Origin of the sequence: Mitsuaria sp. GD03876, assembly GCF_029840635.1 — a bacterium.
In the GTDB taxonomy this organism is placed as follows: Bacteria; Pseudomonadota; Gammaproteobacteria; order Burkholderiales; family Burkholderiaceae_C; genus Roseateles.
The window spans coordinates 1-55,394 of sequence record NZ_JAOCCU010000028.1; the positions used below are offsets into that span (position 1 = coordinate 1).

Consider the following 55,394-nt stretch of genomic DNA (forward strand, 5'->3'; position numbering starts at 1 on the left):
TGGGATTTCAATATCTCAGCGGACGACGCTTGCGATTTCTGAATCCCCGTCATGGGATTCGCCGATCTCGCGCAGCGAGCCGGACTTCAGCAACTCGTTGATAAGTTGGTCCGCCCAAGCCTCGAGCGAGGTGGCCTCGACGAAACGCTCCCAGGTGCTGATCAGGATCGGCGTTGCCATCAGCCATGCCTCCAGCGTCCGGCGAGAACAGCGCCGAACCTCGAGCATATGGAACACCGTGAGCGCCTTTGCGGCGCTCGTGGCGTGGCGGACCGGCTCTCGCCGGAAGTAATCGAGACGCCCCCGTGCCGTGACGAGCGCAGTCTCAACGTCCAGGAACGGCGAGCCGTGTCCCGGAATGACGAGCGCCGGCTGCAACGCTTCGATCAGATTCAACGTCGCCTCGACCTCATCGAACGCCTGGTCGCCATCGAGCTCTGGAAAGACGATGCCGAAGCCGCGCTCCCACAGCGCGTCGGCCGAGATCAGCGTTCGGCTGTTCCGTTCGAAGAGCATGACCGAATGCGGATCATGGCCAGGCGCCGCATGGATCTCCCAATTGAGCCCGGCTTGCCGCAAGACGTCGCCGGGAATCAGACGAGAGGCTGGGACAAAACGCGGGCACTGCTGCCCCGTTGCGCGGTAGCTCAGCACGGCCTCGTCCCAACGCGCGATCGCATCGAATTCGCCCGGGGGAATCGCGATCGGACAACCGTACGCTTCCGACAGGGCCGCGTTTCCCCCGCAATGATCCGAATGGAGATGGGTATTCGCCAGCAAGCGAATCGTCTCGCCCGGATGAAGCGCATTGGCCACCAGCGCGAGCGTTTGCTCGACATGGCTCGCATAGCCGCTGTCGACCAGCACAGCCCCTTCCGCGGGCGAGCTGCCATGGAGCAGGATGTTGTTTGAGGACAGCCATCCCCGCTCGAAAACCTGCACGCCTGCCGGCAGCGTGGAATCGCGCATCACCTGAACGCTGAAGTTACTGTCGCAGCTCCCGGCGCAGGATCTTGCCGACATTCGTCTTCGGCAATTCATCGCGGAATTCGATGTACTTCGGGCGCTTGTAGCCAGTCAATTGTTTGTGGCAATAACTCGAAAGATCTTCTTCCGCGAGGGCGGGATCCTTCTTGATCACGAACAGTTTGACCGCCTCGCCCGAATGCTGATCGGGCACGCCGATCGCGGCGCACTCCAGCACGCCGGGATGCAGGTTGACCAGTTGCTCGATCTCCGTCGGATAGACATTGAAGCCGCTGACCAGGATCATGTCCTTCTTGCGATCGACGATGCGGGTGAAGCCGTCGGTGTCCATCACGCCAATATCGCCGGTCTTGAAGAATCCATCCGGTCCGATCGCCTGCGCCGTCTCGTCGGGACGATTCCAGTAACCCGCCATCACCTGGGGCCCGCGGATGCAGATCTCCCCACGCTCGCCAAGCGGCACGTCGTTGCCGGCGTCGTCCCGGATCGCGATCTCGGTATTGGGCACCGGCAGGCCGATCGATCCATTGAATTGGTCGAGATCCAGTCGATTGACCGTGGCGACCGGTGCCGTTTCCGACAAGCCATAACCTTCCACCACCGGGCATCCGGTGATGCGGGCCCACTTCTCGGCCGTGGCTTGCTGGACCGCCATGCCGCCGCCGTTGGAGATCACCAGCTCGCTGAAATCGAGTTTCGCGAACGCCGGATCGTTGGCCAAGGCATTGAACAGCGTATTCACGGCGGGGAACATGTTCACGCGGTAATTGCGCAGCGTGGCAATCAGGCCGGGGATATCGCGGGGATTGGGAATCAGCAGATTCATGATCCCCATCCGGGCGCCGAGCATGTAGCAGGCCGTCAGCGCGAAGATGTGATACAGCGGGAGCGCGCAGACGATGGTCAGCGGCTTGTCGCCCAGCTTGTTGAGCATCGGCGAGAACCAGGCCTCGCTCTGCAGGATATTGGCGACGACATTCCGATGCAGCAGCGTCGCGCCCTTGGACAGGCCCGTTGTCCCGCCGGTGTACTGCAGGAAGGCCGGATCGTCGGCCCCGACCTGCACCGGTTTGAGCGACAGCTGCGCACCTTCCGCCAGCACCTTGTTGAAGCGCGAGACGGTGCGCCCGCCCGTCAGTGGCAGGCGGAACTCCGGCACCATCTTCTTGACGTGGCGGACCGCGAAGTTGATCAGCGGCCCGCGCCACCATCCCAGCATGTCCCCGAGGCCTGTCAGCACCACATGCTTGACCTGGGTCCGGTCGATGACCTCCGACAGCGTCTTCGCGAAGTTCTCGAGCACGACGATCGCTTCGGCGCCGGAGTCCTTCAGCTGATGCTCGAGCTCGCGCGGCGTGTACAGCGGGTTCACGTTCACGACGACGAAACCCGCGCGCAGGATGGCGGCGATCGTCACCATGTACTGCAGCACGTTGGGCATCATGATCGCGACGCGGGCACCGCGTGCCAGTCCGCGCTGCTGCAGCCAGGCACCCAGCGCCTTCGACAGCTCGTCGACCTGCGCGAAGCTCAGGCGCTGGTCCATGCAGGCGGCTGCGTCGCGCCGCGCATGCTTGCGGAAGGCCTCCTCCAGCAGGGCGACCAACGAGGGATAGACATCGACGGAGATCTCGGCGGGCACGCCCGGGGGATAGTTCTTCAGCCAGGGCTTGGCGGCGTACGGTGCAGTCATGTCTCCTCGTCGCGTTCTTGATGTAGGGGAAGGGGCCGAGCCCCTGGAGGAACTGTCGATGCTGGCCGCTGATGCGACGCCGTCGTAGCGGGGATGCCCTAGGCGGCGCGTCACGTGAGGGACAAGCGCAGGCCCGCCTGGATCCGAGGGCCCGCGACGCGCAGGAATTTCCGAAACCGCGAGCCCGCGGACCCGCGCCCTACACTCGACGATTTGATCGGGGAGCCCGGATGAACGGCAGGCTGCAACGCCTCACCTTCTTGTTTCGTTGGATCGGCGGGCCGCTGTTGGCGGCGTTGGCCGCATGGCATTGGGCTCCCTGGATCGGCGTCGCCGTGCTCGCGCTGTTCGTCCTCGCGCCGCCGCTGGTGATGCTCCCGCACTTCCTGGCCTTGCGTTTCGTGCCGCCGGCGCCAGGACTGCCAGTCGCTCCCATGGGGGACCTCCTGCAGGCGTGGTGGCGGGAGGTCGTGTCGGTGACGCGTGTCTTCGGCTGGCAGCAGCCCTGGGCCGAACACCAGGAGCCGGACTTCATTCCCGATGCCGCGCAGGCGCGCGGCCGCCGCGGCATCGTGTTCCTCCACGGCTACAACTGCAATCGCGGGATGTGGAACCGCTGGATGGGGCCGCTGCGCGCGCGGGGCGTCCCGTTCATCGCGGTGACGCAGGAACCGGCCTTCGGCTCCATCGAACGCTACGTCCCCCAGATCGACGCGGCGATGCGAACCCTGCAGGAGCGCACCGGACTGCCGCCGCTGATCGTGGCCCACAGCATGGGGGGTTTGAGCGCGCGGGCCTGGTGGCGCAGCACCGGCCACGACTTCGGGCGCATCCACCGCATCCTGACCTTGGGAACGCCGCACCACGGCACGCTGCTGGCCAAGCTCGGCACGACCGAGAACGCCCGGCAGATGCGGGGCGATTCCGAATGGCTGAACCAGCTCGCCCGCGAGGAGCCGGCGCAACTGGCCGGCCACTTCGACTGCCTGTACGGGCACTGCGACCAGATCGTCTTCCCGGCGGAAACGGCCGTCCTGCCGGGGGCCCGTGTCCTGCACCTCCCGGCGCGGGGACACCTGCAGCTCGTGTTCGAGCCGCAGGCCTTCCAACGGGCGCTCGCGTTGCTCGAGGACCCCACCGCGCGGGTGGGCTGAGTCAGCGCGAGTTCAGGTTGCCAGGCATGGCCAGGCATGGCCCGGCGATGCCTGCGCAGATCTGAGGTTTCAGGCGTCGGCCTTCAGCACGCCGCGGCGGATCTGGTCGAGCTCGATGCTCTCGAACAGCGCCTTGAAGTTGCCTTCGCCGAAGCCTTCGTTGCCCTTGCGCTGGATGATCTCGAAGAAGATCGGGCCGATCACTTCCTTCGTGAAGATCTGCAGCAGCAGCTCGTGCGGCGCGCCCTGGTGCGCGGCGCCGTCGATCAGGATGCGCAGGCGGCGCAGCTCGTCCAGGTTCTCGTTGTGCTCGGGCAGGCGCTTGGCGACCAGGTCGTAGTAGGTGTCGATCGTGTCCTGGAAGACGACGCCGGTGTCCTTCATCCCCTCGACGGTGCCGTAGATGTCGTCGGTGCCCAGCGCGACGTGCTGGATGCCTTCGCCGTGGTACAGGTCCAGGTACTCGGCGATCTGGCTCTTGTCGTCGCTGCTCTCGTTGATCGGGATGCGGATCTTGCCGCAGGGGCTGGTCATCGCCTTGGACTTCAGGCCGGTCAGCTTGCCCTCGATGTCGAAATAGCGGACTTCGCGGAAGTTGAACAGGCGCTCGTAGAACTCGGCCCATTCCTTCATGCGGCCGCGGAACACGTTGTGGGTCAGGTGATCGATGTAGGTCAGGCCATGGCCCTTCGGCGTCGACTGCACGGGCTTGCCGTCGGCGTCCAGCAGCGGGACGAAGTCCACGTCGTAGATGCTGATGTTGCCGATCTCGCCCGGCGCCGCGCCGTTCTTGCCTTGCCAGCGGTCGACGAAGTAGATCAGCGAGTCGCCGATGCCCTTGATCGCCGGGATGTTCAGCTCCATCGGGCCGGCCTTGTTGTCGAAGCCCCAGGCGCCGAGTTCCAGCGCGCGCTGGTAGGCGAAGGCCGCGTCCTTGACGCGGAAGGCGATCGCGCAGATCGACGGGCCGTGCAGCCGCGCGAAGCGCTGCGCGAAGGCGTCCTGCTCGGCGTTGATGATGAAGTTGACGTCGCCCTGGCGATACAGGGTCACGTTCTTGTGGCGATGGCGCGCGACGGCGACGAAGCCCATCGAGGTGAACAGCGCGCCGAGCGCGGCGGGATCGGGGGCGGCGAACTCGATGAACTCGAAGCCGTCGGTGCCCATCGGGTTGTCCCAGGGAGTGAATGCCATGCGGTGTCTCCGGTGCCCCCGGTCAAGGGGATCTGGTCAGAAATGCGATGGCGCCACTGTAGGGGGAGGGGGGCGCAGGAAACCTGCGATCAGGGGCGTCTCGAAGTGGGATGGCGCAGGAATCCTGCAAGAATCCGTCGATGGACAAGCAGATCGAGCTCGATGCGATCGACCGGCGCATCCTCCACGCCCTTCAGGCGGATGGACGGATCACGTACGACGCCTTGGCGGCGCAGGTGAACCTGTCGTCGTCGGCGGTGTTGCGCCGGGTCCGCCGGCTGGAGGAGGGGGGCGTGATCACCGCCTACGTCGCCCTGGTGAATCCCGAACGGGTGGGACTGGGGCTGACGGCCTACATCAACGTCCGGCTCGAGAAACACACCGAGAGCCACAAGCGCACGCCGATGGACCTGTTCCGGGCGGCGGTCCAGACCTGGCCCGAAGTGGTGGAGTGCTCGGCGCTGACGGGGGAGATGGACTACCTGCTGCGCGTCCTCGTCGAGGACATGAGCCACTACGCGCGCTTCATCAGCGACACGCTGCTGCGCCACCCCAGCGTGCAGGACTGCAAGACCAGCTTCGTGCTGGACCGGCTCAAGAACACGACCGCCTTGCCGGTGTGATCAGCGGCGCTCGAGCACGACCGCCAGTTCGAACCATCCCCGTTCGTGGGGACGCTGGGGGTAAGGCGGCGCGGGCCACTTCCACAGCGCGAGCGGGAACAGCGCCCGCATCGCGTTGATGTCGCAGTGGTAGGGCGGGCCGATGACCTGACCGTGCTCGGACTCCTCGCGGCTGGCCTGCATGAACAGCGCCAGCAGGCGGCCGCCGGGCTTCAGCCAGCGCTGCAGCTGCTCGGCGTAGGTCGTCCATTGGTCGGGGTGCAGCGCGCACAGGCAGGTCTGCTCATAGACCAGGTCCAGCGGGTGGTCGGGGCGCCAGGCCAGCACGTCGGCCTGCTCGACGCGACCTGGCAGCTGCGCCTCCTTGAGCTTGGCCCGCGCGATCTCGACCGCCGTCGGCGTGTAGTCCAGGCCGGTGACGTCGAGCCCCGCGGCTGCCAGCACGGCCAGCTCGTGGCCGCGGCCGCAGCCGGGCACGGCGATGCGGGCGCCCTTGGCCAGCAGGCCTTCGTCGAGCCAGGCGGCCAGTTGCGGATGGGGACCGCCGCGGTCCCAGCCGGTCTGTCCGGTGTCGAAGCGTTCCTGCCAGAACGCGCGATCGGGGCCTGCCATGTCGTCTCCTCGCGCGTGTCGCGCTGTTCGAAGACGCGCAGCCTACCGCGACCGGCGTTCAGACGACGCCGTCGACCTCGTGCACCAGCTTGAGCGTGTGGGCGGGGGACAGGCTCAGCAGTTCCCCGATGTCGATCAGGTCGTCGGGCACGGCGGGGTTCTCCCAGCTCAGCGCGGTGTGCCGGGCCAGGCGCACGGCCAGCGTGACGCTGCGGACCTGCGGGTCGTGGCCCTTCTTGTCGTCGACGATGTGGGCGAGCAGTTCCGGCAGATGCCAGCTGCGCATCAGCGCCTGCTCCAGGTCGCCGAGCTCCACGCCCAGCACCGCGCGCTGCGCGGCCACGCTGCGCAGCGTCGGATCGGCCTGCTGGCGGCGCTCGATCTCGAGCGCCAGGTCGGGCGCCTCGCACCACAGCAGCATCTCGGAGAAATCGTGCAGCAGCGCGGCGCTGTGGATGACGGCGGCATCCGGATCGACCCGGTGCGCGGCGAAGCCGAGCGCGAAGCGCGCGGCGCGCTCGGCGCGGTGCAGCACCCGCTGCACGCCGGCGAGCGCCTCGGGCCGCGAGGCCAGGCGCTGCTCGACCGTCGGCTGCTCGCCGAAGGCCTTGAAGAAGGGGGTGATGCCCATCAGCACCAGCGCGGCGGTGACCGTCTCGGTGTCGGTCAGCAGCCGGCTGGAGCGCTGCGACGCGGCATGCGCCAACAGCTTGAGCGTCATCAGCGGATCCTTGCTCAGGATCTCGCCGAGGAGGTGCGCGTCGACCGCGTCCTCATTCGCGCGCCAGAGTTCCAGCTGCTCGGCCGTGCTGGCCAGCACCGGGATCTCCATCGCGCGGAAGTGCGCGGTCCACGCCGCCAGGTCCCGCAACGGCCGCGTCAGCGGCTGGAACGGCGGGGGAACCGGCGGATTCCCCTCGTTCCCGGACGGGGCAGAGGCAGCGGGCGGAACGCTCTGGGTCATGAAGCGAGGTCGCCGCGCGGGCGGCGATACACGGTGATCGTTCATCGTATATCGGCTCGGCGCCCGCGAGCTTGATCCCCACCGCGGCCACCAGGACCGCCAGCCAGACCGGCATCACAGCCGTTGCACACCCGCAAGGGTGCCTCGCAGTTGGCCGTCGATGTAGATCCGGCCGCTGCCATCGGCATCGGCGTGGAACTCCAGCCCGGCGGCCGGTTCATCGCGACGCGCCGCCGGAGCGACGCGCCACGCCCAGCTGATCAGGCGCCCGCCGGCGCCGAGCAGCAGGATCGCCAGCCAGCTGCGAACGCTGTGCTGGGCGGCCAGGCCATGCATGCGGCCCGGCATCAAGGTGATCTCTTGCATTTCTAGTCTCCCTGGGCGGCCTGCGCCGGACCGGGAAGACATCCCGGTCCGTCGGAGGCGGCCCGTTCAAGGGCTGAAGTCGTCGTGCCGCTGAAGCGCACGCTTCAGCGCTTGTCGTTCCTGCTGGCGGCGGGCGCCGGCGGAGGGGCCGTGGCGGCCCGCGGAACGACCGTGGCTCAGGGCCACGAAGGGATTGCGCGGCTTGCGTGGTGTCAAGGCCAGACGCGGACGGGGAGTGATGAACTGGGCCATGGCAGCCTCCTGTGATGACGGACGGGAACGGGTTGGTGGGCGGGAGCGCCGCGGACCCGGGGCAGGCGCGAGGCGCGTGCGGCGGCGGGGGCTCCAAAGTTGCGCAGATGATAAACATCTGATTATCAAGCGCAAGCGGTTTTTATCTGGCGTTGTCCCTCGGCGACGGGACGGCCGCGGGCATGCCCCTTCCCGAACGCGCGTAAATGCGCCGCGCCGCGCTCAAGGCGCGGCGACGGGTTCAGGGGAAGGGGGAGTTCGCAGCCAGCGCCTCGGCACTGGCTCGTCAGCCGCGGGCTGGCGTCGGTCAGCGCGATGTCAGCGCTTCTTGCCTTTGAGCGGCGCGATGCTCTGCTGCAGCTTGCGCCACTCGTCGACCTCGGAGGTCGCCGGCGCGGCGGCCTTCGGCGCGGGCGCCGGCGGGGCGTCCGCCGCGGGCGGGGTCAGCACCTCGCCGAGCAGGTCCAGCAGGCGCGTGCGCGCGCGTTGCGGATGGCGGCGGTAGTAGGTCAGCACCAGGCCGATGATGAAGCGCTCGTCGTCATCCTGGGGCAGGCTGGGCGAGGACTCGGCGGCCGGGCGGCTCGCGCTTGATAAAGCCGCGTTGCCCTGGCCGGCGCCGACGGGCGACGCGCCGGGCGCGCCGTGGTCCTGGTCCATCCAGCCGTTGGGCTTGTGGCTGAGCTGTTCGAACTGGCGGGCCAGCCGTTCGCCGATCTGGCGCGACCGGCTCTTGATCTGGCTCCAATAGCTGGGCTGGATCTGGAGGCGCTCGGCGAAACGGCGCTCCAGGCCGCGCAACGCGGCGGCATCGGGATGTTTGATCGTCGCGGCGACAAACTCGTCGAACAGGCGCATCGCGTTGTCCAGGCGGATCTGCGCGACGTCGCGGGGGGCGGAACACATCCCTCCATGATAAAGCTTCGTTCACAAACGCCCGGCCCACCCACCCCGGGGCCGGCCCCTGTCCATCGTGGTGGTAGCGCTACGGTGCCGCCGCCGTCCCCCGAAATCGGTCCGCGCTCCCCCTGCCGGAGGTCACTCCTCCTCCTTCAGGTGGTAACCGGCGGCGAGCTGGGCCTGGGTGTTGGGGGGCACCGGCTCGTAATGGGACAGCACCATCGTGTAGCGCCCCTGGCCGCTGGTCATCGCGTTGAGGCGGTTCTGGTAGGCGCTCAGCTCCGCCAGCGGCGCCAGTCCCTCCACGTTGATCTGCCCCGGCACGCTGCTGCGGGTGCCGAGCACCTGGCCCCGGCGCGACGCCAGGTCGCCGGTGATGTCGCCGGTCGCGCTTTGCGGCGCATTGATCTCGACCTGCACGATCGGCTCCAGTACCACCGGCCGGGCCTCCCGCACCGCGGCGATCAGCGCCTTCTTGCCCGCGGTGATGAAGGCGACTTCCTTCGAGTCCACCGAATGGTGCTTGCCGTCGAAGACCGTCACCCGCAGGTCCACCACCGGATACCCGGCGACGACGCCCAAGGCCAGCGCCTGGCGCACGCCCTTCTCGACCGCCGGCATGAACTGGCCGGGGATTGCGCCGCCCTTGACCTCGTCCCGGAACTCGAAACCCGCGCCGCGCTCCAGCGGCTCGATGCGCAGCCACACCTCGCCGAACTGGCCGGCGCCGCCGGTCTGCTTCTTGTGGCGGCAATGGCCCTCGGCCTTCGCCGAGATCGTCTCGCGGTACGCGATCCGGGGCGGCTGGGTCTGGACGTCGAACTTGTAGGTCTCCTTGAGCCGCTCCAGCAGCACGCGCAGGTGCAGCTCGCCGAGCCCGTAGATCAGCGTCTCGCCGCCCTGCGGGCCGAGCCCTTCCTGCTCCCCGCCGCGTTCCAGGCGCAGGCAGGGGTCTTCCTCGACCAGGCGCGACAGCACCTCCCACAGCCGCTGCTCGTCGCCATGGCGCGACGGGCGCACCGCGATGCCGTGCACCGGCGTCGGCAGCGCGATCGGCGCCAGGTGCAGGTGCTCGTCCTCCTGCGCGTCATGCAGCACCGCGTCGAAGTGCAGCTCCTCGAGCTTGGCCAGCGCGCACAGGTCACCGGGCAGCGCCTGCTCGATCTCGACGTGCTCCTTGCCCTGCAGCATGAACAGATGCGCGACCCGCACCGCCTTGCGGGCGTGGCCGACGAACAGCTGCGCGTTCTTCTTCAGCGTGCCCTGGTGCACCCGCAGCATCGCCAGCTTGCCGAGGTAGGGATCGGACTGGATCTTGAAGACATGCGCGACCACGTGCTGCGCCGGATCCATCGCGACCAGCAGCGGCTCGGCGGCATCGCCCTCGCGGCGCAGGAACTGCGGCGGGTTGGCCTCGTAGGGGTTGGGCAGCAGCTTCTCGATGACGTCGAGCAGCTCGGCCACGCCGGCGCCGGTGCGGGCGGAGACGAAACAGACGGGGATCAGGTGGCCTTCGCGGAAGGCCTGCTCCAGCGGCGCGTGCAGCTCGGTGGCGGGCACGTCGCCGTCGTTGAGGTAGCGGTCGACGAAGTCGGGATCGACCTCCACCACCTGCTCGACCAGCGCGCGATGCGCCGCCTCGACCGAGCCGAAGTCCGTCTCGCCGCTGCAGCCGAAGAAGCAGTCCTGCACGCGCGCGCCGCCGGCGGCGGGCAGGTTCAGCGGCAGGCATTCGCGGCCGAAGGCCTCCTGCAGCTGGCCCAGCAGCGCCTGCGCGTCGACGCCGGGCGCGTCGATCTTGTTCACGACGATCAGCCGCGTCAGCCCGCGGCCGGCGGCCGCGTCCATCATCCGCTTGACCATCAGTTCCAGGCCGGTCTGCGCGTTGACGACTACCGCGACCGACTCCACCGCCTCCAGCGCCGGCAGCGCCTGGCCGATGAAATCGGGCGCGCCGGGCGTGTCGAGCAGGTGGATCCGCAGCCCGTCATGCTGCATGTGCATCAGCGAGGTCTGCAGCGAATGCTGCATCCGTTTCTCGAGCGGGTCGTGGTCGCTGGTGGTGCTGCCTTTCTCGACGGCGCCGGCGTTCTTGATCGCGCCGGATTTCAGCAGCAGGGCCTCGGCCAGCGAGGTCTTGCCGGCGCCGGCCGGACCGGCCAGCGCCAGGGTGCGGATCGCCGCGATGCCGGCATGCTGGGGCACCGCGGCGCCCGCTGGGCTGCCGGCGGACGCGCCTTCCGAGTCGGGGGAGGGACTGGGGGACATGGCTCGCTCCTCTCAGGCAAGAGTTGGACATGGGTCTGGAGCCGGACTGCGGCCAGCGTAGAGGAAGCGCCGGGCATGCACAAGCCATGGACATCGGGCGAGGCGGGGACGATTTCATCCGCTTGCATCTCCGTCCGGAGCGCGGCCTAGACTCGATGCCTTCACGCGATCTTGAGACCGGCGGGCCCGCCGGGGCCTCGACGCGCACAAGGAGAACGAAGATGAGCCTGACGGGATGGATGTCGACGCTGGCGGTCGTGGTGGCGGCCAGCGCCTGTGGTGGTGGTGGTGGCGGCGGGGGCGACGACACGGCCGCGCCGAGCCAGCCGGGCGGGGGCGCGTCGGCGCCGACGATCCAGACGCTCAACAGCGGGCTGGACCGGCCCTGGGGCGTCGCGCAGCTGCCGGACGGCCGGCTGCTGGTGACGCAGAAGGGCGGCTCGATCGTGCGGCTCTCCGCGGCGGGCAAGACCGAGGCGACGATCGCCGGCGTGCCCAAGGTGCTGGACAGCGGGCAGGGCGGCTTGCTGGGCATCGCGATCGATCCGGACTTCGCGGCCGCGGGCGGCAACTGGGTGTATTTCTCGTACGCGGAGGCGGGGACCGGCACCGAAGCGGGGAAGGCCGGCACGACGGTGGCGCGCGGGAAGCTGCAGGGTGACGCGTTGACCGACGTGCAGGTGATCTTCCGGCAGTCGCCGAAGGTGGACGGCACGGGGCACTACGGCTCGCGGCTGGTGTTCGCGCGGGACAAGACGCTCTACATCACGACGGGCGAGCGGATGAAGGGCAGCCCGTCGCAGGACCTTCAGCAGACGCTGGGCAAGGTGATCCGGGTGAATCGCGATGGCGGGATCCCGGCGGACAACCCGACCTTCGCCACCGGGGCCAAGCCGGGGATCTGGAGCTACGGGCACCGCAACATCCAGGGCGCGGCGCTGCATCCGACGACGGGCGAGCTCTGGCTGACCGAGCATGGCCCGCAGGGTGGGGACGAGGTCAACATCGCGCGCGCCGGCCAGAACTACGGCTGGCCGATCCGGAGTTATGGCTGCGAGTACGGTTCGCCGGTGGGCGATGCGTGCCGCATCGGTGGGGGCACGCATGCGCCGGCGTATGTGGAGCCGTTGACGACGTGGACGCCGATCTCGATCGCGCCGGCCGGTCTGGTGTTCTACACGGGCGCCATGTTCCCGGAGTGGCGAGGCCAGTTGATCTCGGGCTCGCTGGCGGGCACGGCGCTGTGGCGCATCGTGCTGAACGGCGACACCGTGACGGGCAAGGAGAAGATGTTCGGCGACCTGGGCGAGCGTTTCCGCGACGTGATCCAGTCCCGCGACGGCTCCCTGCTGACGGTGACGGACGGCGGCAAGTTGATGCGCATCTCCCGCTGACCGCCGCCCCCCTCCCGCACACGCGCCCCGTGGAACGCCTGGGTCGGGAGAAGCCGGGGCACCGGTATCCCCCGAAGCGAATGCCGAGCGTGCGGAGGCGCCTGAGCGGAGGGGGATACCGGTGTTCCGGCTTCGGGCGCGGTCCTCAGCCGATTCTTTTCCAGTAGAGCGCCGTCGCTTCCAACGCGCCTTGCGGGTTGGCCGCGAAGAACGGAATTTCCCCGACCCGCAGGAACCCTTGGGACTGATAGAAGGTTTCAGCGGCTGATTGGGCGGAGGTATCGAGCACGAGCAGCGTGAGCGAGGCTTCGCGCGCCGCCAGTTCGAGCGTGCGCATCAACCGCGCCGCCACCCCGCGGCGCCGTGCATCCCGGTGGACCATCAGCTTCTGCACTTCCGCGCGATGTCGCCCATTGGGTTTGCCGCAGATCGACAGCTGCACCGTCCCGAGGATGTGATCGTCCTCCCGCGCGATCCACAGCCGCTGGCGCGGCCCCAGCGCGTCGAAGACGCTTTCCCAGTATTCGCGCATCTGCGCCTCGTCGGTGTCCTCGAGGAAGCCGAGCGAGCCGCCGCCGTCGATGACGTCGAAGAAGAGTTCGCCGAGGGCGGGCATCCAATCGCGGTCGGTGCCGCGGAGTTCGATCAGTTCCATGGCGCGGGGTTTACACCAGATGCGGCAGGCGTTTCCAGTAGAGCGCCGCGGCCTGGAGCTGGCCTTCGGCGCCATGGCAGTGGTCGGGGATGTGGCCGGCGCGCTGCCAGCCGAGGTGGGCGAACACGGCTTCGGCCTGCGAGTCGGCGCAGGTCTCGAGCTGGAGCAGGTAGCGGCCTTGCGTCGCCGCCGCGCATTCCAGGCGCGACATCAGTTGGGCGGCCACGCCCCGGCTGCGTTCCTGGCTGTGCACCATCAGCCGTTGCACCTCCCCACGGTGGTGCGCGTTGGCCAGCGGGCACAGCGACAGCTGCACCGCGCCGAGCAGGCGGCCGGGGCCGTCGGACTCGCAGGCGATCCAGAGCTGGTGGTGCTGGCCGAGCCGGGCGAAGACGCCATGCCAGTAGTCCAGCGCCTGGTAGCGCGACAGCGGCGCCAGGAAGCCGAGCGTCGCGCCTTGATGGACGTTGTCGATCAGCAGCGTCGTCAGGGCGGGCAGCCATTGGAGGTCGCGGGAGCTCAGCTTGACGATCTCGATCGCGGCGCGCTGGAGGTGGGGCGCCGCGGCGCTGTCGCTGGCCTGCGGATGGAGGGCGCGAGGGGCGCGGGCGTGGATGGCCGTGGGGCTGAGGGCGACGTGCATGGGCGATGGACTCCAGGTCTTGGTCAGACGGCGTCCCGCTCGGCCGACCTCGTGGATCGTGGCGGACGGGACCTGGAAAACCCTGACGCAAACGTCATGCCAGCCCAGGGGGCGGTGATGCCCGTGCGGGCGATTGGCGCGCGCGGCGCTCAGGCCGGCACGGCGACGCTGAGTTCGGCCTCGAGTCCCGGCTCGGCGCACAGCCGGCCCTTGCCCTGGCGCTTGGCGGCGTACAGCGCCGCCTCGGCGCGGTGCAGCAGGTCCTCGATGTTGCGGTCGCCGTTGCGCAGCTTGGCCCAGCCGGCGGAGTAGCTCAGCGTGAAGCCGAGCTCGCGCGGGGCGAGCTCGAGCAGCGCGTCGCGCATGCGGCGGTCCAGCGCCGGCGGGCCGACGAGGTCGGAGCGCGCCATCATCACCGCGAAGCGCTGGCCGTCGATGCGCGCCACCACGTCGCCCAGGCGCTTCTGCTCGTCCAGGCAGCGCCCGAACAGCGCGATCGCCTGGTCGCCCTTGGCTTCGCCGTGGGTGGTGTTGATCGCCTTGCAGCCGTCCACGTCCATGACCAGCAGCATCAGCGGCTCGCTGTAGCGGCGCGCCATCGAGATCATGTCCACCGAGCGCTGCTGGAACGCGCGGCGATTGGCCAGGCCGGTGGAGGCGTCGACCTGGGTGAGGCGGCGCAGTTCGGCCTCGCTCTCGCCGCGCCAGGCGACCAGGATCGCGATCGCGGCGGCCAGCACGCAGACGTTGGCCATCACGGCGAAGGCCATGTTCAGCGGGTGCTGGGCGTCGAAGCTGGGCAGGTGGGCGGTGTCGAAGCCGGCGAGGTAGGCGCGCGCCAGGTTGAGCAGCGCGAGCAGCCCCAGGCTGACGGTGAACAGCAGCCGCCAGCGCAGGTTGCCGACGGGGCCGCGCTTGACCGGCTGCAGCAGGCAGGCGCCGAGCGCCAGCATCTGCAGCCCGATGCAGCCGTTGGACCAGGCCAGGCGCAGCGCGTAGTTGTCCCAGCCGGCGCCGTAGCCGACCATCACCAGCACCGGCATGCCGTATTGGAAGAGGCGTCCGAGCCGCCCGGGCAGCCAGCGGTCGGCGGCCATCCACAGCAGCGTCACGCTGACGCTGAGCAGGCCCAGCGCGACCGTCGAGGTCAGGCGCAGGCCTTCGGGCGGGAGCAGCAGCAGGGCCCAGCCGGCGGCCTGCGCGGCGGCGCTGAGCTGGGCGCGGCGGGCGGCGATGCTGTCGCACCAGCCCAGCAGCAGCGGCAGCAGCAACGCCAGCGCCAGGGACTGGATCAGCATCAGGCTGAACAGCGTGGGGACGTCGAAACGCATACGCGCGGCACCCGCCGGCGAGGCGGGCGTGAGCTGGTCATGACCGGGCATTGTGGCCGTGTCCGGCCCGGTCGGGGTGGGGGCTTGCGCGGTCCCGCGGCGGGCGGCGGGCACGTACAGTCGCGGGCCCATGAGTTCGACGTCCTTCGACCTGACCCCGGCCGCGACCGGGGCCGCCGCGCCGTTCGCCTACGCGGGCGGGTACGCGCCGCATTGCGGCGGCATCCATGCGCTGACGCGCGAGGTCGACGGCCGCGTGCGGGCGCGGCTCGCGGCGCCGCTGGACGGCAGCCCGACCTGGCTGCACCTGGCCGACGGCGGCCGGCGCCTGCATGCGCTGGTGGAAGACGGGCACGCGCTCGCGAGCTTCGCGGTCGATCCGGTGGACGGTGCGTTGACGCCGCTGTCTCGGCAGGCGACCGGCGGGACGTTGCCGGTGCACCTGGCCTTCGACGAGGTGGCGCGGCAGGCCTGGATCGCCCATTACGGCGACGGCAGCCTGCGTCGCGCGGCGGTCGATGACGACGGCGCGTTGCGCGCGCCGGACCTGACGATCGCGCCGAGGCCCGGACCGGCGCCGCATGCGCACATGGCGCGCCTTCATCCGTCGTGGCCGTTGATGCTCGCGAGCGACCTCGGCCAGGACCTGCTGCGCGTGTGGCGCGTCGATGGCGCGGGCGCGGCGCCGGTCGAGCTCGAAGGACTGTCGTTGCCGGCAGGGAGCGGGCCGCGGCATTTCGTCTTTCATCCACGCGACGCGGGACAGCTCTACCTGCTCGGTGAGCAGGCCAACGCGCTCGACTGGCTGGGCCTGGACGCGTCGGGACGGCTCGTCCACCGGTTGCGGCTCAGCAGCCTGCCGGCGGGGTTCGAGGGGTTGAACTACGCCTCCGACCTGCGGATCGCGCCGGACGGGTCGCGGCTGTTCGCGCTGAACCGGCTGCACGACGCGATCGCCGTCTTCGACCTCGACGCGCAGGGGCGTCCGTCCTGGCGTGGCGAGGTGTGGGCACAGGGCAGCTATCCGCGCAGCGCGACCTTGAGCCCCGATGGCCGCCAGCTGTGGGTTTGCCTGCAGCGCAGTCACCAGATCTGCGTGTTCGAGCTGGAGAGAGGCGGCGTCGGCGGCAGCGCCGGCAGTGGCGGCGCGGATGGCGGCCTCCCGCGCTTCGACGGCCAGTTCATCGCGATGCCAGGCGCGGCGTGCGTCGTCTTCCGCTGAGCGCTCGCCCGGGCGCGCGAGCGCCGCTTCAGCCGCCCCCTCCTCGATCGCGCGTTTGCCGCTTCAGCCGAACTGCCGTCGATAGCGCGACGGCGCGGGCAGGCCCAGCAGGCGGAAGTGCCGCCGCATCGACTCCGGCGAGCCAAGCCCGGCGAGATCGGCGATGGACTCGATGTCGAGGGCGTCGCGCGTCTCCAGCAGCTTCTTGGCGATGGCGACGCGCTCGCGCGTCAGCCATTCGAGCGGCGCGAGGCCGGTGGCCTCCTTGAAGCGGCGCTGCAGCGTGCGCGCGCTCATTGCGGCGCGGCCGGCCATCGACGCGACGGTGTGCGACTCGCGCGGATGGGCGCGCAGCCAGTCCTGCAGCACGGCGATGGGGCTGGCCTCGTCGGCGGGCATGGGCCTGGGCACGAACTGCGCCTGGCCGCCCTCGCGATGCGGCGACATCACCAGCCGTTGCGCCACCGCGTTGGCGACGCGCGGGCCGTGGTCGCGGCGCACCAGGTGCATCAGCATGTCGAGTCCGGCGGCCGATCCGGCCGAGGTGATCACCGTGCCCTCGTCGACGTAGAGCGCGGACGGGTCGACGGCGATCGTGGGGAACTCGCGGGCAAGGCGCTCGGCATAGCGCCAGTGCGTCGTGGCGCGCCGGCCGTCGAGCAGGCCCGCATGCGCGAGCACGAACACCCCGGAGCAGATCGTGCAGATCCGCGCGCCGCGCGCATGGGCGGCGCGCAGGGCCTTGAGCAGCGGCTCCGGCGGACGCTCGGAGGCATCGCGCCAGCCGGGGATGAAGATGGTGTCGGCGCGGCGGAGCATCGCCAGCGTGTGCGGCGCCTCGACCCGGACGCCGCCGGTGCCGCGCAGCGGTCCGGGCTCGACGGCGCAGATCGCATGGCGATACCAGTCGACGCCGAGCTCGGGGCGTTCGAGCGCGAAGAGCTCGACGGCGCAACCGAACTCGAACATGCAGAGACGGTCGTACGCGAGGATCGCGACGAGATGAGGAGACGCGGGCGTCGCCCGCTTGATGCGGGATGAAGAGCGCTTGGCGCTGACGTTGTCGGCTTGGCGAGGCATGGCGCGATGTTACCGATCATCGGCGTTCCGGCCACTCGTGCGGATGGCTTGTCGTCGCGACACTGGCGTCCATCGATCCACGACACCGAAAGGACTTCCCGATGAGCTCGCAGGTTTCCGCCATCTCCGCCGCGCCGAGCGACCAGGCGCTCGCGCACTTCGAACGGGCCTTCGCCTTCGAGACCGACTGCTGGGACGTGCACGACGCGTTCGCGCGCGGCGTGCAGGACTTCGTGCTGCTCGACGTGCGCAGCCACGCGCTTTACGAGCGCGGCCACGTGCCGGGCGCGATCAGCCTGCCGCACGGGAAGATCACGCCGGGGAAGATGGCGGCGTACCCGATGGACACGCTGTTCGTCGTCTATTGCGCGGGGCCGCACTGCAACGGCGCGCACCGCGGCGCGGTGCGGCTGGCCGGGCTGGGACGACCGGTGAAGCTGATGATCGGCGGACTGACGGGATGGGTCGACGAGGGGTTCGAGGTGGAGGAGGGCGCAGCCGTCGTGGGATGACGCGATCGCGCGCGTTGTCGATGGACACCGCGAGTCGTGCGAACACAACGAGCATCGCGGGCCTTCGTTGGAAGCCCGGCAGGTGCGTGGCACACTGCCTCGCAACATGCCCCTCACCTCTGAACCCGGCGAAAGCGCGGGACCTCACGTGGGGGGTTTCTTATTTCCGCGACGCATTGGACGCACGAACCTGTGCTCAGGCAGACCTCGATGTGTGGGCTGGTGACTCTCAAGCCACATCTGTCCGAAACCGGACAGCTGGGACGGCTGCGGTCTCGTGGGATGTCCGTCGACAACGACGAAGACGCGATTCAAGAGCTCTCTCGCTTCGGCTACTACCGACTCTCGGGGTACTACTACCCGCTTCGGAAGAGCAATCCGGAAGGCGAGCCTGGGCGGCGCGACGAGTTCGTCGAGGGCGCGTCGTTCGACCTCGTCGTGGCGCTGGCTGACTTCGACAAGCGCCTGCGACTGCTGGCCTTGGACGGCATCGAGGCGATCGAGGTCGCGGTGCGCGTCGCGATCGCACATCGAATGGGCAAGGTATCGGCCCTGGCTCACTTGAATCCGGATCTCCTGGACAGGAAGTTCACGCGAACGCGCGACGGCCATGCGGACTCTCTTCACGATGCATGGCGAGGGCGATTCGCCGATTTGTGTTCGAAGTCGAAGGAAGACTTCTGGCTTCACCACGTCGAGCGATATGGCGGTCAGATGCCGATCTGGGCTGCGATCGAGTTGTGGGACTTCGGCTTGCTATCGCGCTTCTATGAAGGTATGCAGCAACGGGACCGGGATGCCATCGCCGCGAAGTTCGTGCCGAAGCTCGAGGGGCCGACGCTCGTCAATTGGTTGAAGATGCTCAACTTCGTGAGGAACGTGGCGGCGCATCATTCGCGTCTCTGGAATCGTAATCTGCCTGATCTGGCCAAGCTGCCGCCCCTGGAGAAATGTCGGTTGCTTCAACCGCTTCACGAGAGTGAGTTTTCGCGACGGCGCATCTTCGGTGCGTTCAGCTGCCTTCGGTTGTTGCTCCGAACCATCCATCCGGCGTCCAACTGGCCGGAGCGGGTCAAGGCGCTGATCTCGACTTTCCCTCAAACCCCGTTGATCTCGATTGAATCCGCCGGCTTCAAACCGGGATGGATGAACTGCGATCTCTGGCGGTGACGTGGCGCTCAATGAGACGACACGAAGGTCTCATCCCGCTGCTCGGGAATCGCGAACGACGCGCGCATCCGCGCGACTTCCGCTTGCGGCGTCCGGCCGAACAGCCGGCGGAACTCGCGGCTGAACTGGGAGGCGCTCCCGTAGCCGACCTGGTCTGACGCTGCAGCCGCGGTGAGGCCCTGGCGCAGCATCAGCAGCCGTGCTCGATGCAGCCGCGTCGACTTCAGGTACTGCATCGGCGTCGTCTGCGTGACCGCCTTGAAATGCTGATGGAAAGCCGCGAGTCCGAGCCCCGCCTCGCGCGCCAGGCTTCCGACGTCCAGCTTCGTCGCGTGGTCGGCATGGATGCGCTTGAGCGAGCGCGCGATCCGGCCCAGGTGACCGCGCTCGCCGATGGCCGCGCGCAGCGTGGCGCCCTGCTCGCCGGCGAGCACGCGGAAGTACAGCTCCCTCAACAGCGCCGGGCCGAGCACCGCGGACTCGAGCGGGTCGCTCATCGCCTCCAGGAAGCGGAGCAGGCTGCCCTCGATCCGCTCGTCCATCGGCGTGGCCTCGAGCCCCAGGGGCGGCCGTCCGTTTCCCGCCGCCTCGCGCGGATCGCCCGCCTCGTCGATCGCGAGCGCGACCTCGGCGGCCAGCATCCGATCCAGGCGGACGTAGACCGCGAGCAGCGGTTCCTCGGCACTGGCGTCGGTCTCCATCGTGAACGGCACCGGCACGGCGACCGCCAGGTAGTGCAGGGCGTCGTAGACGATCGTGCGGTCGCCGAGGAAGCCTCGCTTGCGGCCCTGGCACACGAACACCAGCCCGGGCTCGTAGAGCACCGGCGTTCGTTCGAGCGGCCGGTCGCTGCGCAGCCATCGCACCGCGTCGATCGGGCTGGGCGTGTAGCCCTCCGAGGGCGCGAGCGAGAGCAGCAGCTCGCGCAGGCGGCGTTGGCGTTGGGTGGCAGGAGAAGCGGGCATCGGCGTCGGATTGTGGCGGTCCCGCGCTCGGGCAAATGATGCGATGGAGGAATAGGCAAGACCGGCAGGCTGGCCGGCCTCCCCGGAACGGCGGTCGATTCCTAGCATTGCCATCCATGAATCCCACACCCACCTCCAGCCCCACCGCTGCCGCTACCCCTGCCGCTGATCCCGCTGCTTCGTCCGATGCCGCCTCGCGGTCCTTCCCTCCATCGCCGTCCTCATCGCCATCGCCATCGCCATTGACGTCGATGCCGTCGACGCGCGCCAGGACCTTCGTCATCACCGGCGTCAGCAGCGGCTTCGGCCGCGCGATCGCCGAGGGGGCGCTCGCGCGTGGGCATGTCGTTGTCGGGACCGTGCGCGGCGCCGAAGCCGCCGAGGCCTTCGAGCGCCTGTGCCCCGGCCGCGCGCACGCCCGCCAGCACGACGTGACGGACCTCGCGGCCGCCGCGCCGCTCGTCGCGGCGCTCGAGTCGGAGATCGGTCCCGTCGACGTGCTGATCAACAACGCGGGCTACGGGCACGAGGGCGTACTCGAGGAGAGCCCCATCGAGGAACTGCTGCGGCAATTCCAGGTGAACGTCTTCGGCGCGGTCGCGATGATGAAAGCCGTCCTGCCGTTCATGCGGCCGCGCCGCGCGGGCCGGATCTTCAACACGACCTCGATGGGCGGCTTCATCACGATGCCGGGCATCGCGTACTACTGCGGCAGCAAGTTCGCGTTGGAGGGCATTTCCGAGACGCTGGGCAAGGAGGTCGCCGCGTTCGGCATCGGCGTCACGGCGATCGCGCCGGGATCGTTCCGGACCGATTGGGCCGGGCGGTCGATGGTGCGGTCCGACCGCGGCATCGCCGACTACGACGCGCTCTTCGATCCGATCCGCGCGCGTCGCCAGGCGGTGAGCGGTCGGCAGCTGGGCGACCCCGCGCGCGCGGCCCGCGTGATCGTGGACCTGGCCGTCGGCGACGCGATGCCGCCGGCGCACTTGCTGCTGGGCAGCGACGCGGTCGGGCTGGTCGAGCAGAAGCTCGGCGCGATGGGCGCGTCGATCGAGGCCTGGCGCGCCGTCAGCGGCAGCACGGACGCGCCGCTGGAATGAGGCGCGCCGCGACGGCCGCAACCGGCCGCGGCTACCGCGCCTCTCCTCGCGTCACTTCACCGGAATCACCGTCCCCCGGTCCACCGGCACCGCCGTCACGCTGTTCTGCGGCGAGCCCTCGATCACGCGGTCGGAGTAGGTCAGGTAGACCAGCGTGTTGCGCTTGGCATCGACCATGCGGACCACGCGCAGCCGCTTGAACACCAGCGAGGAGCGTTCCGAGAACACCTCCTCCTGCTTCGGCAGCGCCTTCGGGAAGCTGATCGGGCCGACCGCGCGGCAGGCGATCGAGGCTTCGGACTTGTCCTCGGCCAGGCCCAGTCCGCCCTTGATGCCGCCGGTCTTCGCGCGGGAGACGTAGCAGGTCACGCCCTGCACGCCCGGGTCGTCGTAGGCGTCGACGACGATCTTGTGGTTCGGCCCGATGAACTTGAACACCGTGCTGACGTCGCCAATCTCGTCGGCGCTCGCGCCCATGCAGGCGGACGCGGCGAGCGCCAGCGCGAGGGCGCCGGTGGACAGGGCCGCCGTCCGGCGGAGACGAAGGGAGAAGCGGGAGGGACGGTCGCTAGGCATGCTGAGGGCTCCTTTGGGCCGTCGTTGTAGCACGCGCCGTGGCCTCGAATTGCGACGGGATCCAGCGGTCCCGCAGGCGCAGGAAGGGCAGCTCCACCAGCCGGTACAGCAGCCAGCCGCCCAGCAGGCAGGCGGCTGCGATGAGCAGTGCCGTCACGCCCGACGCCCGCGTCAGGCCGAGTGCCAGCAGCGGCTTCGTCAGCGCGTAGGCGATCGGCTTGTGCGTCAGGTACAGCGCATAGGACCAGCGCGCCAGCGCGTTCGCGCCGGGGATGCGGACCCGCGCCATCGGGCTCGCCGGCGCGAGTGCCGCCAGCACCATCAGCCCGAAACTCCACGCCAGCGCGCTGTAGCCCCAGCTGCTCATCGCGTGGCCGTAGCCGTAACCATCGATGTAGTAGCCGTGCAGCATCAGCGTCAGCATGCCGAGGCTGGCCGCGGCGCCGATCGCCAGCAGCGCGCGGGACCGTTGCATCAGCGCGGCCCAGAGCGCCGGGTGACCGTGCTTGAGCAGCGCCACGGCGACGCCGGGCAGGAACTCGTCCAGCCGCGCGAGGCTGCCGTAGTAGAGCTGCGGGTAGTAGCCGATCGATGGGTCCTGCGTGCCGTAAAGCCGCCAGAGGTGATCGCGCCAGGCGATCGCCGCGAGCGTCAGCACGCCGATCAACGACCACGCCAGCGCGCGGCGATGCTGCTTCAGCGTCGCGCCGAGCATCAGCGCGGCGGGCAGCGCCAGGTAGAACTGCTCCTCGATGCACAGGGACCACGCGTGCGAGAACGCGGTGCCCGGCGTCAGGCCGATGTTCTGGGTGAAGGTCAGGAAGCGCCACAGCGGCGGCGGCTCGCGGCCGCCCAGCAGCGTCGGGAACAGGACGTACAGCGCCAGCACGACGTAGAAGTTGGGCAGCGTGCGCAGCAGCCGCCGGCCGTAGAAGCGCGGCAGCGAGAGTTGGTCGCCGCGCCGCATCCCGCCCATCAGCTGGTTGGCGATCAGGTAGCCGCTGAGCACGAAGAACAGGTCCACCCCGGCCCAGCCGATCTCGCTCAGCCAGCCGAAGGTCGGGCGGCCGCTGACGAAGACCTGGTAGTGATAGGCGAAGACCAGCAGGATGGCCGCGGCGCGCAGCGCGTCCAGGCCGTGCAGGCGCGGCGAGCCCGAAGCGGGCAGGGCGGGGGAGGACATGAGCAGGCGTCCGGCCTCGGGGCCGTGTCGTTGGAGCGGCCGCGATTCTCTGCGCGCGGCGATGCGCGGCAGGCATCGTCCGACGAAACCGGTCGACGCGCGACGAGGTCCTCATTCGCGGCGCGTTACGGGCGTTACGGCGCTCAGGCGCGGTGGCGCTCGCGGCTGTCGGCCGGTGCTTCTTCCCGCTCGGTCATGCCGTAGTCGCGCAGCACGGCCGCGACGCGCAGGCGGTAGTCGGCGAACACGCCCGCCCGGCCTTCCGATTGCGCGGCGCGGTGCGACTCCAGCCGACGCCACTCGCGCACGGCCTCCTCATCGCGCCAGAACGAGAGCGACAGCAGCTTGCCCGGATCGGTCAGGCTCTGGAATCGCTCGATGCTGAGGAATCCATCGATCTCCTGCAGTAGCGGCTTGAGCGCCGCGGCGAGCTCCAGATAGCGGTCGCGCCCGTCGGCGCTGGGCGTGACTTCGAAGATGACGGCGATCATGGGTGAGCCTCCTGGTCCTGGAATTGCGGGATGTCCATGTTGGGCAGCGACAGCGGCGCGATCGGCTCCGGCCAGCGCAGGCCGGGCTGTCCGGCGAGCCAGGCCAGCGCGGCGTGCGCGCTGCCCAGCGCCAGGCCTTGCCCGGGGCAGCGATGCGCGCCGTCGCCGAACGGATGGTCCGTGCCGGCCAGCGGCACCGTCACCGGTGCGGCCGGGACCTGCCGGCCATCGAAGCGCTTCGTGACCCGGACGGCGCCGCCGTCGCGGGCGATGCGCAACAGGTCGTCGCGCGTCGGCGCGCGGCCGGTCGCGCCCAGCGCGATCAGCGCGTGGCCCAGCAGCGCCGCGCCGGCTTCGTGGCTCTGCCAGATCAGCGCCAGCCGGTTGGCGGTGAACGCTGCGCGGTCGGTCCAGCGCGACGGCGCGGCGTGGCGCAGCAGCGTCCATTGCAGCGGGGCGTCGGGTGCACGGCTCTCGGCGTCGTCGAGGGCGCCCAGCAGCGCGACAACCGCCTCGCCACCAGCCCGCACCGCCGCGGCATCCGCCTGCGCGCCGAGCCCGGCCGCCATCGCCCGTAACGACCGATGCAGGCGGCGTTGCGCCTCGACATCGTCGATCGCCAGGCCCAGCAGGCTCGCCACTGTCGACGCCGGCACCGCCCAGTGCCAGTGCGACCAGCCGCCGCGCAGCGCGATCTCCGCCTGCCGACGCGCGTGCGTCCGGATGTCGTCCTCGGACAGCGCCAGCAGCGCGCGCGTCAGCGCGGCCTTCTCCGGCGCGTGGGCCGCGTCGTCGCGTTGCCGCAGCCAGCGCGCGAAGACCTCGGCCAACGGGCCGCCGTGCGCCTGCAGCGGAGGCGGCAGCGGCTCGCCGGGCGGGCGCATGCGGAGGTCCGGGTCGAGCAACGGGGGCACGAGCAACGGGGGCACGAGCGGCGGAGCCGGCGCCGCGGACGGGCGGTCGACCTCGTCGGTGTCGGTGTCGGCGTTGGCGTTGGCGTTGGCGCCGGTGTCGATGGCGCCGGCCTGGCCGTCGCGGGCCGCGGCGTGCCGCGCATGAAAGGGACAAGCGGTCATGGAGGAACTCGGCAAAGGGGAATGAGGGGATCTTCGCGATGGATCGCCCGGAACGCTTCGCTTAGCATCGAAACATGATTGACGCCCCCACCGCCGACGAGGCGCTGGCCCACATCGCGGCCAGCATGGCCGAGCCGGTCCGCGCGCGCATGCTGTGCTGCCTGATGGACGGCCACGCGCGCACGGCGACCGAGCTGGCCGCCGTCGGCGAGGTCGCCGCCTCGACGGCCAGCGCGCACCTGGCCAAGCTGCTGGGGCAGGGGCTGGTCGGCTGCATGGCGCAGGGCAAGCACCGCTACTACCGGCTCGCCGGCCCGGAGGTGGGCCAGGCGCTCGAGGCGATGCTGGTGCTGGCCGGCCTGCCGCGCCCGCGCTTCGAGCCGAGCACCCCGCCCGCGTTGCGCCAGGCGCGGCGTTGTTACGACCACCTCGCCGGCCACTGGGGCGTGCGGCTGCACGACCACGCGCTGCGCCGGCACTGGATGGCGCCCGATCCCGAGGAGGTCCGCGGCTACCGCTTCACCGCCGAGGGCCTGGACGCGCTGCGCGAATGGGGCGTCGACGTCGAGGCCGCCACCGGCGCGCGCCGCCGCCGCCTGGCCTGCGCCTGCATGGACTGGAGCGAGCGCCGACCGCACCTGGGCGGGGCGCTCGGCGCGGCCTGGCTGCAGGCGATGCTGGCGCAGGGCTGGCTCGACCCCGATCCCGACAGCCGCGCGCTGCGCGTCACGCGCCGCGGCCTTTCCCGACTCGAACGACTGCTGGAGGACACGACGACATGAGCACCTCGATCCACGTGGGCATCGGCGGCTGGAACTTCGAACCCTGGCGCGAGACCTTCTATCCGAAGGACCTGCCCGCCTCGCGCGAGCTGGAGTACGCCAGCCGCCAACTGACCGCCATCGAGGTCAACGGCACCTACTATTCGACCTTCAAGCCGGCCACCTTCGCCAAGTGGCGCGACACCGCGCCCGAGGACTTCGTGTTCTCGCTCAAGGCCAACCGCTTCGCCACCAACCGCCGCGTGCTGGCCGAGGCCGGCGAATCGGTCAGCCGCTTCATCGACAGCGGCGTCGCCGAGCTCGGCCCCAAGCTCGGGCCGATCGTCTGGCAGTTCGCGCCGACCAAGCGCTTCGACGCCGCCGACTTCGGCGCCTTCCTGAAGCTGCTGCCGGCGCAGTCCGCCGGCGTGACGCTGCGCCACGCGCTGGACGTGCGGCACGAGAGCTTCCGCGCGCCGGAGTTCCTGGCGATGGCGCGCGACCACGGCGCGGGTGTCGTCTTCACCGAGTCCGACGACTATCCGCCGATCCCCGACCTGACGACAGACTTCGTCTACACGCGGGTGATGCGCACGCGCTCGGAGCTCGTCACCGGCGTCACCGAGGAGGAACTCGACGGCCTGGCGGCGAGCGCCTCGCGCTGGCAGTCGGGCGGCCAGCCGGACCGGTTGCCGCTGGTCGAGGCGGACCGCGCGCCGCCCCGGCAGCCGCGCGACGTGTTCGTCTTCTTCATCAGCGGCGCCAAGGAGCGCGCGCCCGCCGCGGCGATGGCCCTGATCGAGCGCCTGAGTTGAGGTCGCCGCCAGCCGGGCTTGACGCTTCCCTCACGCCACGGGCCCGCGATGTAGGGGGATAGCCGCGAGGGGGTCGGTCACTACACTGTCTGGCCATGGGGTCGATCCACATTCCCACGCTGATGCTGGCGCTGCTGAGCGGCTTCGCGATGCTCGGCGTGCAGCTGTGGACGGCGCAGCGCAGCCGGCTGCGCTACCTGGACCTGGGGGTGTGGACCTGGGGTTCGTGGACGCTGCTGGCGGGCTTCGCGCTGCTGTCGGCGCGGATCGTGATCCCGGTGTGGCTGTCGGCGTTGCTGGGCAACGGGCTGATCGCGCTGGGCATCGTGTTCTACAACGAGGCCATCCACCGCCACGTGCTGGGGCGCTCGCTGCCGCGCTGGATGTGGTGGGGCGGGCCGGCGGTGGCCTGGACGCTGACGGCGTGGATGCTGAGCTGGCCGCTGGCGGTCCGCACCAGCGCGATCTCGCTGGTCTTCGCCGCGTTGCTGCTGCCGGCGATCCTCGTGCTGCTCGGGCCGGGGTGGCGGGGCGAGTCCTCGTTGCGGGCGGTCGGCGTGACGCTGGTGGCCGCGGCCGCGAGCCTGCTGCTGCGCAGCATCCATGCGCTGACCAATCCCGAGGAGTACCTCGACCTGATGCAGGGCAGCCTGGGCCAGGGGCTGACCTTCCTGTTCAGCTTCATCTGCCTGATCGGCGCGGGCTTCGGTTTCGTGCTCGCCAACTTCGAGCGCATCGCGCGCCGCATGGAGGAGATGGCCTCCACGGACGGTCTCACCGGCTGCCTGAACCGGATGACCGCGGACGCGCTGCTGCGGCACGAGCTGGAGCGCGGGCGGCGCGAGGGCACGCCGCTGGCCTTCGTGCTGCTGGACCTGGATCACTTCAAGGACGTCAACGACTGCCACGGCCACCATGCCGGCGACGACGCGCTGCGGGCCTTCGCCGCCGAGGTGCGCGCGCGGCTGCGGGCCTCGGACGTGGTCGGCCGCTGGGGCGGCGAGGAGTTCGGGCTGATCCTGCCGGCGACCGACGGCGTCGGCGCGATGCGGCTGGTCGACCAGATCCGCGAGGCGGTGGCGACGCTGCGGCTGTGCGACGACGACGGGCGGGACTTCAGTCTGACGGTCTCGGCGGGGATCTCGGTGGCCGAGCCCGGCGGCAGGATCACCGCCGACCACCTGTTCATGCGGGCGGACCGGGCGCTGTATCGCGCCAAGGACGGCGGCCGCAACAACGTCCAGGTGCACGACAGCGACTGGCCGCTGGCGCCCGGCGTGCCCGCGGCCTGAAGCGCTCAGCAGTTCTGGTACTTCCAGTTCCGCGGCTTGCCTTCGGCCAGCCACTCGACGGTCTGCGCGAGGCGGCGCTCGCGGGTCTCGGCCTTCTTCGCCTCGACGATCCACTCGATGTACTCGCGGCGGTGGCTGGGCGGGAAACCCTCGAAGGTCTTGCGCGCCGCGGCGTTGGCCCGGAGCGCGGCGGCCAGGTCCTCGGGCACCTCGGGCGGCGGCTTCGGCGTGGCGGGGCGCGCGGGCCGCGCCTTCACGCCGTCCTCGATGAGCGTCATCGCGCGCTTGAGGATGGCCTTCTGCTCGGCCTTGGACGGCAGGTCCTTGAGCGAGGTGAGCCGGCCGAAGTCGCCCATCGCGCCGTCCTTGGCGTGGTCGGCGCCGACGGCCGCCTGGCCGTGCCAGAAGCCGATCGAGCAGTGCGCCTTGAAGGCGGCCATGCCGGTCAGGATCTTGTCGCGGTAGGTGAAGTTGGGGAAGCCCCACTTGATCGTCTCGACGACGTCGGGGCAGTGCGCGTGCACGGTCGCGCGCCAGTGGCGCAGGAGGTCCTGCGCGAACGGGGCGGCGCGGTCGATGTAGGCGTCGACGCGGGGATCGAGGGTGGGCATGAGGCCGCAGCCTAGCGAATCCGGGGTCGTTCGACCATCGTGGTCTATGCTCGGCCCCCATGCGCGCCAAGACCTCGACCTCGCTTCTCGCCCGCCTGCCGGCGGCCCTTCCGATCTGGACGCTGGCGGCGCCGCTGGCCGCGATCGTCGCGCTGCTGGGACTGACGGCCGGCGGCGAGTCGACGTTGGTGCTGGCCGTGGTCAGCGTGCTGCTGATCGCCGCGGTGCTGGCGGCGGTGCATCACGCGGAGGTCGTCGCGCATCGGGTCGGCGAGCCGTACGGCTCGCTGGTGCTGGCGGTGGCGGTGACCATCATCGAGGTGGCGCTGATCGTGTCGCTGATGCTCGCCGGCGGCGAGGCCACCAACACGCTGGCGCGGGACACGGTGTTCTCCGCGATCATGATCGTCTGCAACGGCGTGCTGGGCCTGTGCATCCTGGTCGGCGGCTGGAAGCACCAGGAACTGGCCTTCCGCGTCGAGGGCACGAGCCCGACGCTGGCGGTGCTGGCCGCGCTGTCGGTGCTGACGCTGGTGCTGCCGGCCTTCACGACGAGCTCGGCGGGCCCGACCTTCACGACCACGCAGCTGCTGTTCGCCGGCGGCGTGTCGCTGGTGCTCTACGGGGCCTTCGTGTTCGTGCAGGCGGTGCGGCACCGCGACTACTTCCTGCCGGTGGCTGGCGTCGACGACCAGGACACCCATGCCGAGCCGCCGAGCTGGCGCGTCGCGGGCGTGAGCCTGGCGCTGCTGCTGGTGTGCCTGGTCGGCGTGGTGGGCCTGGCCAAGCTGCTGGCGCCGACGATCGAACGCGGCGTGCATGCGATCGGCGCGCCGCCGTCGCTGGTGGGCGTGATCGTGGCGATGCTGGTGCTGCTGCCCGAGACGGTGGCGGCGGTGCGCGCGGCGCTGCACAACCGGCTGCAGACCAGCCTGAACCTCGCGCTGGGATCGGGGCTGGCGAGCATCGGCCTGACGATCCCGACGGTGGCGGTGCTGTCGCCGCTGTTCCCGCACTCGCTGGTGCTGGGGCTGACGCCGCTGAGCATGGTGCTGCTGTTCCTGACCTTCATCGTCGGCGCGCTGACGCTGGGCGGCGGCCGGGCGACGGTGCTGCAGGGGGCGGTGCACATGGTGGTGTTCATCGTGTTCCTGTTCCTGGCGGTCATCCCCTGATCGCGATCGCGCCGGCCATCGCGCCGGTCAAGCCGGAATGAAGAAGGCCGCCCTCGGGCGGCCTTCGTGCTTCCTGGGGCGACGCGTCAGGCGGCGCCGGCGGCATCGATGCCCACGAGGCGCACCGTCGACTGCGGATCGTCCATGCAGACGGAGACCTCGGGGCAGCCGTCGCACTTGGGTGGGCGCAGGCCGGGCCGGCCGAGCGACTCGCCCAGGCTCAGGAACAGGTGGCGCTTCCAGCGCAGTTGCCGCGTGTTGCTGTCGTGCAGCGTGGGGAAGGCCAGCCGCAGCAGGCGCGAGACCTGCGGGCGTTCCGCCAGGCCGAGGTCCTGCCACAGGTGGTGGCTGCCCATGCAGGCGCTGGCGAGCCAGCCGCACAGGCGCGCGTGCGACGAGTCCTTGCGCGCCCGGTGCTGGAGCAGGAAGCGGTAGAGCGGGCCGGCCAGTGCGCCCGGGTCGGCCGCGTTGGGCGGGAAGTCGCCGGCATCGGTCCGCGACTGGACATGGTGGCCGACGACGGCGAACAGGTCGCGGTCGGCCTCGTCCCAGTGACGGGGCGCATCGGCCTGGAGCCGCCTCAGAGCGGCTTGATCTCGATCCGGCTGAGCCACGGGAGGTCCTTCGGTCGGCTGCGCAAGTTGGAACGCCATCGAGGCTCCCTCGTTGAGACGCGCCGAGCGCGTCGACGGCGAAATATATATCCGGATATGGCGATGGAAGAGAACCGACTAGCGCTGGGAGAGAAAGACGGCGGAGCGGTGTCTGGAATGGGAAACAGCATGTCCTCGCTGATCCTCGAACTTGACGAATGCGTGGTCCGGAGTCGACCGACAACTTGCGTTGTCGATGCCGTTCAAAACAATACGACGTTTTTCGTACACTACGGGCGCGGCGTGGCTGGACCAAAGGGATACAGGGCGGTGAAGCAGGCGGTCCTACGTGCGCTTCAGTCGGGAGAGGTCCAGCATGAGGTGCGGGAGAACTTCGACGAGAAGAACCTGCTTGGCTGCGGAGAAGTCAGCGTGGATGAAGTCATCAGCATCGTCAAGGCAAGCCGCGGAACAGACTACTCGTGTTCTCCGCTGCATGCAGACGCCAGCTGCGACTGTCATTTACTCAAGACGCGCGGCTGGTATGTGAAGTTCTACTTTCTGGAACCTCACGCCGTGTTCATCAGTGTTCACCGGACGAGAGTGCCATGAGGATCTTTGAAGTGGGCGAGCACAGCAAGGCGTTCTGCCATGACTGTGGCAAGGTGGTTCGGACGACGTTCTCCCGAAGGGATGTCGCTTTCAATGATGGGAAGGGCACCGCCAGGGATGTTCTGGTCGGTGTTTGCGATGAATGCGATCGGACGGTTAGCGTGCCACACCAATCGGCTCCCGCGTTGTCCAGGGCGAGGAAGGCCGCGGCACAGGCCATCGAGGCCAACCTTCCGGCTGCATACATCGATGTTCTGGATTGCGCTGTGCACCGGATCGACAGTCAGGCATCCACGGATTTTCGGCGGGCTCTGGTGACCTACTTCGTCCACAAGATCGCAGTGGATGCCCGTGGAGGAGCGTTGCTGCTGCTGACGCACCGCAAGGCGGTGGCGCGCTTTCCGGAGGAGCGAGGAATCGTCCGCAGGCGTCTGTCGATGAAGGTGCCGCCTCGAGTGACGGAAGATTTCAGAAGGCTGGAGGCCTCGACTGAACTGAACACCACGGAGCTTCTGAAATCCGTGGTGTTCCTGATTCAGATCCGAGTGCTCGACGAGTCTCGTCCTCGGTTGCTGGACGAGCTGCGGGCACTCTCGGCCATCTGGGCCTGACGCCCCTCTCCCAGCCTCTCACGCCGCCAGCCTGAATGCGCTCACCAGCGCGTTCAGCTGCTCCGCCTGCGAGCGCAGGCTGCCGGCCGCCGCGGCCGATTCCTCGACCAGCGCGGCGTTCTGCTGCGTCATCTCGTCCAGCCGCTGCACCGCCACGTTGACCTGGCCGATGCCGTCCTTCTGCTCGGCCGCCGCGGTCGCGATCTCGCCGACGATGTCGGCCACCCGGCGCACGCCCTGCACGATCTCGCCCATCGCCTCGCCCGCGTCCCGCACCAGCCGCGTGCCCGTGTCCACGCGCGACACGCTCTCGCCGATCAGCGTCTTGATCTCCTTGGCCGCCGCCGCCGAGCGCTGCGCCAGCCCCCGCACCTCGCCCGCCACCACGGCGAAACCGCGTCCCTGCTCGCCCGCCCGCGCCGCCTCGACCGCCGCGTTCAATGCCAGGATGTTGGTCTGGAACGCGATCCCGTCGATCACGCCGATGATGTCGTTGATGCGCCGCGAGCTCGACTCGATCTGCTGCATCACCTCCACCACCTCGCCCACCACCTCGCCGCCCTTGGACGCCGACGCCCGCGTCGCGCCGACCAGCGCGTTGGCCTGCTGCGCCGAGCTCGCCGTGTGCGCCACCGTCCCCGTCAGCTGCTCCATCGACGAGGCCGTCTCCTGCAGGTTCGACGCCGTCGCCTCGGTGCGCGCCGACAGGTCCTGGTTGCCGGTGGCGATCTCGCGCGTGGCGACGTTGATCGTCTCCGTACCCTCGCGCACCTGCCGGACCATGCGCCGCAGCGAGTCCTGCATCGCGCTGAGCTCGCGCAGCAGCACGCCGATCTCGTCGCTGCGGTCGACGTGGATGTCCTGGCTCAGGTCGCCGCTGGCGATCGTCTGCGCCACCGCGCCGGCCCGCACCATCGGCGCGCGCACCGACTGCGTCACCCGCCACGCGATGAACACGCCCATCGCGACCGCCAGGCCGGTCAGCGCCAGCATCAGCGCCGCGGCCTCGTTGGCCTGGGTGCGCTGGCGCGCCGCGAAGGCATCGGTGTCCTCGCTGATCAGCGTCACCAGCTTCTCGACCGAGGCCAGGTAGCTCGAGGCCGCCGGGATCAGCGTCTGGTCCACCTGCCGCGCGCCGGCTGCCGGATCGGCCTTGATCGCGGCCATCACGCCCTTGCGGATGTCGACGTAGCGCTGCCGCTCCGCGGCGATCACCGGCAGCTGGGTCCGCTGCTCCGGATCGTCGATCGCCTGTTCCAGGTCGGCCTGCAGCTTGTTGATGCGCTCGGTGGTCCGCGTCATCTCGCCGGACAGGAAACCCGACAGCCCCTCGTGGCCGCCGGACTTGGCCATCGCCATCACGCGGTTGAGGTTGAGCTCGGTCGCCGCGCGCCAGTTCGTGGCCATCAGCCGGCGCTGCTCGAGCGCGTGGAGCTGCTCGCCCAGCCGCACCATCTCGCGCAGCTTCACCACCCCGACGCCGGTCATCAGGGCCGCCATCGCGAGCACCGTCGCGAAGCCGACCTGGAGCAGTGTCGTGATCTTCATCCGGTTCAGCGCGTGCAGCATGACGGACTCCCGACGAGCCAAGGGTGCGGTCGATTATGGGAGTGCCCCCCGGGCGGGGCAAGGCGGCGCGCGGCCGCCCCCCGCGCTTGCAGGTGGGCGGGGCCGGGTCGTGCCCGTGGCGGGCCGTCGTCAGCCGAGGTAGAAGAAGATCGCCTTGCAGCCGCTGTTGCGGCCGTAAATGCGGATCGGCGTGCCGGTGGTCTTGGCGGCGACCAGCGCCGCGTAGACCGCCTTGACATTGGCCTGGCGCGCCGCGTTGTCGCTCTGGCTGCCTTCGTAGGTGAGCCAGGTGCCGCTGCCGCAGCTGCCGGCGTTGCCCTCGACGGCGAAGAGGATGCGGTCCGGCATGTAGGTGACCTCCATCGCGATCACGTTGGTGCCGATCACCGACCAGTCGTAGCCTGGGTCGCCCTGGGCCTGGCCGGCGGGCAGGAAGCCCAGCGTCAATGCGGCGGCGCCGCAGGCGCGAATGAATCCGATCATGGTGTCCTCCCTCTGGACGCGCCGTCCGGCGCGCCGCGATCGCGACGCTGTCCCGGCGGCGGGCGCAAGGATAACCAGACCCTCAGGCCAGCCGGAACACCCGCACCAGCTCCGCCAGCTCCTGCGCCTGCTGCTGCAGGCTGTCCGCGGCGGCGCTGCTTTCCTCGACCAGCGCGGCGTTCTGCTGCGTCACCTGGTCCAGCTGCGTCACCGCCTGGCCGATCTGCACGATGCCGCGCGTCTGCTCCTGGCTCGCCGACGAGATCTCCCCGATCAGCACGCTGACCTGCCGCACCTGCTCGACGATGCCCTGCATCGCCGCGCCGGCCTCGTCCGCCAGGCCCGATCCCGACTGCACCTGCTCGACGCTGCGGCCGATCAGCGCCTTGATCTCGCGCGCCGCCTGCGCCGAGCGCTGCGCCAGCCCGCGCACTTCGGAGGCGACCACCGCGAAGCCCTTGCCCTGCTCGCCGGCGCGCGCCGCCTCCACCGCCGCGTTCAGCGCCAGGATGTTGGTCTGGAACGCGATCCCGTCGATGACGCCGATGATGTCGGCGATCTGCCGCGACGAGGTGCTGATGTCCTGCATCGTGCGCACCACCTGCTGCACCACGCCGCCGCCCTGGCCGGCGGCCTCGGCGGCGCGCGTGGCCAGCGCATCGGCCTGGCCGGCGGTGGAGGCGTTGTTCTGCACCGTGCTCGACAGCTCCTCCATCGACGCCGCCGTCTGCTGCAGGCTGCTGGCCTGCTGCTCGGTGCGCTGGCTCAGGTCCAGGCTGCCGGTGGCGATCTCGCTGGAGCCGGTGGCGATGCTCTCGCTGCTGTTGCGCACGCGGCTGACGATGTCGCGCAGCGAGCCCGCCATCGCGCCCAGCGCCGCGATCAGCCGCGCGGCCTCGTCCTGGCCGGGCTGCGCGTCGCGGCTGCGCAGGTCGCCCTGCGCGACGGCCTCGGCGAAATGCACCGCCTCCTGCATCGGCGCGGTGATCGAGCGTGTTGTCATCAGCCCGGCGACCAGCGCGATCGCCACGGCGGCGACCGCCGCGGCCAGGCTCCAGCCGCGCACCGTCGCGGCGGTCGCTTCCGCCGCGCGGTAGGACTCCGCGCCGACCCGCACCTGCAGCGCCAGCAGCGCGTCGATCGCGGTCTTGGCCCGCGCGCCCAGCGTCACGATGCGCTCGCCGTAGATCGCCTGCGCGCGCGCCACGTCGCCGGCCCGCGCCGCGTCGCGCGCCGGCAGCAGCCCCTGCTGGACGTACTGGCCCCGCACCTCGGCGAAGGCGGCGGCGAGCTGCTTCTCCTCCTCGGTCAGGTAGGTGGACATGTAGTCCTTCCACAGCCCGGTGATCGTGGCGACGTTGGCCTGCAGCTGCGTGTCCAGCGCGGGCAGCTGCGCCGGGTCGCGGATCATCTCGGTGACCAGGATCCGGTTGCGCAGCATCAGGCTGTCGATGTCGCCGATCTGCTTGAGCGGGATCGTGCGGTCCTCGTAGATCGTCTTCAGGTCGGCGAAGACCCGGCCGCTGCCCAGCACGCCGAGCGCCGAGACCGCGAGGATCAGCAGCAGCATCAGGCCGAAGGCGAGCGACAGGCGTGCTCCGGTGGCGAAACGGCGCAGGAAGGTCATGGCGGTCTCCAGCGGGTCTAGCGATCGACGTCCCCGGTCCCGATTGCACGACAGCCGCCGGCGCAAGGGAAGCCCCATGGACCGGGGGCGGCGCCGGCGCCGCCATGAAAAAAGGGCCCGTGAAGGGCCCTTCGCGCCGGCCGCCAGGGCCTCACATGCTGCGCCGGTACTGGCCGCCGACCTCGAACAGCGCCGCCGTGATCTGCCCCAGCGAGCACACCCGCACCGCGTCCATCAGCACGTCGAAGACGTTGCCGTTGTCGATCACCGCCTGCTGCAGCCGCTTGAGCATCGCCGGCGCCTCGCCGGCATGGCGCGCGTGGAAGTCGCCCAGGCGCGTCAGCTGGCCCTGCTTCTCCTCCTCGGTGGAGCGCGCCAGCTCGATGTGGTCCGGCACCGGCTCGCCGTGCGGGTTGCGGAAGGTGTTGACGCCGATGATCGGGTACTCGCCGGTGTGCTTGAGCATCTCGTAGTGCATCGACTCCTCCTGGATCTTGCCGCGCTGGTAGCCGGTCTCCATCGCGCCCAGGACGCCGCCGCGCTCGGCGATGCGCTCGAACTCCGCCAGCACCGCCTCCTCGACCAGCTCGGTCATCTCCTCGACGATGAACGCGCCCTGGCTCGGGTTCTCGTTCTTCGCCAGGCCCCACTCGCGGTTGATGATCAGCTGGATCGCCATCGCGCGGCGCACCGATTCCTCGGTCGGCGTGGTGATCGCCTCGTCGTAGGCGTTGGTGTGCAGCGAGTTGCAGTTGTCGTAGATCGCGATCAGCGCCTGCAGCGTGGTGCGGATGTCGTTGAAGGCGATCTCCTGCGCGTGCAGCGAGCGGCCCGAGGTCTGGATGTGGTACTTCAGCTTCTGGCTGCGCTCGTTGGCGCCGTACTTGTCGCGCATCGCCACCGCCCAGATGCGCCGCGCCACGCGGCCCAGCACCGTGTACTCCGGGTCCATGCCGTTGCTGAAGAAGAAGCTCAGGTTGGGCGCGAAGTCGTCGATGTGCATGCCGCGCGCCAGATACGCCTCCACGAAGGTGAAGCCGTTGGACAGCGTGAACGCCAGCTGCGAGATCGGGTTCGCGCCGGCCTCGGCGATGTGATACCCGCTGATCGAGACCGAATAGAAGTTGCGCACGTCGTGGTTGACGAAGTACTGCGCGATGTCGCCCATCACCTTCAGCGAGAACTCGGTCGAGAAGATGCAGGTGTTCTGCCCCTGGTCCTCCTTGAGGATGTCGGCCTGCACCGTGCCGCGCACGTTCGCCAGCACCCAGGCGCGCACCTTGGCGGCCTCGTCGGCGGTGGGCGCGCGGCCGTTGTCGGACTGGAACTTCGCCAGCTGCTGGTCGATCGCGGTGTTCATGAACATCGCCAGGATCGACGGCGCCGGGCCGTTGATCGTCATCGACACCGAGGTGGTCGGGCTGCACAGGTCGAAGCCGTCGTACAGGACCTTCATGTCGTCCAGCGTCGCGATGCTGACGCCGGAGTTGCCGACCTTGCCGTAGATGTCGGGCCGCGGCGCGGGATCGGCGCCGTAGAGCGTCACCGAGTCGAAGGCCGTCGACAGCCGCTTGGCCGGCATGCCCTCGGACACCAGCTTGAAGCGCCGGTTGGTGCGGAAGGCGTCGCCCTCGCCGGCGAACATGCGGGTCGGGTCCTCGCCCTCGCGCTTGAACGCGAACACGCCGGCCGTGTACGGGAAGCTGCCCGGCACGTTCTCCAGCATCAGCCACTTCAGCAGCTCGCCCTGGTCCTCGTACGGCGGCAGCACCACCTTGCGGACCTTGGTGCCCGACAGCGACGTCGACACCAGCGAGGTGCGGATCTCCTTGTCGCGGATCTTCACCACGTACTCGTCGCCGGCGTAGGCCTTCTGCATGTCCGGCCACTGCGCCAGCAGCTGGCGCGCGTCGGCGTCCAGCTTCGCCTGGCGCGCGGTGGCCAGCGCCTCCAGCGAGGACAGCGCGGCGGCGTTCGCGGCGGCGTCGGCCTGGCCGAGCATCGCGGCGCTGGCGCCCAGCTGCTGGATCTCGCGGGCCAGCCGGGCCTGCGCGCGGGCGCGCTTCTTGTAGGCGCGCACGGTGTCGCCGATCTCGGCCAGGTAACGCGCGCGCGCCGGCGGCACGATCGGCGTCTGGTGCGTGCTGAAGCGGGTGTCGGCGATGGGCAGGCGGCCGTCGCGCAGCGGCAGGCCGAGCTCGGCCAGGCGCGGCTTGAGCGCCTGGTACAGCGCGGTGACGCCGTCGTCGTTGAAGCGGCTGGCCATCGTGCCGAAGACCGGCATCTCCTCGGCGCGCTTGCCCCACGCTTCCTTGTTGCGCTGGACCTGCTTGGCGACGTCGCGCCAGGCATCGGCCGCGCCCTTGCGGTCGAACTTGTTGATCGCGACGAACTCGGCGAAGTCCAGCATGTCGATCTTCTCGAGCTGGCTGGCGGCGCCGAACTCGGGCGTCATCACGTACATCGGCACGTCCACGTGCGGCACGATCGCCGCGTCGCCCTGGCCGATGCCGGAGGTCTCGACGATCACCAGGTCGAAGCCGGCGACCTTGGCCGCGGCGATCACGTCGGGCAGCGCCTGCGAGATCTCCGAGCCGAAGTCGCGCGTGGCCAGCGAGCGCATGTACACGCGCTGGCCTTCGGCCCAGGGGCCGATCGCGTTCATGCGGATGCGGTCGCCCAGCAGCGCGCCGCCGCTCTTGCGGCGCGACGGGTCGATCGAGATCACGGCGATGCGCAGCGCGTCGTCCTGGTCCAGGCGCAGGCGGCGGATCAGCTCGTCGGTCAGCGAGGACTTGCCGGCGCCGCCGGTGCCGGTGATGCCCAGCACCGGCGTGCGCAGGTCCTTGGCGGCGCCGCGCAGCGCCTGCGTGAACGCGGCGTCGGCGCGGCCGTTCTCCAGCGCGGTGATGGCTTGCGCGAGCGCGCGCCAGGCCGGGCCGTCATGGCCCCGCAGCGCGGCGATGTCGGTGGGCGCGGTGGTGCCGGCTTCCTGGTCGCAGCGCATGACCATCTCGCCGATCATGCCCTGCAGGCCCATGCGCTGGCCGTCCTCGGGGCTGAAGATGCGCACGCCGTGGTCGGCCAGGTCGCGGATCTCGGCCGGCACGATCACGCCGCCGCCGCCGCCGAAGACCTGGATGCCGTCGCCGCCGCGCTGGCGCAGCAGCTCGACCATGTACTTGAAGTATTCGACGTGGCCGCCCTGGTAGGAACTGACGGCGATGCCCTGCGCGTCCTCTTGCAGCGCAGCGGTGACGACCTCGTCCACCGAGCGGTTGTGGCCCAGGTGGATGACCTCCGCGCCCATGCTCTGCAGGATGCGCCGCATGATGTTGATCGCCGCGTCGTGCCCGTCGAACAGGCTCGCGGCGGTCACGAAGCGGACCTTCTGGGTGGGGCGGTACTCGGCCAGGGCCTTGTACGCGGCGGACATCTCGGTCATGACGGTTGTCTCCGGCTTTTGAGGCGCGGGCGCCCGCGGCCGGCAAGGGTGGGCCCGCCGCGGCGCCTGTCGTGATCGGCCCCTTCTGGGGGCCGAGTGTGCGCGTCGATTCTAGGTGCCGGTTGACGTTTACGTAAACGTGAGATCCCGCGGGTTGTCGTCCCGCGAAGGGCGGGTAATCCCTAGGGGGAGGGCCTCGCCAAGCCGGCGAGGCGCGCCGGACGGCCTCGGCCGGGCTCAGTCCCGGCGGCGGCGCGAGACGGCGCCGAGCAGCCCGAGCCCGGCCGCCATCAGCGCCCAGGTCCCAGGCTCGGGCACCGGCGCGGCGAAGGCGCTCGCGTAGTTCACGCCGGTGGCGCTCAGCGCGGTGAAGGCGGTGACGGCCTGGCCGTTGGCGTCGGTGATGGCGCTGATGCCTTCCCAGGTCAGCGAGTGGGAGAACGTCGACCACGCCTGCGCCGAGCCGGTCACGCCGCTGTCGTCGCGGCCGGCGATGAAAACGTAGGCGTTGATCGCCATGCCGAGCTGGAGCTCGATCGGCTGGCCGAAGACGAAGGACACGCTCAGCGTGTGCCAGCCCAGGCCGGCGCCGGAGGTCTCGTCGACGATGCCGCCGGCGTCGAGGTAGCGGGTAGCGCGGCCGGTCAGGTGCGTCTCGCCCGCGGCGGGCGCGACACCCTGCGCGACCAAGCCGGCGTGGTAGTCCCAGCCAGCGCGGATGCCGAGGTCGGCGGTGGCGCTCGGCCCGGTCAACGCGCCGTCGATGCCGATCGTGCCGTCGATGTGCACGCGCGCCGTCAGCGTGCCGGTGGCGCCGTCCTGGCAGCCGGGGCAGCGGATGACGAACTGGTCGCTGATGAACCCGCCCGGCGAGACCCAGGCGCTGCTGAAGCCGTCCGCCGTGGTCGAGTCGACGGACACCGACGTGGTGGCCGCGGCCTGGACGCGGCCGTAGTTGACGAGCGCCGTGCCGTCGGCGTCGAGCCGCGTGGTCGTCGTCGCGGAGCTCGATCCGGTGTGGATGCGATAGGACGCCTCGGTCCCGAGCGGAACTTCGTCGGACCAGAAGTCGCGGCCCGTCAGCGACGGGTCGTAGGCGCGCACGGTGACGCCGGCGCTGTACTGCAGCGGCAGCAACGGCGGCGTGTCCGCCAGCGCCGGCCCGCCCGCGGCGAGCAGCGCCGCCATCGCCAGGGCTTGCGAGCGGGCGCGGCGCCGCGCCAGCGCGCCGATCAGCGCGAGTCCGCCGGCCATCAGCGCCCAAGTGGAAGGCTCGGGGATCGCCGCCATCGAGCGCGCGTAGTCGATGCCATCGCTGTTGAACGCGGTGAACGCGTCGATCCGCTGGCCGGCCGCATTGGTGACCGAGGTGATCCCGTCCCACGCGAAGGTGTGGGTGAAGTCGACGAAGGACGCGCCGTACATCGTGCCGGCGACGCCGCCGGGCGCGGCCTGCAGGTCCACGGTCGTGTACGCGTGGGCCGACCAGGACATGTCGATGGGGCGGCCGAACTCGAATTCCAGCCGCAGCTCATACGCGCCCGTGCCGTTCATGCTCAGGTCCTGGACGACGGTGTCGTTGACCATCGTGCGGCTCTGCCAGGCGAGGAAGCTGGCGTAGCCGGCGCCCGGGTACTCCTCGACGCCCTCGGCGCGCATCTGGAACGTGGTCTGCCAGTTGCCGGCCATCGTGCGCGTGCCCACGGCGTCGTTGAAGTGGCCCGACTCGTCCACCGCGAACTGGTTCTGGCCGAAGCCGCCGTCGATCCGCAGGCGGAAGGTCATCTCGCCGCGCGTGCCGGCCGCGCAGCCGCCGCACTGGATGATGAAGCTGTCGACCAGCGTCGCGGTCGAGGTGCTGAAGCTGAGGATGCTCGGCGGCGCTCCGCCGCCCTGGTTGTGGGCGGTGGCCTCCGAGCCGAAGCTCAGCAGCCCGTATCCGGCGTAGGACCGGGCGCCGCTGTCCGCGGTCTGGTTGGCGCCGGGGACCGCATCGGTCAGGCTAGACGTCGCCGAGTTGCCGATCGGCTGGTACGCGCCCACCAGGCTGGGCGTGCCCTGGTTGTTCTTCGTCGCCGTCCGGCCGAAGGCATCGGCGCCGGCGGAGAACTCCGCCGCGCCCGCGGCGCCCGCCCCGAGCGCCAGCGTCAGCGCGGCCACGGTGCCCGCGCGGCGTGACCCGCGCGAGCGGCGCGCGCGGCCGCGCGCGAACGCGCCCAGCAGCGCCAGGCCGGCGGCCATCAGGCCCCAGGTCGACGGCTCGGGCACGACGGCCAGCGAGCGCGCGTAGTCGATGCCGTCGCTGTTGAGCGCGGTGAAGCCGGTGACCACGTTGCCGGCGGCGTCGACCACGCTGCCGATCCCGTCCCACGCGAAGCTGTGCGAGAAGTCCGCGAACGAGGCGGCGGCCAGCGATCCGCCGGTGGCCGCCTCGGGCCGCAGGTCGGCGGAGGCGGAGACGCTGGCGAGCCACTCGAGGTGGATCGGCCGGCCGAACTCGAACTCCAGCTGGAAGTCGTACACGCCGGTGCCCTCGCGGTTGCCGCCGGCGACGACGGTGTCGTTCACCTTGGCCAGGAAGTCGTACGCGTTCAGCGCCAGCGTGCCGGGGCCGGGAAAGTCCATCGCGACGCCCTCGGCCCGCATCGACAGGCTGGTGGACCAGTAGTACTGCGTGGTGCGCACGCCGCCGTCGGGATTGGGCTGCCCGCCCGCGTCGGTCGAGGCGTTGCTCAGGCCGACGTCGCCGAGCACCAGCGCGCGCAGGCTCATCGTGCCGCGCGTGCCGTCGACGCAGGTGTCGCAACGGATGATGAAGCTGTCGGTCAGCGAGGCGCTCGCGGAAGCCTCGGCATGCGCGCCCGGCTGCGCGCCGGTGGACTGCTGCAGCGTCTGCGCGCGCGCCGCGAGGGACAGGTGGCCGTAGCTCGCGCGGGCCAGCGCGCTGGCGGTGACGTCCTGCGAGACGCCGGACACCGCGTCCGTCAGCGAGATGCTCGCGGACCCGGCGATCGGCGAGGTGCCGGAGAGGTCGCCGGAGGACCGCTGGTCGCTCTTCGTGGCGGTGTTGCCCGACACGCCGGCGCCGGCGGTGAAGTCCGCGGCCGAGACGTTGGCACCGGCCAGCGACAACCCCGCGGCCAGCAGCAGCGCCGACTTCCGTCGACGCGCGAGGGCGCCCAGCGCCGCCAGGCCGCCCAGCATCAGCGCCCAGGCGCCGGGCTCGGGCACGACCTGCAGGATGGGCACTTCCAGCGAGCGCGCGTAGTCCACGCCGACGTTGTTGAACGCGGTGAACGCGTCGACCTGCTGCCCGTCGGCGGTCGACACGCCGGTGATGCCGTCCCAGTACATCTTCCCGTAGGCGCTGACCAGGTCGACGTTGGACTGGAAGGTGCTGGTCTGGTCCTCGCCGGAGAACACGCCGCCGAGCACCGCCGCGCGCAGGCTCATGTCGACGTGGATCGGCTGGCCGAAGACGAACTGGATCGACAGCTCCTGCAGCCCGGCCGAGACGCGCGGGCTTTCCTCGACGTGGCGCACCCCGTTGCGCTCGGTCTCGAGGAAGTAGTAGTCCATGCCCAGCCGGCCGGGGTTGGGCGGCGCGGGCTGGTCGGGCGGGAAGGGGTCCGGCACGCCGTCGGCGTGCATCTGGAAGTTGGTCGACCAGTTGATGTCGGCGACGTAGCCGCTCAGCGCGGTGCCGGGCGACACGGTCGAAAGTTCGCGCACGCCGATGCCGCCCCAGTAGACGCGGAACGACAGGTTGCCGATCGAGCCGGCGGTGCAGGCGGCGCAGTTGATGACGAAGCTGTCGCTCATCGCGTTCGTCGATTCGGCGTGCAGGTAGGTGCTCTGGTTCGGGTACCGGGTCGCCATGCCGGTGAAGCCGAAGCTCGCCGAAACCACCTGGCCGTAGGTGGTCAATCCGCCGCCGCCGAGTTCCGCCCAGCCGGTGGCGGGCAAGCCGTCGGGCACGGCGAGGCCCTGGAGGTAGAACAGCGGGCTGTCCGGCCGCACCGCGCCGCTCCAACTGTTGGCGTCGCTCACGCCTGGCACGGCCATCTGGTACTGGTAGCCGGCGGTGAAGGTGGTGGCGGCGAGGGCGGGCCCCATCGCGGGACCGGTCAGCAGCGCGCTCAGCATCGCCAGCGCGGACAGGCGGAGGAACGGACGCATGGCAGTCTCCCTGCGCGGCGTGGGCGCCGCTTTGCCCGCGACGGTACGGCCAAGCGCCATTTCCCGCGGCCCCCTCTTGGGAGGACCGTGGGCACGCCGCTTGCGCCGGCGCGGGAACGGCGCTTGCTCTTGCCCTTCGCGCGCGGCGATGCGGCGATGCGGCGATGCGGCGAGGGCAAGGCATGGAACTTGCGCGAGCCCTGGCGTGAAGCCGCCGCCCGCCCCCGACGCCAGCCCGCCGCCCGCCCATGCCGGGCTGCGCGTGCTGCTGATCGACGACGGCGCGCACCGCGTCGACCTGCTGCGCGACGAACTGGTGCGCCAGGGCTGCGAGGTCGTCGGCGTGATCGAGCAGGCGACGCTGATCCACGACTGCGTGCTGCGTCTGCGGCCCGACGTCGTCATCGTCGACGCCGAATCCCCGACCCGCGACACGCTGGAGAACCTGGCCACGCTGTCGGCGCGGATGCCGCGGCCGATCGTCGTCTTCGCCGAGGACGAGGACCGCGCCCCGATGCGCCGCGCGCTGCAGGCGGGCGTCAGCGCCTATGTCGTGGCGGGCCTGCAGGCGCAGCGGCTGGCGCCGGTGCTGCATGTGGCGATCGCGCGTTTCGAGCAAGACCTCGCGCTGCGCGAGGAGCTCAGCAAGGCGCAGGCGCAACTTGCCTCGCGCAAGCTCGTCGACAAGGCCAAGGGCATCCTGATGCGCGAGCAGGGCCTGGACGAGGACGCGGCCTACCAGCGCCTGCGCAAGCTCGCGATGGACCGGGGCGAGGCGCTCGCGCAGGTCGCGCGGCGCGTCATCGACGCGCACGAGCTGCTGCGCGGCTGAAACGGGGCGCCGCGCCGGGCCGTGCACCGCGACGGCGCATCGATGCCGCCAGACAGTGCGCGACGAGCGCGCGCCGGTGGATTTCCCGCTGGCACGCTTCCTGCGAAGTCCTCCGCGTGCTCCCGCAACGGCGTGGGGGCCGATGAAGATGTTGGGACAAAGGCGTCCGACCGGTTTCGCGCAGCGCGCGGGACGGTCGTGGCGCCTTTTTGTTTTTCCGCTGGGGTTTTCCGCTGGAGGTCTTGAATGCAACACGGTTCCAAGGAGGGTCTGATGAGCGCTGAGCGTCGCAAGCTGCTCGCCACCGGCGCGGCGCTGGGCGGCCTGTCCGCGCTGCCAGGCGGGGGCGCGTTCGCCGCGGGCTCCGACAAGCCGGAGAAGGAGGAGGTCCGCATCGGCTTCATCCCGCTGACCGACTGCGCGTCGGTGGTGATGGCCGCGGCGCTGGGCTTCGACAAGAAGTACGGCATCAGGATCGTGCCGACCAAGGAGGCCTCCTGGGCCGGCGTGCGCGACAAGCTCGTCAACGGCGAGCTCGACATGGCGCATGTGCTCTACGGCCTGGTCTACGGCGTGCACCTCGGCGTGGCCGGTCCGAAGAAGGACATGGCGGTGCTGATGACGCTGAACAACAACGGGCAGGCGATCACGCTGTCGAAGAAGCTGGCCGAGGCCGGCGCGGTGGATGTCGCGTCGCTGGCGGCGGTAATGAAGAAGGACAAGCGCGAGTACACCTTCGCGCAGACCTTCCCGACCGGCACGCATGCGATGTGGCTCTACTACTGGCTGGCCGCGGCGGGCGTGAACCCGATGAAGGACGCCAAGGTGATCACCGTGCCGCCGCCGCAGATGGTGGCCAACATGCGGGTGGGCAACATGGACGGCTTCTGCGTCGGCGAGCCCTGGAACCACCGCGCCATCATCGACGGCATCGGCATCACCGCCGCGACCACGCAGGACATCTGGAAGGACCATCCGGAGAAGGTGCTCGGCACCACCGGCGACTTCGTGAAGAAGTATCCGAACACGGCGCGCGCCGTCGTGATGGCGGTGCTGGAGGCGGGCCGCTGGATCGACGCCAGCCTGTCCAACAAGCAGAAGATGGCCGAGACGATCGCCGACAAGGCCTACGTCAACACCAGCGTCGACGCGATCAACCAGCGCATCCTGGGCCGGTACCAGAACGGCCTGGGCAGGACCTGGGACGATCCCAACCACATGAAGTTCTTCAACGACGGCCAGGTCAACTTCCCCTGGCTGTCCGACGGCATGTGGTTCCTGACCCAGCACAAGCGCTGGGGCCTGCTCAAGGAACATCCGGACTACCTCGGCGTCGCGCGCCAGGTCAACCAGGTCGAGCTGTACCGGCAGGCGGCCGCGGCGCTCGGCGTGTCGGCGCCCAAGGAGACGATGCGATCGACCAAGCTGTTCGACGGCGTCGTCTGGGACGGCAAGGACCCGGCGAAGTACGCCGACGGCTTCAAGGTCCGCGCATGAACGCCGCCGCCTTCGACGCGCGCGCCGCCTGGATGCGGGTGCTGCCGCCGCTGGCCGGGCTGGGCCTGCTGTGGCTGGTCTGGTTCGTCGCCACGCTCAAGGGTGGCGCGTTCCCGACGCCGGGCCAGACCTGGGAGGCGGCGGTCAAGCTGTTCGCCGATCCCTTCTATCGCAACGGGCCCAACGACCAGGGCATCGGCTGGAACGTGCTGAACTCGCTGCAGCGCGTGGGGCTGGGCTTCGGGCTGGCGGCCGCGGTGGGCATCCCGCTGGGCTTCCTGATCGGCCGCTTCGAATTCGCGAGCCGCATGCTGTCGCCGCTGATCAGCCTGCTCAAGCCGGTCTCGCCGCTGGCCTGGCTGCCGATCGGGCTGCTGGTGTTCAAGAGCGCCAACCCGGCGGCGATCTGGACCATCTTCATCTGCTCGATCTGGCCGATGGTGGTGAACACGGCCGTCGGCGTGCAGCGCGTGCCGCAGGACTACCTGAACGTCGCGCGGGTGCTGCGGCTGTCGGAGTGGAAGCTGGTGACGCGCATCCTGTTCCCCGCCGTGCTGCCCTACATGCTGACCGGCGTGCGGCTGTCCGTGGGCACCGCGTGGCTGGTGATCGTCGCGGCGGAGATGCTGACCGGCGGCGTCGGCATCGGCTTCTGGGTCTGGGACGAGTGGAACAACCTCAACGTCCGCCACATCCTGGTCGCGATCTTCGTGATCGGCATCGTGGGCCTGCTGCTCGAGGCGGCCCTGATGGCGCTGGCCCGGCGCTTCTCCTTCGACGACTGAACGACCCCTGACCGGAGATTCCGATGAGCACTCCCTTCATCCGCGTGCAGCAGGCCGAGATGGTGTTCTCGACGCGCAAGGGCCAGTTCCACGCGTTGCGCGAGATCGACCTGGACATCGCCAAGGGCGAGTTCGTGACGCTGATCGGCCATTCGGGCTGCGGCAAGTCGACGCTGCTGAATCTGGTCGCCGGGCTGCTGCGGCCCACCGGCGGCGCGCTGCTGTGCGACGGCCGCGAGATCGCCGGGCCGGGGCCGGAGCGGGCGGTGGTGTTCCAGAACCATTCGTTGCTGCCGTGGCTGACCTGCTTCGACAACGTGCTGCTGGCGGTGGAGTCGGTCTTCGGCGGGCGCGAGCTGCGGCCGCGGTTGATGGCCCGCGTGGAGGACGCGCTGCACCTGGTCGGGATGAGCCATGCGATGTTCAAGCGGCCGCATGAGATCTCGGGCGGCATGAAGCAGCGGGTGGGCATCGCGCGGGCGCTGGCGATGGCGCCGAAGGTGCTGCTGATGGACGAGCCCTTCGGCGCGTTGGACGCGCTGACCCGGGCGCACCTGCAGGACGAGCTGATGAAGATCGTCGCGGCGACGCAGAGCACCGTGGTCATGGTCACGCATGACGTGGACGAGGCGGTGTTGCTGTCGGACCGGATCGTGATGATGACCAACGGGCCGGCGGCGACGATCGGCGACATCCTGCCAGTGAGGCTGGCGCGGCCGCGGGACCGCGTCGCGCTGGCGGAGGACGCGGACTACGCGCATGCGCGCAAGGCGGTCATCGATTTCCTCTACACACGGCACCGGCATGCCGAGGCGAAGGTCCCGGTGGACCGGGCGGATCGCGCGACCCTCACCCCGACCCTCTCCCGCAATGCGGGAGAGGGAGAGCGTGAGGGCGTATCGCCTCGGCGCGAGGTGGCTCCCTCTCCCGCACCGCGGGAGAGGGCGGGGGTGAGGGTCTCCTAGCCGAGGATGATCTGAAGACTCTGCTGGTAGTGCCCGGTCAGCAGGTCGAGCCGGTCCAGCAGCACCTCGCTGCTGCGGGCCAGGCCGCCGGCGGCCTCGCGGCCATGGGCATCGCGCAGGCTGCGCATCAGCCGAAGCCACTCGGCGCCCACCTCGGCCAGCAATGACCGGATCGCGTCGCTGGACAGCGGCGACGCCTCCAGCTCCGCCAGCCCGGCCGCGAAGCGGTCCAGGCTGTCGAGCAGCACCGCCGGGTCGCGTCCCGGCAGCAGGTCGGCCAGCAGCGCGTCCTTGGCCAGCCGCTGGCTCAGCATGCGTTGGCGGCCGCACAGGTTGACGACGTGCAGCGGCTTGCCGCCGCCGCTGCCGGCGATCGCCGCGGCCAGCGCGTCGGAATGCGTCAGCAGGTCCTCCGCGGCCGCGTCGGCGGCGGCGAGCGACTCGGCGCTCGGTTTGCCGCCCAGCAGTGGCTCCAGGCGCCGCCACGCGCCCAGGACCGAGGCGAGTCCCGCCGCGTCGGCCGGCAGCGGCGGCAGCAGTCCCGGCAGCCGCGACAGGTTGGCGGCCACGCGCGCGCAGGATTCGTCCTGCAGGGTCTTCGCGCGCTTGGCCTCGATGCCGGCGGCGCGTTGCGCCATCAGCTTGACCAGCCGCTGGCTCAGCATGCGCTGCTGGCCGGCGACGTTGACCGCCTCCGCCAGCTGCGCCGACTGCACCACCGAGCGCGCCACCTCGCCCAGCCGCAGGTGCGCGTGCATCGCGGCGTCGCGCAGCAGCCGGAACGCGCTGTCCTCGTCCAGGTCGCGCGCGGCCATCAGCAGGCCCTTCGCGCGTTCGGTCCACTTGCGGTCGTCCAACTGCGCCCGCAGCGCCGCGAAGCGCCCCGCCTGCCAGGCGGCCCAGCGCAGCTGGCGGCGCAACGCGTCGGGCGCCGGCTCCGTTTCCAGCAGCACCTGCAGGCCCAGCGCCATTGCGCGCTGTTGCAGCGCCGCCGGCACGTCCGCCGCGTCGGGCACGAGGCCGACGCCGGGCAGCGCCAGGCCGGCGGCCTCGAGCGCGTTCAGCCAGGCCTCCAGCCGGTCCGCGCCGGCGTGGAGCACGACCGCGTCGGCGGCCTGTTCTTGTGCGGCGCGCACCAAGCTGTCGCGTCCGGGCTGGTGCACCGATGCCGCGATCCAGTGCGGCACCGGACCGGTGCCCATCGGATCGGCGCCCAGCCACAGCACGCGACGGGGCAGCGCGTCGTCGTCATCGGAGGGCGGAACGGCAGACCTGGCGGCGGGCTCGGACATGGGCGCGACAGAGGGAAATGGCGGCGTTGGCGTTGCACGAACCGGGCCGGTCCGCGACGCGCCGCAGCATAAGGCCACCGATCCGCGCCGACGTCATTTCGATGGCCCTCGCCGTTCTGGCACGCGACTTGCGAAGGCTCCGGTGCGGCGCAATGGCGCGCCGCGCCCTCGCGGGGCTCCGGCCTCGCGGTCTTCGTGCCGGGTCGCTCGCGATTCCGGCGCCTCATCCGATGAAAGGCCTCGCCGAGCCCGGTGCTCGACGCGGCCTTTTTGCGTTTCGAGCCCCCACCAGCAACTCGCCATGGCCTCCTTCCGCGTCTTCCTGCGTTCCGGCCACGCCCCGACCCTCGGCGCGGCGTTCCTCTACTTCGCCTTCTCGTGCTGCATCTGGGTGCTGAACGGCGCGCTCGCGCCCTTCATCAGCGAGGCCTACCAGCTCACCGCCGCGCAGAAGGGCCTGATGCTGTCGATCCCGATCATGGCGGGCGCGCTGATGCGCTTCCCGCTGGGCGTGCTGTCGCAGTACATCGGCCGCAAGAACGCGACGCTGGTCGAGATGGCGCTGATCGCCGTGGCGATGGGCTACGGCTACGTGATGGTGGACAGCTACGGCGACCTGCTCGCGATGGGGGTGCTGCTGGGCATCGCGGGCGCGAGCTTCGGCGTGGCGATGTCGCTGGGCTCGGGCTGGTATCCGCCGAAGTACAAGGGCCTGGCGATGGGCCTGGTCGGCGCGGGCAACGTCGGCACCGCGGTGTCGGTGCTGGTGGCGCCACCGCTGGCGCAGTGGCTGGGCTGGCAGTCGGTCTACGCGATCGCCGCCGGCGCGATCGCGCTGCCGATGGCGGTGATGGTCGTCTTCGCCAAGGAGCCGCCCGACGTCGACACCCACGCCGGCCTGCGCGCCCATGTCGCCTGCCTGTTCGAGAAGGACGGCTGGGCCTTCAGCCTGATCTACGCGGTGACCTTCGGCGGCTTCATCGGGCTGACGACCTTCCTGCCGACCTACTACCACGACCAGTTCGGCGTCTCCAAGGTCGCGGCCGGGCAACTGACGATGCTCGCGGCCTTCATGGGCGCGGCGGTGCGGGTGGCCGGCGGCGCGCTGTCGGACCGCTGGGGCGGTGTGCACGCGCTGACCGTGGTGCTGGCGGTGGTGACGGTCACGCTGCTGCTGATCGGCCCCGCCAACGGCTCGCTGGTGCTGACGACGGTGCTGCTGGTCGCGTGCTTCGCGGCGCTGGGCGCCGGCAACGGCGCGCTGTTCCAGCTGGTGCCGCTGCGCTGGCCGGCGGCCACCGCGGTGGCGGGTTCCATGATCGGCGAGATCGGCGCGCTGGGCGGCGGCGCGGTGCCCAACCTGATGGGCTGGTCCAAGCAATGGGCCGGGACCTACGCCTGGGGATTCGCCGCCTTCGCCGTGTTCTCGCTGGCGATGCTGGGCCTGCTGCGCGTGATGCAGGCCCGCTGGACCCGCACCTGGGTCGGCGCCGGCGGCCGCGCGCATCCGGTCGCGGCCGAGGCGGCCCCGGCCTCGCCCATCGCCGATCCGCTGCCTTCCCTCCCTCTCCCGCTGGCGGGAGAAGGCCGGGGTGAGGGCCGTCCGGCCACCTCGATCCCCGCATTCCGCCTGGAGCGCTCCGCATGAAGAAGATGAAGCTGGTGATGGTGGGCAACGGCATGGCCGGCGTCCGCACCCTGGAAGAGCTGCTGAAGATCTCCCCCGACCTGTACGACATCACCGTCTTCGGGTCCGAGCGGCATCCCAACTACAACCGCATCCTGCTCAGCCCGGTGCTGGCCGGCGAGCAGACGCTGGACGAGATCATCCTCAACCCGCTGAGCTGGTACGAGGAGCACGGCATCACGCTGCACCTGGGCAAGACGGTCACGCGCATCGACCGCGTGAAGCGCCAGGTCGTCGCCGACGACGGCACCGTGGCCGACTACGACCGGCTGCTGATCGCCACCGGCTCCAACCCGTTCATCCTGCCGGTGCCCGGCAAGGAGCTGGACGGGGTGATCGGCTACCGCGACATCACCGACACCAACACGATGATCGAGGCGGCCACGAAGTACCGGCACGCGGTCGTCATCGGCGGCGGGCTGCTGGGCCTCGAGGCGGCCAACGGCCTGATGCTGCGCGGCATGCAGGTGACGGTGGTGCACATCGCCGGCTGGCTGATGGAACGCCAGCTCGACGACCAGGCCGGCGACCTGCTGCGCAAGTCGCTGCAGGAGCGCGGTCTGCGCTTCCGCATGGGCGCGCAGACCGAGGCGCTGATCGGCGACAAGGACGGGCGGGTGATGGCGGTCCGCTTCAAGGACGGCGAGGAGATCCCCGCCGACCTCGTCGTGATGGCCGCCGGCATCCGCCCCAACACCGCGCTGGCGGAAAGCGCCGGCCTGCATTGCCACCGCGGCGTGGTCGTGACCGACACGCTGCAGACGGTGACCGATCCCCGCATCTACGCCGTCGGCGAATGCGCCGCGCACCGCGGCATCGCCTACGGGCTGGTGGCGCCGCTGTTCGAGCAGGGCAAGGTCTGCGCCAACCACTTGGCGCAGTTCGGCATCGGCCGCTACCTCGGCAGCCAGACCAGCACCAAGTTGAAGGTCACCGGCATCGACCTGTTCTCCGCCGGCGACTTCATGGGCGGCGAGGGCACCGAGGAGATCGTGATGAGCGATCCCTTCGCCGGCGTCTACAAGAAGCTCGTCATCCGCAACGACCAGCTGGTCGGTGCCTGCCTGTACGGCGACACCGTCGACGGCAGCTGGTACTTCAAGCTGCTGCGCGAGGGCCGCAAGATCGGCGACCTGCGCGACAAGCTGATGTTCGGCGAGAGCAACATCGGCGACGTCGGCCACCAGGGCCACAACAAGGCCGCCGCGATGGCCGACAGCGACGAGGTCTGCGGCTGCAACGGCGTGACCAAGGGCGCCGTGTGCAAGGCGATCAAGGACAAAGGCCTGTTCACGCTGGAGGAGGTGCGCAAGCACACCAAGGCCAGCGCGAGCTGCGGCTCCTGCACCGGGCTGGTGGAACAGCTGCTGATGTTCACCGCCGGCGGCGACTACTCGGCCACGCCGAAGAAGAAGGCGGTGTGCGGCTGCACCGAGCTGAGCCACCAGGAGGTGCGCGACGCGATCTTCAAGGAACACCTGACGACGCTGGCCGGCGTCTACGAGCGGCTGAACTGGAAGTCGCCCAACGGCTGCGCCACCTGCCGGCCGGCGCTGAACTACTACCTGATCTCGTCCTGGCCGAAGGAGGCCGTGGACGATCCGCAATCGCGCTTCATCAACGAGCGCAGTCACGCGAATATCCAGAAAGACGGGACCTACTCGGTGATCCCGCGGATGTGGGGCGGGGAGACAACCGCCGATGAGCTGCGTCGGATCGCCGACGCCGTCGACAAGTACAAGATCCCGACCGTCAAGGTGACGGGCGGCCAGCGGATCGACCTGCTGGGCGTGCGAAAAGAGGATCTGGTCGACGTCTGGCGCGACATCGGCATGCCCAGCGGGCATGCCTACGCCAAGGCGCTGCGCACGGTGAAGACCTGCGTCGGCTCCGAGTGGTGCCGCATGGGCACGCAGGACAGCACGCAGATGGGCAAGGACCTGGAGCGCGCGATGTGGCGCATGTACGCGCCGCACAAGGTCAAGTTCGCCGTCAGCGGCTGCCCGCGCAACTGCGCCGAGGCCGGCATCAAGGACGTCGGGATCATCGGCGTCGATTCCGGCTGGGAGATGTATGTCGGCGGCAACGGCGGCATCAAGACCGAGGTCGCGCACTTCCTGGTCAAGCTCAAGACCGCCGAGGAGGTCATGGAATACACCGGCGCGTTCATGCAGCTCTACCGCAAGGAGGGCTGGTACCTGGAGCGCACCGTGCACTACATCGCCCGCGTCGGGCTGGACCACGTCAAGCAGCGGATCCTGGAGGACCACGAGGGCCGCAAGGCGCTGTGGGCGGAGCTGCAGTTCGCGCTGGACGGCGAGCCGGACCCGTGGTTCGAGTTCGCGAAGGCACAGGTCGACGTGCGCCAGTTCGAGCCGGTCGCGACGCTCGCCCCCGCGACGTCCGCCGCGACGTCCGCCGCGACCTCCACCGCGCCGGCCGGCGCCGGTCCGTCGACCGTGCTCGCGGCGCCGCGCCGCGATCCGATCTGATCTCCTTCGTTGCCGAGGCCCCCATGTCCCATTGGATTGCCGTCTGTTCCGTCACCGACATCCCCGTGCTCGGCTCACGCCGCGTGGCGCGCGCGCAGGGACCGCAGGTCGCGCTGTTCCGCACCGCGGACGACCGCGTGCATGCGCTGCTGGACCGCTGCCCCCACAAGGCCGGGCCGCTGAGCCAGGGCATCGTGTTCGGCAACGCGGTCGCGTGCCCGCTGCACAACTGGACGATCGCGCTGGAGAACGGCTGCGCGCGCGAGCCCGACGAGGGCCGCACGCCGGTGTTCCAGGTCAAGGTCGAGGACGGCGTCGTGCTGCTGGACCGGCAGGAGCTCGACACCGTCGGCATCGACCTGCCGCCGGTGATGGCCGGCCCCTGCACCCGCGTCGCCTGCTGAGCGGAGGCGATCGATGGCCGAGACGCGTTCGACCTGCCCGTACTGCGGCGTCGGCTGCGGCGTGCTGATCGAGACGGCGGGCGAGGGCGCGCAGGCGCGCGTCGTCGGCGTGCGCGGCGATCCGGCGCATCCGGCCAACTTCGGCCGGCTGTGCACCAAGGGTTCCACGCTGCACCTGACGGCGACGCCGCTGGTGCGGGAGCAGCAGCGGCTGCTGCGGCCGGCCTGGCGGCCCACCCGCGACGAGCCGCTCCAGCCGCAGGACTGGGACACGACCACGCAGCGCATCGCCGACCAGCTGCTGGCGATCCGCGCGCAGCACGGGCCGGACGCGATCGGCTTCTACATCTCCGGGCAGCTGCTGACCGAGGACTACCACGCGTTCAACAAGCTGGCGCGCGGGCTGGTCGGCACCAACAACATCGACAGCAACTCGCGGCTGTGCATGAGCTCGGCGGTGGTCGGCTACAAGCAGTCGCTCGGCGCCGACGCGCCGCCCGCCTGCTACGAAGACCTGGAGCGCACGGACTGCCTGTTCATCGCCGGCTCCAACACGGCCTGGGCGCATCCGATCCTGTTCCGCCGCATCGAGGCCGCCCATCAGGCGCGGCCGGAGATGAAGATCGTCGTCGTCGATCCGCGCCGCACCGAGACGGCGGAGTTCGCCGACCTGCACCTGGCGCTGAAGCCGGGCAGCGACGTCGCGCTGTTCCACGGGATGCTGCACGCGGCGATCTGGGAGGGCTGGATCGACGCGGCCTTCATCGAGGCGCACACCGCGGGTTTCGCCGCGCTGAAGGCGCTGGTCCGCACGATGACGCCGAGCGAATCGGCGCGGCTCACCGGGCTGCGCGAGGACCAGATCCTGCAGGCGGCGCAGTGGTTCGCGCAGTCGCCGTCGACGCTGTCGCTGTACTGCATGGGCCTGAACCAGAGCAGCAGCGGCGCGGCGAAGAACACCGCGCTGATCAACCTCCATCTGGCCACGGGCCAGATCGGGCGGGCGGGGGCGGGGCCGTTCTCGCTGACCGGCCAGCCCAACGCGATGGGCGGGCGCGAGAGCGGCGGCATGGCCACGCTGCTGCCCGGTCACCGCGATCCAGGCAACGCCGCGCACCGCGAGGAAGTGGCCGCGCTGTGGGGCGTCGACGCGATGCCGGAGCGGCCCGGGAAGACGGCGGTCGAGCTGTTCCAGGCGGCGGCGCGCGGCGAGCTCAAGGCGCTGTGGATCGCCTGCACGAATCCGGCGCAGTCGATGCCCGACCAGGCGCTGGTGCGCGAGGCGCTGGCGCGTTGCGAGCTGGTGATCCTGCAGGAGGCCTTCGCGGGCACGGCGACGGCGGAGTTTGCCGATGTCGTGCTGCCGGCGACGACGTGGGCGGAGAAGGACGGCACCGTCACCAACAGCGAGCGGCGCATCAGCCGGGTCCGCGCGGTGCTGCCGCCGGCCGGCGAGGCGCGCGCGGACTGGCGCATCGTGCGGGACGTGGCGCGGCGCCTCGAGGCGGTGCTGCGCCCGGGGCGGGAGAGCCTGTTCGCCTGGGAGCGGCCGGAGCAGCCGTGGCTGGAGCATCGCGAGGCGACGCGCGGGCGGGACCTCGACATCGGCGGGCTGAGCTACGGGATGCTCGAGGACGCGCCGCGGCAATGGCCGTGGCCCGAGGGTGCTTCCGGCGGGCGGGAGCGGCTGTACGAGGACCGCGTGTTCGCCCATGCCGACGGCCGGGCGCGCTTCATCGCCAAGGCGTTCCAGCCGCCGGCGGAGACGCAGGACGCGGCGTTCCCGCTGGCCTTGAACACGGGAAGGCTGCGCGACCAGTGGCACGGCATGAGCCGCAGCGGCACGGTCGCGCGGCTCTTCGCCGGCGAGCCGGCGCCGGCCCTGTCGATGCATCCGCAGGACATCGCGCGGCGCGGGCTGGAGGCCGGCGCGCTGGTGCGGGTGCGGTCGCGGCGCGGGCCGCTGATCGTGCCGTTGCGCGCGGACGAGAGCGTCGGCCCGCAGCGCGCCTGGCTGCCGATGCACTGGGGCAGCGAGTTCCTCGGCGGGCGCGGCCAGCTGGGCATCAACGCGCTGACGCAGCCGGCGTATTGCCCGGACGCGCGGCAGCCGGAGCTGAAATTCGCCGCGGTCGCGGTCGAGGCGGTGAGCTTGCCCTGGCGGGTGGTCGGCGCGGCCTGGGTACGGCCGGGCGAAGGCGCCGCGCTGCGCGCGCAGCTGCGGGTGCTGATGGACCAGGCCGACTACGCCTGCTGCCTGCCGGGCCCGGCGCAGGATGCGCTCGAGGGCTGGAGCCTGGAGCTGGCGTTCGCCGAGCCGCCGCCTGCGCCGGTGGTGCAGGCCTTGTCGACGGTGCTGCAACTCAATGGCGTCGGCGTGCTGCGCTACGCGGATGGGCGGCGCGGCCGCAGCCGTTTCCTGCGGCTGGATGGCGAAGGCGCGCAGGCGCGGCTGCAGGCGGTGTTGCGGGTCGGCGAGGGCGCGGAAGGCGCGTGGCTCGATGCGCTGTGGCGGGAGCGCGCGCCGGTCGCGCCCTTCGGGCGACGGCTGCTGGCGCCGGACGCGGAACAGCCCGCGGTGGCGGCCAGTCCGCAGGTCTGCAATTGCTTCAACGTCCGCGAGGACGCGATCGCGGCCTGCCTGACGCGGCTGCCCGACGGCGCGCCGGACGCGCGGCTCGCGGCGCTGCAAGGCGAGTTGCGGTGCGGCACGCAATGCGGCTCGTGCCTGCCGGCGCTGCGCCGGATGGTCCAGAACGTTCCGCCGGCCGCCGTGGCGGCGCCGGCTTCGAAGGCAGTGAAGGAAGCGACATGACCTCCCACGATGATCGTTCCGAGATGGCGCCGATGGCTGGTCGACGCCTCGGCGCCGACCGACCCCGCGACACCCACGGCGCGGCGCGTGCGCCGAGTGACGCGGTGCTTCGCGCGGGCGCGCGGGTCCCGTGCGTCGCGCTGGTCGGCGCCGGGCCGGGCGATCCCGAGTTGCTGACGGTGAAGGCGTTCAAGCGCTTGCAGGAGGCGGAGGTCGTGCTGACGGACGACCTCGTCGACGCGCGCGTGCTGGCGTGCCTGCCGGCGTCGGCACGGGTGCTGCGGGTCGGCAAGCGCGGCGGGTGCGTGTCGACGGAACAGCGCTTCATCCATGAGCTGATGATCCGAGAGGCGCGTGCCGGCGCGCGCGTCGTGCGGCTGAAGGGCGGGGATCCGTTCGTGTTCGGGCGTGGCGGCGAGGAGGTCGACGCGCTGCGGG

The 55,394-nt window shown here is 70.5% G+C and carries 47 protein-coding genes and 1 pseudogene (1 of these 48 running past the window's edge); 22 read left to right on the forward strand and 26 right to left on the reverse strand.

All coding sequences use genetic code 11. The annotated features are described in order from the left end of the window. Positions 1 to 15: 15 nt before the first annotated feature. Together N5D62_RS17630 and N5D62_RS17635 are read right to left on the reverse strand one after the other, a co-directional pair. Complete coding sequence (locus tag N5D62_RS17630) at positions 16 to 969, reverse strand: MBL fold metallo-hydrolase (protein WP_279759173.1); 954 nt, start codon at positions 967 to 969, stop codon at positions 16 to 18. A gap of 16 nt (positions 970 to 985) precedes the next feature. Further along, positions 986 to 2,680 (reverse strand): long-chain-fatty-acid--CoA ligase, encoded by a 1,695-nt coding sequence (locus tag N5D62_RS17635; protein WP_279759247.1) that lies wholly within the window; start codon positions 2,678 to 2,680, stop codon positions 986 to 988. A gap of 260 nt (positions 2,681 to 2,940) precedes the next feature. Here N5D62_RS17635 and N5D62_RS17640 point away from each other — a divergent pair, with 260 nt between their 5' ends. Next, entirely contained in the window at positions 2,941 to 3,834 is an 894-nt protein-coding gene (locus tag N5D62_RS17640) for an alpha/beta fold hydrolase (protein WP_279759174.1), read from the forward strand. A 69-nt stretch (positions 3,835 to 3,903) separates the two neighbouring features. On the opposite strand, the gene hppD is transcribed toward N5D62_RS17640, so the two are convergent. Further along, positions 3,904 to 5,028 carry a 4-hydroxyphenylpyruvate dioxygenase gene (gene hppD / locus N5D62_RS17645; protein ID WP_279759175.1) on the reverse strand — a complete coding sequence of 375 codons (1,125 nt, stop codon included), beginning with the start codon at positions 5,026 to 5,028 and terminating at the stop codon, positions 3,904 to 3,906. Positions 5,029 to 5,168: 140 nt separating this feature from the next. Here hppD and N5D62_RS17650 point away from each other — a divergent pair, with 140 nt between their 5' ends. Further along, positions 5,169 to 5,651 (forward strand): Lrp/AsnC family transcriptional regulator, encoded by a 483-nt coding sequence (locus N5D62_RS17650; protein WP_279759176.1) that lies wholly within the window; start codon positions 5,169 to 5,171, stop codon positions 5,649 to 5,651. Here the strand turns inward: N5D62_RS17650 and N5D62_RS17655 are convergent, their stop codons facing one another. The 6 genes from N5D62_RS17655 to fusA all read right to left on the reverse strand — a co-directional run bounded on the left by N5D62_RS17655 (position 5,652) and on the right by fusA (position 11,013). Continuing rightward, positions 5,652 to 6,263, reverse strand: a complete 612-nt coding sequence (locus N5D62_RS17655) for a methyltransferase domain-containing protein (RefSeq protein WP_279759177.1) — start codon at positions 6,261 to 6,263, stop codon at positions 5,652 to 5,654. Between the two features lie 58 nt (positions 6,264 to 6,321). Continuing rightward, positions 6,322 to 7,227 (reverse strand): HDOD domain-containing protein, encoded by a 906-nt coding sequence (locus N5D62_RS17660; protein ID WP_279759178.1) that lies wholly within the window; start codon positions 7,225 to 7,227, stop codon positions 6,322 to 6,324. Between the two features lie 114 nt (positions 7,228 to 7,341). After that, the gene (locus N5D62_RS17665; protein WP_279759179.1) at positions 7,342 to 7,593 is read right to left on the reverse strand and encodes a hypothetical protein; all 252 of its coding nucleotides are present in this window, start codon (positions 7,591 to 7,593) and stop codon (positions 7,342 to 7,344) included. 66 nt (positions 7,594 to 7,659) lie between these two features. Further along, a complete protein-coding gene (locus N5D62_RS17670; protein ID WP_279759180.1) occupies positions 7,660 to 7,845 on the reverse strand; it encodes a hypothetical protein in 186 nt (61 codons plus the stop codon). A gap of 318 nt (positions 7,846 to 8,163) precedes the next feature. Next, positions 8,164 to 8,751 carry a hypothetical protein gene (locus N5D62_RS17675; RefSeq protein WP_279759181.1) on the reverse strand — a complete coding sequence of 196 codons (588 nt, stop codon included), beginning with the start codon at positions 8,749 to 8,751 and terminating at the stop codon, positions 8,164 to 8,166. 132 nt (positions 8,752 to 8,883) lie between these two features. Then, a complete protein-coding gene (fusA, locus tag N5D62_RS17680; protein ID WP_279759182.1) occupies positions 8,884 to 11,013 on the reverse strand; it encodes an elongation factor G in 2,130 nt (709 codons plus the stop codon). A gap of 221 nt (positions 11,014 to 11,234) precedes the next feature. Between fusA and N5D62_RS17685 the strand changes: the two genes are divergently transcribed. Beyond that, positions 11,235 to 12,407: a PQQ-dependent sugar dehydrogenase gene (locus tag N5D62_RS17685; RefSeq protein ID WP_279759184.1), complete on the forward strand. Its 1,173-nt coding sequence runs from the start codon at positions 11,235 to 11,237 to the stop codon at positions 12,405 to 12,407. 145 nt (positions 12,408 to 12,552) lie between these two features. On the opposite strand, the gene N5D62_RS17690 is transcribed toward N5D62_RS17685, so the two are convergent. From N5D62_RS17690 to N5D62_RS17700, 3 genes are all read right to left on the reverse strand, one after another. Beyond that, complete coding sequence (locus tag N5D62_RS17690) at positions 12,553 to 13,062, reverse strand: GNAT family N-acetyltransferase (RefSeq protein ID WP_279759185.1); 510 nt, start codon at positions 13,060 to 13,062, stop codon at positions 12,553 to 12,555. Between the two features lie 10 nt (positions 13,063 to 13,072). After that, positions 13,073 to 13,705: a GNAT family N-acetyltransferase gene (locus N5D62_RS17695; protein WP_279759186.1), complete on the reverse strand. Its 633-nt coding sequence runs from the start codon at positions 13,703 to 13,705 to the stop codon at positions 13,073 to 13,075. 149 nt (positions 13,706 to 13,854) lie between these two features. Then, a complete protein-coding gene (locus tag N5D62_RS17700; protein ID WP_279759187.1) occupies positions 13,855 to 15,036 on the reverse strand; it encodes a GGDEF domain-containing protein in 1,182 nt (393 codons plus the stop codon). Between the two features lie 130 nt (positions 15,037 to 15,166). Here N5D62_RS17700 and N5D62_RS17705 point away from each other — a divergent pair, with 130 nt between their 5' ends. Further along, entirely contained in the window at positions 15,167 to 16,258 is a 1,092-nt protein-coding gene (locus N5D62_RS17705; protein WP_279759188.1) for a beta-propeller fold lactonase family protein, read from the forward strand. Positions 16,259 to 16,321: 63 nt separating this feature from the next. Here the strand turns inward: N5D62_RS17705 and ftrA are convergent, their stop codons facing one another. Further along, positions 16,322 to 17,338: a transcriptional regulator FtrA gene (ftrA, locus tag N5D62_RS17710; protein WP_279759189.1), complete on the reverse strand. Its 1,017-nt coding sequence runs from the start codon at positions 17,336 to 17,338 to the stop codon at positions 16,322 to 16,324. Between the two features lie 101 nt (positions 17,339 to 17,439). Here ftrA and N5D62_RS17715 point away from each other — a divergent pair, with 101 nt between their 5' ends. Both N5D62_RS17715 and N5D62_RS17720 read left to right on the forward strand, forming a co-directional pair. Continuing rightward, positions 17,440 to 17,850, forward strand: coding sequence for a rhodanese-like domain-containing protein (locus N5D62_RS17715; protein WP_279759190.1), 411 nt, complete (start codon positions 17,440 to 17,442; stop codon positions 17,848 to 17,850). A gap of 282 nt (positions 17,851 to 18,132) precedes the next feature. After that, complete coding sequence (locus N5D62_RS17720; protein ID WP_279759191.1) at positions 18,133 to 19,020, forward strand: Abi family protein; 888 nt, start codon at positions 18,133 to 18,135, stop codon at positions 19,018 to 19,020. An 8-nt stretch (positions 19,021 to 19,028) separates the two neighbouring features. Here N5D62_RS17720 and N5D62_RS17725 read toward each other — a convergent pair whose 3' ends face one another. Continuing rightward, a complete protein-coding gene (locus tag N5D62_RS17725; protein ID WP_279759192.1) occupies positions 19,029 to 19,985 on the reverse strand; it encodes an AraC family transcriptional regulator in 957 nt (318 codons plus the stop codon). A 251-nt stretch (positions 19,986 to 20,236) separates the two neighbouring features. Between N5D62_RS17725 and N5D62_RS17730 the strand changes: the two genes are divergently transcribed. Beyond that, the gene (locus N5D62_RS17730; protein WP_279759193.1) at positions 20,237 to 21,088 is read left to right on the forward strand and encodes an oxidoreductase; all 852 of its coding nucleotides are present in this window, start codon (positions 20,237 to 20,239) and stop codon (positions 21,086 to 21,088) included. A 51-nt stretch (positions 21,089 to 21,139) separates the two neighbouring features. Here the strand turns inward: N5D62_RS17730 and N5D62_RS17735 are convergent, their stop codons facing one another. From N5D62_RS17735 to N5D62_RS17750, 4 genes are all read right to left on the reverse strand, one after another. Beyond that, positions 21,140 to 21,565: a CreA family protein gene (locus tag N5D62_RS17735; protein ID WP_279759248.1), complete on the reverse strand. Its 426-nt coding sequence runs from the start codon at positions 21,563 to 21,565 to the stop codon at positions 21,140 to 21,142. A gap of 91 nt (positions 21,566 to 21,656) precedes the next feature. Further along, positions 21,657 to 22,847 carry an acyltransferase gene (locus tag N5D62_RS17740; RefSeq protein ID WP_279759194.1) on the reverse strand — a complete coding sequence of 397 codons (1,191 nt, stop codon included), beginning with the start codon at positions 22,845 to 22,847 and terminating at the stop codon, positions 21,657 to 21,659. 143 nt (positions 22,848 to 22,990) lie between these two features. Next, positions 22,991 to 23,338, reverse strand: coding sequence for an antibiotic biosynthesis monooxygenase (locus N5D62_RS17745; RefSeq protein WP_279759196.1), 348 nt, complete (start codon positions 23,336 to 23,338; stop codon positions 22,991 to 22,993). Continuing rightward, the gene (locus N5D62_RS17750; RefSeq protein WP_279759197.1) at positions 23,335 to 24,414 is read right to left on the reverse strand and encodes a hypothetical protein; all 1,080 of its coding nucleotides are present in this window, start codon (positions 24,412 to 24,414) and stop codon (positions 23,335 to 23,337) included. The genes N5D62_RS17745 and N5D62_RS17750 overlap by 4 nt, the downstream gene beginning before the upstream one ends. Before the next feature lie 77 nt (positions 24,415 to 24,491). Between N5D62_RS17750 and N5D62_RS17755 the strand changes: the two genes are divergently transcribed. The 3 genes from N5D62_RS17755 to N5D62_RS17765 all read left to right on the forward strand — a co-directional run bounded on the left by N5D62_RS17755 (position 24,492) and on the right by N5D62_RS17765 (position 27,282). Further along, positions 24,492 to 25,196, forward strand: coding sequence for a helix-turn-helix domain-containing protein (locus tag N5D62_RS17755; RefSeq protein WP_279759249.1), 705 nt, complete (start codon positions 24,492 to 24,494; stop codon positions 25,194 to 25,196). After that, positions 25,193 to 25,990: a DUF72 domain-containing protein gene (locus N5D62_RS17760; RefSeq protein WP_279759198.1), complete on the forward strand. Its 798-nt coding sequence runs from the start codon at positions 25,193 to 25,195 to the stop codon at positions 25,988 to 25,990. Before N5D62_RS17755 ends, N5D62_RS17760 begins: the two co-directional genes overlap by 4 nt. Positions 25,991 to 26,085: 95 nt before the next feature. After that, complete coding sequence (locus N5D62_RS17765) at positions 26,086 to 27,282, forward strand: GGDEF domain-containing protein (RefSeq protein ID WP_279759199.1); 1,197 nt, start codon at positions 26,086 to 26,088, stop codon at positions 27,280 to 27,282. A 5-nt stretch (positions 27,283 to 27,287) separates the two neighbouring features. Here N5D62_RS17765 and N5D62_RS17770 read toward each other — a convergent pair whose 3' ends face one another. Then, entirely contained in the window at positions 27,288 to 27,893 is a 606-nt protein-coding gene (locus tag N5D62_RS17770) for a YdeI/OmpD-associated family protein (protein WP_279759201.1), read from the reverse strand. Positions 27,894 to 27,952: 59 nt separating this feature from the next. Between N5D62_RS17770 and N5D62_RS17775 the strand changes: the two genes are divergently transcribed. Continuing rightward, complete coding sequence (locus N5D62_RS17775; RefSeq protein WP_279759202.1) at positions 27,953 to 29,068, forward strand: ionic transporter y4hA; 1,116 nt, start codon at positions 27,953 to 27,955, stop codon at positions 29,066 to 29,068. Positions 29,069 to 29,154: 86 nt separating this feature from the next. Here the strand turns inward: N5D62_RS17775 and N5D62_RS17780 are convergent, their stop codons facing one another. After that, on the reverse strand, positions 29,155 to 29,721 hold the full coding sequence (locus N5D62_RS17780; protein ID WP_279759203.1) for a nitrogen fixation protein NifQ: 567 nt from the start codon (positions 29,719 to 29,721) through the stop codon (positions 29,155 to 29,157). A 63-nt stretch (positions 29,722 to 29,784) separates the two neighbouring features. Here N5D62_RS17780 and N5D62_RS17785 point away from each other — a divergent pair, with 63 nt between their 5' ends. Next, complete coding sequence (locus tag N5D62_RS17785; RefSeq protein ID WP_279759204.1) at positions 29,785 to 30,273, forward strand: hypothetical protein; 489 nt, start codon at positions 29,785 to 29,787, stop codon at positions 30,271 to 30,273. After that, positions 30,270 to 30,884, forward strand: coding sequence for a hypothetical protein (locus N5D62_RS17790; protein WP_279759205.1), 615 nt, complete (start codon positions 30,270 to 30,272; stop codon positions 30,882 to 30,884). Before N5D62_RS17785 ends, N5D62_RS17790 begins: the two co-directional genes overlap by 4 nt. Before the next feature lie 18 nt (positions 30,885 to 30,902). On the opposite strand, the gene N5D62_RS17795 is transcribed toward N5D62_RS17790, so the two are convergent. The 5 genes from N5D62_RS17795 to N5D62_RS17815 form a co-directional block, all read right to left on the reverse strand. Next, the gene (locus N5D62_RS17795; RefSeq protein WP_279759206.1) at positions 30,903 to 32,453 is read right to left on the reverse strand and encodes a methyl-accepting chemotaxis protein; all 1,551 of its coding nucleotides are present in this window, start codon (positions 32,451 to 32,453) and stop codon (positions 30,903 to 30,905) included. A gap of 129 nt (positions 32,454 to 32,582) precedes the next feature. Then, positions 32,583 to 32,936, reverse strand: a complete 354-nt coding sequence (locus N5D62_RS17800; RefSeq protein WP_279759207.1) for a hypothetical protein — start codon at positions 32,934 to 32,936, stop codon at positions 32,583 to 32,585. Between the two features lie 82 nt (positions 32,937 to 33,018). Next, positions 33,019 to 34,563, reverse strand: coding sequence for a methyl-accepting chemotaxis protein (locus N5D62_RS17805; protein ID WP_279759208.1), 1,545 nt, complete (start codon positions 34,561 to 34,563; stop codon positions 33,019 to 33,021). A 151-nt stretch (positions 34,564 to 34,714) separates the two neighbouring features. Then, on the reverse strand, positions 34,715 to 38,008 hold the full coding sequence (gene icmF, locus N5D62_RS17810) for a fused isobutyryl-CoA mutase/GTPase IcmF (RefSeq protein WP_279759209.1): 3,294 nt from the start codon (positions 38,006 to 38,008) through the stop codon (positions 34,715 to 34,717). A gap of 237 nt (positions 38,009 to 38,245) precedes the next feature. Beyond that, positions 38,246 to 42,187, reverse strand: coding sequence for a PEP-CTERM sorting domain-containing protein (locus tag N5D62_RS17815; protein ID WP_279759210.1), 3,942 nt, complete (start codon positions 42,185 to 42,187; stop codon positions 38,246 to 38,248). 205 nt (positions 42,188 to 42,392) lie between these two features. Between N5D62_RS17815 and N5D62_RS17820 the strand changes: the two genes are divergently transcribed. From N5D62_RS17820 to N5D62_RS17835, 4 genes and pseudogenes are all read left to right on the forward strand, one after another. Further along, positions 42,393 to 43,019 carry an ANTAR domain-containing protein gene (locus N5D62_RS17820; protein WP_279759211.1) on the forward strand — a complete coding sequence of 209 codons (627 nt, stop codon included), beginning with the start codon at positions 42,393 to 42,395 and terminating at the stop codon, positions 43,017 to 43,019. 273 nt (positions 43,020 to 43,292) lie between these two features. Continuing rightward, positions 43,293 to 44,516: a CmpA/NrtA family ABC transporter substrate-binding protein gene (locus N5D62_RS17825; RefSeq protein ID WP_279759212.1), complete on the forward strand. Its 1,224-nt coding sequence runs from the start codon at positions 43,293 to 43,295 to the stop codon at positions 44,514 to 44,516. Then, positions 44,513 to 45,301, forward strand: coding sequence for a nitrate ABC transporter permease (gene ntrB, locus N5D62_RS17830; RefSeq protein ID WP_279759213.1), 789 nt, complete (start codon positions 44,513 to 44,515; stop codon positions 45,299 to 45,301). The genes N5D62_RS17825 and ntrB overlap by 4 nt, the downstream gene beginning before the upstream one ends. Positions 45,302 to 45,324: 23 nt before the next feature. After that, a pseudogene (locus N5D62_RS17835) lies at positions 45,325 to 46,107 on the forward strand (ABC transporter ATP-binding protein); the annotation flags it as partial. Positions 46,108 to 46,262: 155 nt separating this feature from the next. Here N5D62_RS17835 and N5D62_RS17840 read toward each other — a convergent pair. Continuing rightward, the gene (locus tag N5D62_RS17840; RefSeq protein WP_279759214.1) at positions 46,263 to 47,558 is read right to left on the reverse strand and encodes a type IV pili methyl-accepting chemotaxis transducer N-terminal domain-containing protein; all 1,296 of its coding nucleotides are present in this window, start codon (positions 47,556 to 47,558) and stop codon (positions 46,263 to 46,265) included. A 301-nt stretch (positions 47,559 to 47,859) separates the two neighbouring features. On the opposite strand from N5D62_RS17840, the gene N5D62_RS17845 reads away from it, so the two are divergent. The 5 genes in view from N5D62_RS17845 to cobA are tightly spaced (at most 23 nt apart) and all read left to right on the forward strand, a layout consistent with a single transcriptional unit that may run on beyond the window. Continuing rightward, positions 47,860 to 49,206, forward strand: a complete 1,347-nt coding sequence (locus tag N5D62_RS17845) for an MFS transporter (protein ID WP_279759215.1) — start codon at positions 47,860 to 47,862, stop codon at positions 49,204 to 49,206. Then, the gene (gene nirB, locus N5D62_RS17850; protein ID WP_279759216.1) at positions 49,203 to 51,737 is read left to right on the forward strand and encodes a nitrite reductase large subunit NirB; all 2,535 of its coding nucleotides are present in this window, start codon (positions 49,203 to 49,205) and stop codon (positions 51,735 to 51,737) included. Before N5D62_RS17845 ends, nirB begins: the two co-directional genes overlap by 4 nt. A 23-nt stretch (positions 51,738 to 51,760) precedes the next feature. Continuing rightward, on the forward strand, positions 51,761 to 52,141 hold the full coding sequence (gene nirD / locus N5D62_RS17855) for a nitrite reductase small subunit NirD (RefSeq protein ID WP_279759217.1): 381 nt from the start codon (positions 51,761 to 51,763) through the stop codon (positions 52,139 to 52,141). 13 nt (positions 52,142 to 52,154) lie between these two features. Beyond that, on the forward strand, positions 52,155 to 54,956 hold the full coding sequence (locus N5D62_RS17860; RefSeq protein WP_279759218.1) for a nitrate reductase: 2,802 nt from the start codon (positions 52,155 to 52,157) through the stop codon (positions 54,954 to 54,956). After that, positions 54,953 to 55,394: the 5' end (the start) of a uroporphyrinogen-III C-methyltransferase gene (cobA, locus tag N5D62_RS17865; RefSeq protein WP_279759219.1), read on the forward strand. Its footprint extends 509 nt past the window's final position; 442 of the gene's 951 nt are visible here — the first part of the coding sequence; the start codon lies at positions 54,953 to 54,955; its stop codon lies off the right edge, out of view. The genes N5D62_RS17860 and cobA overlap by 4 nt, the downstream gene beginning before the upstream one ends.

Excerpts from the sequence above, each read along its gene's own strand:
- N5D62_RS17790 (WP_279759205.1), top strand. The coding sequence starts at position 30,270 with ATGAGGATCTTTGAAGTGGGCGAGCACAGCAAGGCGTTCTGCCATGAC.
- N5D62_RS17745 (WP_279759196.1), bottom strand. The coding sequence starts at position 23,338 with ATGATCGCCGTCATCTTCGAAGTCACGCCCAGCGCCGACGGGCGCGAC.
- N5D62_RS17845 (WP_279759215.1), top strand. The coding sequence starts at position 47,860 with ATGGCCTCCTTCCGCGTCTTCCTGCGTTCCGGCCACGCCCCGACCCTC.
- N5D62_RS17715 (WP_279759190.1), top strand. The coding sequence starts at position 17,440 with ATGAGCTCGCAGGTTTCCGCCATCTCCGCCGCGCCGAGCGACCAGGCG.
- N5D62_RS17840 (WP_279759214.1), bottom strand. The coding sequence starts at position 47,558 with ATGTCCGAGCCCGCCGCCAGGTCTGCCGTTCCGCCCTCCGATGACGAC.
- ftrA (WP_279759189.1), bottom strand. The coding sequence starts at position 17,338 with ATGCCTCGCCAAGCCGACAACGTCAGCGCCAAGCGCTCTTCATCCCGC.
- N5D62_RS17805 (WP_279759208.1), bottom strand. The coding sequence starts at position 34,563 with ATGACCTTCCTGCGCCGTTTCGCCACCGGAGCACGCCTGTCGCTCGCC.
- N5D62_RS17665 (WP_279759179.1), bottom strand. The coding sequence starts at position 7,593 with ATGCAAGAGATCACCTTGATGCCGGGCCGCATGCATGGCCTGGCCGCC.
- N5D62_RS17650 (WP_279759176.1), top strand. The coding sequence starts at position 5,169 with ATGGACAAGCAGATCGAGCTCGATGCGATCGACCGGCGCATCCTCCAC.
- N5D62_RS17815 (WP_279759210.1), bottom strand. The coding sequence starts at position 42,187 with ATGCGTCCGTTCCTCCGCCTGTCCGCGCTGGCGATGCTGAGCGCGCTG.
- N5D62_RS17630 (WP_279759173.1), bottom strand. The coding sequence starts at position 969 with ATGCGCGATTCCACGCTGCCGGCAGGCGTGCAGGTTTTCGAGCGGGGA.
- N5D62_RS17720 (WP_279759191.1), top strand. The coding sequence starts at position 18,133 with ATGTCCGTCGACAACGACGAAGACGCGATTCAAGAGCTCTCTCGCTTC.
- N5D62_RS17740 (WP_279759194.1), bottom strand. The coding sequence starts at position 22,847 with ATGTCCTCCCCCGCCCTGCCCGCTTCGGGCTCGCCGCGCCTGCACGGC.
- N5D62_RS17725 (WP_279759192.1), bottom strand. The coding sequence starts at position 19,985 with ATGCCCGCTTCTCCTGCCACCCAACGCCAACGCCGCCTGCGCGAGCTG.
- N5D62_RS17730 (WP_279759193.1), top strand. The coding sequence starts at position 20,237 with ATGCCGTCGACGCGCGCCAGGACCTTCGTCATCACCGGCGTCAGCAGC.
- N5D62_RS17765 (WP_279759199.1), top strand. The coding sequence starts at position 26,086 with ATGGGGTCGATCCACATTCCCACGCTGATGCTGGCGCTGCTGAGCGGC.
- N5D62_RS17670 (WP_279759180.1), bottom strand. The coding sequence starts at position 7,845 with ATGGCCCAGTTCATCACTCCCCGTCCGCGTCTGGCCTTGACACCACGC.
- N5D62_RS17655 (WP_279759177.1), bottom strand. The coding sequence starts at position 6,263 with ATGGCAGGCCCCGATCGCGCGTTCTGGCAGGAACGCTTCGACACCGGA.
- N5D62_RS17760 (WP_279759198.1), top strand. The coding sequence starts at position 25,193 with ATGAGCACCTCGATCCACGTGGGCATCGGCGGCTGGAACTTCGAACCC.
- N5D62_RS17685 (WP_279759184.1), top strand. The coding sequence starts at position 11,235 with ATGAGCCTGACGGGATGGATGTCGACGCTGGCGGTCGTGGTGGCGGCC.
- N5D62_RS17785 (WP_279759204.1), top strand. The coding sequence starts at position 29,785 with ATGGAAGAGAACCGACTAGCGCTGGGAGAGAAAGACGGCGGAGCGGTG.
- N5D62_RS17695 (WP_279759186.1), bottom strand. The coding sequence starts at position 13,705 with ATGCACGTCGCCCTCAGCCCCACGGCCATCCACGCCCGCGCCCCTCGC.
- icmF (WP_279759209.1), bottom strand. The coding sequence starts at position 38,008 with ATGACCGAGATGTCCGCCGCGTACAAGGCCCTGGCCGAGTACCGCCCC.
- N5D62_RS17800 (WP_279759207.1), bottom strand. The coding sequence starts at position 32,936 with ATGATCGGATTCATTCGCGCCTGCGGCGCCGCCGCATTGACGCTGGGC.
- N5D62_RS17700 (WP_279759187.1), bottom strand. The coding sequence starts at position 15,036 with ATGCGTTTCGACGTCCCCACGCTGTTCAGCCTGATGCTGATCCAGTCC.
- N5D62_RS17705 (WP_279759188.1), top strand. The coding sequence starts at position 15,167 with ATGAGTTCGACGTCCTTCGACCTGACCCCGGCCGCGACCGGGGCCGCC.
- ntrB (WP_279759213.1), top strand. The coding sequence starts at position 44,513 with ATGAACGCCGCCGCCTTCGACGCGCGCGCCGCCTGGATGCGGGTGCTG.
- N5D62_RS17775 (WP_279759202.1), top strand. The coding sequence starts at position 27,953 with ATGCGCGCCAAGACCTCGACCTCGCTTCTCGCCCGCCTGCCGGCGGCC.
- N5D62_RS17780 (WP_279759203.1), bottom strand. The coding sequence starts at position 29,721 with ATGGCGTTCCAACTTGCGCAGCCGACCGAAGGACCTCCCGTGGCTCAG.
- N5D62_RS17770 (WP_279759201.1), bottom strand. The coding sequence starts at position 27,893 with ATGCCCACCCTCGATCCCCGCGTCGACGCCTACATCGACCGCGCCGCC.
- N5D62_RS17675 (WP_279759181.1), bottom strand. The coding sequence starts at position 8,751 with ATGTGTTCCGCCCCCCGCGACGTCGCGCAGATCCGCCTGGACAACGCG.
- N5D62_RS17635 (WP_279759247.1), bottom strand. The coding sequence starts at position 2,680 with ATGACTGCACCGTACGCCGCCAAGCCCTGGCTGAAGAACTATCCCCCG.
- N5D62_RS17690 (WP_279759185.1), bottom strand. The coding sequence starts at position 13,062 with ATGGAACTGATCGAACTCCGCGGCACCGACCGCGATTGGATGCCCGCC.
- fusA (WP_279759182.1), bottom strand. The coding sequence starts at position 11,013 with ATGTCCCCCAGTCCCTCCCCCGACTCGGAAGGCGCGTCCGCCGGCAGC.
- N5D62_RS17795 (WP_279759206.1), bottom strand. The coding sequence starts at position 32,453 with ATGCTGCACGCGCTGAACCGGATGAAGATCACGACACTGCTCCAGGTC.
- N5D62_RS17660 (WP_279759178.1), bottom strand. The coding sequence starts at position 7,227 with ATGACCCAGAGCGTTCCGCCCGCTGCCTCTGCCCCGTCCGGGAACGAG.
- nirD (WP_279759217.1), top strand. The coding sequence starts at position 51,761 with ATGTCCCATTGGATTGCCGTCTGTTCCGTCACCGACATCCCCGTGCTC.
- N5D62_RS17860 (WP_279759218.1), top strand. The coding sequence starts at position 52,155 with ATGGCCGAGACGCGTTCGACCTGCCCGTACTGCGGCGTCGGCTGCGGC.
- N5D62_RS17825 (WP_279759212.1), top strand. The coding sequence starts at position 43,293 with ATGAGCGCTGAGCGTCGCAAGCTGCTCGCCACCGGCGCGGCGCTGGGC.
- N5D62_RS17750 (WP_279759197.1), bottom strand. The coding sequence starts at position 24,414 with ATGACCGCTTGTCCCTTTCATGCGCGGCACGCCGCGGCCCGCGACGGC.
- nirB (WP_279759216.1), top strand. The coding sequence starts at position 49,203 with ATGAAGAAGATGAAGCTGGTGATGGTGGGCAACGGCATGGCCGGCGTC.
- N5D62_RS17735 (WP_279759248.1), bottom strand. The coding sequence starts at position 21,565 with ATGGGCGCGAGCGCCGACGAGATTGGCGACGTCAGCACGGTGTTCAAG.
- hppD (WP_279759175.1), bottom strand. The coding sequence starts at position 5,028 with ATGGCATTCACTCCCTGGGACAACCCGATGGGCACCGACGGCTTCGAG.